Source organism: Sessilibacter sp. MAH3, assembly GCF_054658275.1.
Genome location: NZ_BAAGIE010000031.1, coordinates 1 through 44,982, shown reverse-complemented (window position 1 = coordinate 44,982; position 44,982 = coordinate 1). Strand labels below are relative to the sequence as shown.

Sequence of the window (44,982 nt, the reverse complement as noted above, 5' to 3'; positions counted from 1 at the left end):
TCTCTTGGTCGGGAGAGGTGCTGACTCTACCAGCTGGCCTCTCAACTACCAATTGCACTTATTATCTGAAACCGCGTTATTCTTTTTTTCGGTATTTTTGGAAAACCTTTTATTAAATAAGGAAATTTAAATGCATAAATACGTATTGGTATTATTCGGCATTTTGTTCTCTCACATATCATTTGCGGACAACGACAGCAACGTTTGGCAAGCACTTAAATCACCAGGCGCGGTTGTTGTTTTAAGACACAGTCAATCACCTAAAGTTATCGATCCGTCGCTGGCTAAAATCGACGATTGTGCAGAAGAACGTAATTTAGACGAACAAGGGCGCTCTCAAGCAAAAGCGGTGGGTGAGGCGTTTAAGGCGCATGCAATATCGGTAGGTACTGTTTTCTCAAGCCCTGCCTGTCGAACCCGTGATACCGGTATTCTTGCCTTTGATGAAGTCGAGAATTGGGAAGCCTTAAAAGGCTCAAAAGCGGATGAAAGTCTGCTTGCAGCACGCATGGCAGAAATTAAAGATAAATTACAAACCATTCACGAAGACAAACCCATTGTTCTTGTTACCCACGGCAGTGTTGTTTATGAATTGGTTGGTAAAAATCTTGCGATGGGAGAATTCGCCGTTTTATTACCCGATGCAAACAATACCTATACTGTAGTGGATTCTGTTTTAGTTCCCGCACAATAATTATTGTTTAACTCACAAATATCGCCCTAATGGCGGTATTTTGTGTTTATTTTTAGCCAAAACTTAAAATCTAATTATTTAAACGTTCAATTTTATATTTACGTGATTATGTAAAACCATAGACGTTATTGGCAGTACTCATACGCGTAATTAAAGTTACAATTCAGATAAGAATTACCTAAAAAAATGGATTTAGATAAGTTACAGCAGGGAGTTAGCGTATATCCACTTCTCTACAGTGCAAGTTAGTCTGGTATAGGCAAACAGTCTTCACAAGCCATGATAATTGATCTATCTTCACACATAATGCTGCTTGTACCGCCAGCTCTAATTTCCCATTCACACTTTTTAGTGCCCATGTATCCCACGCCTTTTACAAAACAAGGCAAAAATGAATAGTTATCATGTATATCTTTTGGGGAAACTTGCATAGCATTGTTGAAAAAGTATTGAGCTTCATTTTTTGTTAAAGAAAAATTGACACAAAACTCGCCAGATACACCATCGTTACCCTTAGCAACAATATCAGTCACATTAATAACAGAGTTCTTGGTATCTAACCCTTTACATGCAACCAAGAATGTCAAAAAGAAAGAGATTATAAATATCCTTACCATGTCGCAGTACCTGCTTTTGTTGGCATTTTGTACGATACTTCTGGGTGACGGTAAACATCTGCTTTAGCAATAGAAAATAGCGTAATTCGTTGCGGGATTGAACTTGCACAGGTTTATAGCAGACCGTACTTGTACTTCATTTGTGATAATCCATAGAACCGAACATCCACATCAAATGGAAAAATATCTGTGGCTATAGACAATCGTTCTTTTTCTTTAGGCAAATCATACATATCTAGATCATCAAAAACTACGACAAGCATAACGCCAAATTTTTTCCAACCAAGACGAGAGACGCTGGCTTCTATTTTATGAAGTTCATTTGCCAACTGATTTCGAGAGAGTGGTTTTACCGCATATTTAACTTGTATGGCATAGCCTTTATTGTTTTTTACAAAAAAGCCATCCAATCCTACATCACGCCCTAGGCTGATTTGACGATTTATAGAAACCCCAAATTCCGATTCTATCTCGCGAATTGCAAGATCTTCGGCATGGTAGACCGATTCTCTTATTAAGGATCTTGACGATGTATTTTGATTTTCAGAAGACTCTTCTACTTCTTTAGCTGATTCAGCCAAAACCTCTTCTACATGGTTATCCAACCTTTGCTTCTGCTGCTCAGGAGAAAGTAGACCCAAAAAGCCTTCGTCATTACGATAGTCAGATGGAGCGTATAGCTTTGTGTGATGTTTAGCTACCAGCCACATAAAGCTGACTAAAACCAAGCATGGGAACATTACTAAAAACAGAACAAATATGGTTCTTTGGTACTCGGTTAAGTTATCGCTTGATAATCCAAGAACAATTCCTGCGATGCCATAAACCAGTACAATAAATAGCGCAATTATCCCTAGAGGATTTCTAGCCAGCTTGTCAGTATTTTTGTTTAAAATAAAAAGCTCCTCCAAGGTGAAGAAATGCTAATGCCGTTGTAAAAATTTGAAGGGCCGATGTGAACTTGTAACCTTGTTATATATCTTGTTCGATAATTGACATAAAAAACGATACATATTCGTCTGTTCCGGGCGCTGCGTAGCTAGGTTCAGTTAAACTACATTCTCCTGAACTGTGTGAAGAAATAATTGTGATTACTAATTCGCCAATTTTATAGAGGTTTTTCCACTGTCCTTCTGTTTGGAGCATATAGCATGAACCCTTTGATGCGGTACCTTTTAACTCAGACTTTGTTTCACTTTCTATACGATAAAAATGGTATGGCCCAGGCGTGCTTTCGAGCGTGATACCAGTCACCTTGTACAAAATTACACCGTCGGCATTTTTAATTATCTCGGCAACATCTCGCTGGTACCAGCTCGGAATTTCTGCGAAAGCAGTATTGGCAAGAAGTCCGATTATAAAGATGATTATATTTTTCATTGCTCTTTACGTATTAATTAAAGAAGAGGGTGGTAGGTTGATGTCAGATTCTTTTATCTTTTTAATTCGATGTGCGATTTCTCTTTTACCTTCTTCTGTATTTGGGTCAGGAATCATAAAACTCTCCTTTGTTCAAAACCTTTACCGTGATATGTTGTCATTGAGCTGAATTCAGATTTTTCATAATGCAGTTCAGGACAGCGTTAGAAAGTTCTGTGGAGATCACGCGTTCTGAAGACGATTTTACTTTTGTTTGATGAGCTTAGATTTTAAATACTTCTTTGAAAACGTAAAAAATATTTTGGGAAAACACTAATGCCATTATTAAAATCCCTAGAATATATAAAATGCTGACAACGTATTTCCAGGTTTTTCTATAATCTTCTGCAGATTCATATATCTCCCAGAATTTATCTTTCGTGCATTCATCCAGCTTTTCTGGAGAGTCACCATCTGTAAATTTTACCATTGTTATATTAACTTCTTCGGCACCAACTTCACGAGCATATATGTTTAGCTGAGCTAGAGATTTTCCATCGTTTATGTAATTAGTAAACGTACTGTTTTCTAATATTATTTTTGGACAAAAGAAGTTGAAAAGTAGTAATGCTACCGAGAAAAAAACAGAAGAAAAGAAGAAAGCAGACCAGCTAAAAGGCAGGCTTAGCTTTATTTTAATCACATCTGCAAATAATAGTAATTCAAGTGGACTCTCTACCAATGAAAGTGCCTTCGCCGCTATAGGCACAAATACTGCCCAGAAATACATGTTCTTAATGTATTTATTGTTACTTAGTCGCCTCAATGCGCTCCATGTAATTCTCAATATTAATTCTCCAATTATATCCGAGTACGGGGCTACCCCGCGCATACTACTACGCTCGTTTTGTGTAAAATGGCGCACAAGATCACACAAAAAACCGGTTGTATCAGCATGTATCAGCGTCTGGTGGTTCGTTATGTCATTTAATTCAAATATCAAAACCGGCTTCGGTTAACACATCTGTGACTATGTAAACAATCATTTCTGCATCTGCATTTATGTCTTCGTCTACACCTTCAATATCAGGATGATTTTTAACAACAAGCTGACAAATAGTAGATGCAAAGTTATTTAACAGCATCGCCTCTTCTTTAGTTGATACAGTTAATTCAGTGGGGCCATCCCTTGAAATAATTTCGTAAACTTTAACATCATACGCCTCAGCTAAAGACAAGAATGCGCTTTTCTGCTCTTTCGTGAGATTACTCATAGCGAACAAACCTTCCCATTATTCTCCAGTTTTTAATAATACCTTGAACTTTTCGTTCATACTCTTCTTTAGCTATTTGACGCGTTACAACGATTGACCAGTGATGTGCATTGTCTTGTTGTAATCTAAAGCCCTCTGGCATTACGCTGTTACGATCTACAGCCAATAGCCACTTTTTAATTCCTGGGCGAACTATTCTATCTAATTGCTTAAAACTTGCAGCAAGCGAAATTCCCGTTCTGGAATTTGGTAGTACATACCTACCAGTTGAATCGTAAGTAATCTCTTTCCCAGATCGAAGGGGATTCTGTGGATGCTGCTTTGAATTGGCAGTGCGAATTACATTTTCTTTTAACTCCCTTTCTATGAGTTCGAGCTCTTGCTCAAATATGAGCAAAGACTCATTGTTGTGTTTCATGTTTACTCCTATCTTTGATGATGGTTCGCATATAACACAACACCCGCATTTGGGGTCGGTTTGGAGCGAAGCGGAAAAACAGTCAGGCAACAAGGCATTGTTATGTATTTTCTTTCGCTTTAATTGCACATTTTTTATGTAGAGCTCTATATTATAGAGATAACCAAAAACAGATGCTGACTTGTATTGCTATTGACAACAAAAACTCATTCTCACACTACATGCCAAAACCTTCACTCCAATTTGTTTCATTAATTTCATATTCATCGATACTGAAGCCGTCTGGGTAGTCTTTAAAACCCGGCAATTTAATAAGTCGATTAATAGCTTCCTGAGCAATATTTTTGGAGCTATATACACCAATTAGTTTTACATCTTCGTGCGTATGATCTTCGTAGGAGTGTTGTAATACAATTATTTTTCGCATACTGTCTTTACAATCTATAGATAACGCCCGTGCATCGGCTGAGTGGAGTGAAGGTTAAGCAAATACAGGCCGAAGCCCGATAGTGGTGTCACTTGTTAAATATTTTTACCAATTCCACTGCTCTATAAACTTCCATTGTTTGTAGTTTATGAACTTTAGGAACTTCTATGCATTGCGAATCAATAGTGGCACTCAGTTCATGCTCAATACCCTTTGCTTCAAGCTACTTTGATATAAGCTCAACATTCTTACCATTTTTCTTGCCGTTGACAAATAACACACAGGACTCATCTGATTCTGAGGCGATTACCTCAAAGCCGTTTTCGAGCTCCCAAAACTCGATTCCTGAAAGTATCTGACCTTTAGTTGTTCTAATTAGCTTTGGCATATTTGTACATTTAACGCTCCAAGCTGCGGCGCGAAGCGTCCGACAGCCTTGGCTTGTTATGCATTTTCAATAATTTGCCCTTATTTTTCCGCACCTAATTTCCTTAATACGTCGATCAGGCCCGACTTGCTTGCTTCAGAAGATACTAGTTCCGAAACTGAAATGAGAATACTTATTGCGCCGAGCATACTATAAATTTGGTCCCATACTTTCTGTGCAGGGGTCGTATGGCCGTCAATGTGAACCCCTACATAGTCAATAAACTCATCAATCATTTTATCTGTCTTCTCGTTTGGCAGGTTGTGAGCAAGATGATTCCTTAAACTGTTCAACTTTTTAATTCCGCCAAACGTACTTTCATGAGGTGGTATTTTTGATATGGCTTTAACCAAATTTAAGAGTTGGGCAAATGATAGCTTCGCATCTTCAAGGTATTTATGGTTGTGCATATTTGTTTGTAGTATTTCAAACAGACACCTTTCGACAACCAGGTGTCCCTTTATAACAACCAGAGTTACGTCATCAATTCTTGGTATCTGTTTCGATAATTCGTGAACTTTAATGTCGTTATTCTTAATGAATTGTTCAATATCTAGATCTTCAGACATAAAACTTCCTCGTGAAAATTACTGCTTTCAGCGCATAACAGTTTAATAAACGCCTTAATGACACCTTTCCCGATATATACCGTCATTACGACGTGTATTTCGGGTGGTTTTTCTGGAAGCTATCTCGAATATTTTGTTAGGTCAATATTTTCAATTGTTTGGCACAAATTTCATTTTTGTGTCTTCTTTATTTACATATTTATCTTAAAAAGTAGGTGTGTATACAGACTTTTTAGTTGGTTATATTTTGTGTGATTTGAGTTTGTTAAGTGAACAAATGTAATTCGATGAACGCTTTTGATTATGCTTTGATTGTGTTTTTAATTGGTCTTTTAGAGTTAGGTTTTTAAAGTTAGATTAGAGTTTAGAGGTTGATTGTGATTTTTAAAAATTTTGCGGAAGATTTTAATAAAAAGCACTTTAGGAGCCTCTGATTAACTCATTCCTGATTTAATCAGAGAATAGAAATTGAAAATTCAATTCCCAATTTCTTCACAATTTCAATCATTTAAAGTTCTTGAAATTGGCAACACATCCATGTGTCGATGGAAGCTCTAAGTTAATTAGAGTTTCCTTTAAATTACTTAAATGATGTTTTTATTTTAATGTTTTTAACAATATGCAGCGGAATAGGTAAAAAAGATTTTTTGAGATTTGAATTAATAGGTGGAAGGATTATTTGAATAGAGCTATTTAAGTATAATCATTTATTATTTAGGTCTTCTTTAAAGTCGATGTCTAAGATTACGCCTAGGTCGTCAACTTCAATTAATGATAGGTGTTGGGTGTGTTTTTTTATAACTGCTGCGGCACCTGAATCTCCGTTTAAACCGGCTAATTCTTGCCAAAATTGTTTGCCAAATACTACCGGGTGGCCAAAGTTTCCGTATCGGTTTTTGAATTTAAGGTTGGTGTTTGTGAGTTGTTGTTCTGTAAGGGTAGGGCGACGTATTTTATGCAAGTCACAATTGTTGGTGACAAGTTGAATGGTTTCGTTTTTGATGTGCGGCATATCGGCTAAAAAGATTGCGGCGCTGGTAAGGTAGTTGGGTAATGTCTTTTGGGATAATTCGGTAAAAACATTGCCGATGCTACTGCCTAAACCAGTATGTGCATGTTGCGCATAAAATACATAATTTGACGGGTTTGATTCTAAGCTTTGTATGGTTGATAGGTCTGTGTAGTCTTGCTGAATATTAAGGTCTACCAAGTTATCGTTACTCGATAACACTAAAACATGATATTGAAATAATACTGTTATTTTATTAATAAGCGCATTTAAAAGCGTGGTGTTTTGAAATTCCGCTAAGCGTTTGTCTTCAATACCAAAGCGTGATGAAGAACCCGCAGCCATTATTACGGCAAGGCATTGTTGGTTTTTTACAGTCACAAATTAATTCTGCCGTTTTAATGCTTATAGCGCATCGCGGGGTCGGCCACGATAAACCCGCAAAATATCGGCAACTACGGCGAGTGCAATTTCGGCAGGGGTTTTACTGCCTAACGCTAGGCCAATTGGCATTTGAATTCTGGCGAGTTGTTGGTCATTAAGCTTGGCAATTTTTTGTAATCGCTCGGCGCGAGCATTGCTGGTTTTTTTAGAACCCATAACGCCAATATAAAAGGCGTTCGTGTTGATTGCGTCCATCATCGTCAGGTCGTCAATACGTGGGTCGTGGGTGAGTGCAACAATTGCCGTTGATTTAAAATCTATGGTCGCGCTAAAAAGCGAGGAGGGCATTATATTTTTAAAATCAACGCCGTTTACGTTAAAGTCTTTAGTGATGTTTTCACGCGGATCACAAATGGTTACCGAGTAACCCAAGGTTTGCGCAAATTGAGCACAGTAAATAGAGACCATCGATAACCCAGCAATAATAATTCTAACGGGGTTATTTAAGCGAATACTAAAAATACCGTCGTTGTTATGTTCAACAACGTCACCATGGCTGTATAACCACTCAAAAGATTTCTGGTTGGTTTTTATATTAATGCTTCTGCGTAAGCAAGATGGGTGATCGGTTGTATTTATCTGGTTTGCACTGTTTAGTTTGCTATTAAAAGCGGTTACTTCAGGCTGTAACTCCGTGTAGGTAACGCCATTGAGTGAGAATAAAAATATCTTTAAATAATGCTGGTTAACCGGCGTAGGTTCTAGCTTTTCAACCAATATTTCTAAAATACCGCCGCAAGGTAATTGAATTTGTGGTGCGTTAATATCATTAGTATCACCGTAAAGAATAACCGTATCTTGTTCGGTAAATGCACCGTCGCGAATTCTGGCGAGAAAGTCTTCTTCTACGCAACCGCCAGAAAGTGACCCTACCGAGTCACCGTCTGGGTTTGCGACTAATAAAGAACCCGGCTCGCGAGGTGACGAGCCAAAGGTAGAAAGCACCGTGCACAAATAAATCGTGCACGATTGCTCAGACCAAGCTAGCGCTTGTTGTATAACTTCTAGATCGAGCCGCTGCATATTAACTCGAAATTAACTCGAAAGTTGTTTAGCAATGGGCAGGGTACGAATTCGTTTACCTGTGGCCGCGAAAATAGCGTTACACAATGCTGGCGCAACAGGCGGTAAACCCGGTTCACCAACGCCACCCGGTGCGATGTCTAAATTGTTATTAACCAGGTGAACGCGCACTTTGCGTGGTGAATTTACCATACGCGGCAGCAAGTATTGATGGAAATTATCTTGCTGAATTTTTCCGTCTTTAACAGAGATCTCGTTTTGCAACGCGATGCCAATGCCCATAACAATGGCACCTTCAAGCTGTGATCGAATACGTTCTGGGTTAATTTGTGGGCCGCAATCGTAAGCAATATCGGCGGAGTGAATAATAATATTGCCGGATTTTTCGACTTCTACATCCATCACCACCGCTGCGTAACTCACAAAGCTGTGGTGCATGGCCAAGCCCATTCCACGACCTTCAGGAAGCTTTTTGCCCCAGCCAGCTTCATCGGTAACTTTTTCGATAACGCCGCGCATTCTGCCAATATCGATGGGGTAATCTTTAGGATTTTCACCGTAGTTCCAATTTGCGCCAACACTTGGCGGATCAATTTTACGGGCGGGGCCGAGTAGATCGAGAATGTATTTCTTATGATCAATTCCCGCTTTATGGGCACATTCGGCAATAAAGCTTTGAATACCAAAGGCGTGCGGCAGGTTATACACCGAACGGAACCAGCCAATGCGAACGTGGGCGGGTGCTTCTGGGTTTTCGATGCGCATTGCGGGAATGTCGTACGGGAAGTTCGCCAAACCCATGCCCAACTCGAAAACGGCTTTATGCATTGGGTCTTGCGTAAATAATGACGAAATCGTGGGTGCTAGAGAGCGGTGCAACCAAGCCGTGGGCTTGCCGTTTTTATCAAGGCCGGCTTCGAAGTGTTCCAAAGAAACCGTATGAAAGTACGAATGGTGCAGATCGTCTTCCCGCGTCCACTGTACTCGCACCGGTTTACCCACTTGTTTGGCAAGAATTGCGGCTTCGGCGGCGTAGTCTGGTTTAGATTTACGACCAAAACCGCCACCCAATAAGGTGACGTGTACAGTCACTTGTTCTGGTTTTAATCCTACGGCAGCGGCAACTGTGCCTTTGGTTGCTTGCGGATTTTGCACCGGCGCCCAAACTTCTGCGCTGTCGGCAGTTACTTTAGCAATGGCAACCGGCGGTTCCATTGGCGCCTGTGCCATGTGCGGCATGTAATATTGCGCGCTAATGGTATCACTGGCTTTTTCGAATCCTGCGGCCAGATCACCGTTTTCACGAATCACTTTTCCGGGTTTTTGCGCAGTTGCTTCAAGAAGTTTGCGATATTCCACCGAGTCGTATTGAGCATTTTCGCCCGCGGGTGTTTCGTCCCAGCCAATTTTTAACGCATTACGGCCTTTAATGGCGGCCCAGGTATTTGATGCAATAACCGCCACGCCGCCTAATGGACTGAATCCCGCCGGTTGGCTGGCGGTATCGAGAGTAAGGGTTTTAATAACACCCGGGACTTTTTGGGTTGCAGAATCATCAACCGACTTTAACGTAGAGCCGTACACAAGCGGGCGCTGAATAACGGCGTAAACCATGCCTTCTAAATGAATATCGGCACCGTACAGCGCTTTACCTTGAACAATGTCTTCGCCATCAACAGCCAACGGGCGAACAGGATTGTTGCGGGTTTGATAGGTGTCGCCAGTTTCGCGGCCCATGTAACGCCATTCATCACGAGATTTAAGAACAAGGCTATCACGTGCAGGAACCGGCATTTTACCGGCAGTTTCTGCAACTTCGGCAAAACCCAGTTTTTTACCCGATGGCGTATGAATAATTTCGTGTACACCGGCCTTACATTCGGCAACGGGAACCTGCCATTTTTGCGCCGCTGCTTGCTCAAGCATGGTTCGCGCACTGGCCGCAGCGCGACGCATAGGATTAAACCAGTGCCGCATACTGCGTGAGCCGTCGGTATTTTGGTTGCCGTATTTTTCTTCGTTGGCATCGGCTTGTAAGACGGTGACTTTGCTCCAATCGGCTCCAAGTTCATCGGCAACGACCATCACCAAACTGGTACGAATACCTTGGCCCATTTCTGAGCGGTGGTTAACAATGGTTACCGAACCATCGTTGTGAATACTGATAAAAACGTTGGGATCATCCACCCAACCGTTAGGCATTGCATCGGCACCGTATTTTTTTTCTTCATCCGCAACTGCAAAATCCCACTTGGCAGCCAACACCAAAGCGGCACCGGCCAGCGTGCCTTTTAAAAATCCACGTCGGCTGATATTTTTAATCAGTAAGGTATTTTCTGAATGGCTCATAATTATACCTCCGTCTTTTCAGCAGCTTTATGAATGGCTTTTTTAATACGGTTATAGGTACCGCAACGACAAATATTACCGCTCATAAATGTGTCTATATCTTCATCGCTGGGCTTAGGATTCTTTTTGAGTAGCGCCGTGGCACTCATAATTTGTCCCGCCTGACAAAAACCACACTGAGGTACACCAACATCTAACCACGCTTCCTGAACTTGTTTACCAACCGGATCAGCCTGAATAGCTTCAATTGTTGTAATTGATTTACCGTTGGCTAATGCCAGTGTTGTGACGCAAGAACGAATTGGCTGACCATCCATATGAACAGTACAAGCGCCGCAAAGCGCCATACCGCAACCAAATTTGGTGCCGGTCATACCCAAAATATCGCGCAAGGCCCAAAGTAGTGGGGTGTCATCGGGAAGGTCTAGCTCGTGTTTTGTACCATTCACGGTAAGAGTGGTCATTTATTTTCCTCAAGGTTTGGTCACGAGTTAAAAATAGGTATAGGAAACTTCACTTAACTCAGAGTTTCCGGTGACACTCGGATGTGCCATCAATTTAAAGAACGGTAAGTGAATCAAATTGTAAAGAAATTGAAAATTACAGTGTCAATTTCTGTCTTCTAACTAAGTTAGAGACAAATTAATCAGCGGTTCCTAGGGTTTTATTGTTTGGGTAATTTTAAAAAATCGATTTATTACTGGTTTTTATTAATTAAGTAATAACAAATTTATTCATCACAAAAAAATTACTTTTAATTTAATATGCCTTGACGAAAGGCGTTAACATCTTTGGTTGGCGAATTGCCAAAATATCGGCTGTATTCGCGACTAAATTGCGAAAGACTTGCATAGCCAACCCGTAAACACGCTTCACTAACATCAACGGTTTGATAAAACATAAGTTGTCTTGCTTGCTGCAACCGTAAGTTTTTTTGGTATTGAACCGGCGTCATAGACGTGATGTTTTTAAAATGCTGATGGAACGAAGACGGGCTCATATTGGATAAGTTCGCCAACTCATCAACCTTAACGGGCTGTTCGAAATGATCGTTAAGCCAATTGATTGCTTTGGTAATTTTCAGCATGTTCGAGTCGGCAACACCCAATTGCGCAACGTGAGCACCAACCGGGCTTTTCAATAAGCGGATTAGAATTTCCTCTACAATTAACGGATAGAGCAGGTGCATTTCATCTTGATTGGTGTACAGCTCTAACAATCGCGTAGCAGCATCAATAATTTTGGGATCAGCATCACCAACATATAATGGTTGAAACGATTTAGTCATTGGTGCTTGAGAAACAAAAATCTTACTGACTAACTCCGTTAATTTATTAACGTCGATATCAACAACCACACACAAATAGGGTTTTTCTGGGCTGGCGCCGACAATACTAGAATTAACCGGCAGCTCTGCCGGGTAGATTGCAATGCTTGACTCACCGTATTCGTATTGGTCTTGACCAATTTTTACGCACTTTTGGCCTTGAGCAACAATACATAAACCCGGTTTGCTCAATACTGGCACTACATCGTACAGCTTTTCAGTTGATTTAAAGACTCGAACTCCTTCCATCGGTAGAACTATACATCCAGAGTGAGGGGTACATCTGTCAATCAAAGAGGCCAGCTTTGACAAAGCTGAATCTTTTCTTTGGGCGCTAATGGAGGACTCCTTGGTAGATACTATACCGAAAGGCTGGGCCGGTACCGGCGTTACAGTAATAGTCATGAGGTCTCCCAAGCAAGAATTTGAAAATCTAAAACGGGTGTTACTAAGGTATGACATTCAAAGACGAATTACTTGCCTAATCCTACAAACATATTGCCTGATTTTGTAGACACGGCGCCTTACAAACAGGAACCTATTTGGAATAAATAGCGTTGATATAACTGATATAAACGATTGATAGATGAGGGATAGTGATAAGAACCGAAAACACTGTGATACATTTTTGAATGAAAGAGTTCTAATCTATTGGCCAAAATAATCAAAAAAGTACAAGCTTTATCCTATTTTAAAAATCATCTTAAATGCATTATTTATTAATTTTAATTATTCTAAAGGTAGAAAAAATTGAACACTGCATTTCTAATTTTTACCCAAAAGACTGAATGAATGATTTAGTCATCATTTAACCCCCATTTTTTTATCCGCGATATCAATGTTGTGGCTTTTATACCCAATAACTGGGCCGCGCCATCACTACCAAATACTTTACCGTTGCAATGGGTTAGGGCATTTTGAGTATTGACTCGCTCAAATTCACGAATTGCCTCTTCGCTAAGAATATCAACTTTTGCTGGTGAAGATTTTCCTTGAATGCTCGGTGTTTGCTGAAAATCCGGGAAACGAAGTTTGTTACCTGTCGCTAAAATAACTTGTCGCTCAATAATATTTTCCAGTTCGCGAATATTTCCGGGCCAGTTGTAACTTTTGAGTTTTTCAACTTCACCTATCGGTAACTCTAGTAACTCCTTGTTAATTTTTGTGCATACTTTTTTCAAAAAATGATGCGTCAGCAATGGAATATCATCAATTCGATCGCGCAATGATGGTGAGGCAAGGGGAAAGACGTTGAGTCGAAAATACAAATCTTCTCGAAATAATCCTGCGGCCACCAGCTGTTGCAGATTTTTATTGGTAGCCGCAATGATACGCACATCGGTGATACGAGTTTTTGCATCACCAATGCGTTCGAATTGCTGTTCTTGCAGCACTCTTAATAATTTACTTTGCAAATGCAGCGGAATTTCTCCAACCTCATCTAAAAAAATGGTACCGCCATCGGCGAGCTCAAAGCGTCCGGCGCGATCTGCGGTTGCACCGGTGAAGGCACCTTTTATGTGACCAAAAAATTCGCTTTCAAATAAATCACTGGGTATTGCTGCGCAATTAACACGAATAAGCGGTCTATCACGCCGTGTACTCGACTCGTGGATCGCCCGAGCAATCAGTTCTTTACCGGTGCCAGATTCACCGGTAATCAACACCGTTGCATCGGTTGGTGCAACCAGTTCAATTTGTTGAATAACTTTTTGAATGGCTAAAGACGTACCAATAATTTGTTGATGATTAAATTCAGAATTAATTTCTTCTAACAGATAGGCATTTTCTTGCTCCAGTCGATTTTTGAGTCGCTCGACTTCTTCTAACGCTGCAATTAGGTTTTTTTGATCGTTGATTTTTTGCGAAACATCGCGAAAAACAATAACAGCACCAATAATTTCACCATTATCTCGAATCGGTGTACTGGTGTAATCGACATACACCGGCTGGCCAGATTTACTCCAAAAAACATCTTGCTCAACGCTGTGAACTACGCCGTCTCGAAAGGCTTCATAAATAGGGCAGTCCCTTGCATCGAAATGGTCACCATTTTTAAAACTGTGGTGAATCATTACATGCATATTTTTACCGGCAAGCTCTGCGGCGGTGTACCCTAAAATGCGCTCAACAGCCGGATTAATAAAGGTCGTTAAGCCGTTAACGTCAACACCGTAAATTCCCTCTCCGGCGGCATCCAACAGCAATTGATTTTCGCGTTCAAATTCTTGAAAAACCTGCGTTGTTTGATTCCAATGACCCAACCCCGATAAAAAATATCGCTGCGCCTCCTGTTGATCACGTAGGGTTTTTAATTCGCTGGCATCTTGAATTAGCGCCAAAATTACGGTTTCGCTCGGCTCATTTATACATCTTGCTAAGATTTCTAATTGAACAGTTTTTGATGCAAATTCGTACGTTAAAGAATCCGTCCAAGCGGTATCTTTTTCGAGCACTTCTTGGGTAAACAGCAGCAGTTGATTGAAATTGTTTTTGAATAAACTTGAGACTTTTTGACGAACAAGCTCGGTTTTGTTTTTACTCAACAAGTCCGCCAAGACATTATTAACGGCGATAATTTCATCATTAACCGGATTAAAAACCATGAAACCACAGGGTAAATGTTCACCATACTTGGTCCATAAGTCCGGCGAGAGTGGTTGTATTGAGTTATCCGTAGAGGTCATTTTGCGATCGGCCTAGAAATAATGATGAAATAAATCGGGTTTAACCATACTACGAAATTTCATCAGCCCACGCTACGAAATATCATAAATTACGATATTTCGTAGATTATAAATCACTTAAATATTTTATATTTTCCACAAATATCAATGCATTATGAAATGTTTCTAGAATGGTTCTTATATTGCTTAGGAGTATGCATCACGTACTAATGATTTTTCATTGGCCGAACAAACGATCATACAATTTAAAAAAACAGGAGCAGTATTGTGGACAAATTAACCATGACCGAAAAATTAATGGCCGCCAAAGCTGAAAAGGGCGTTACTTGGGAAGAGATTGGTCAGAGCCTTGGTATGTCACCGGTTTGGCTTGCATCGGCCTGCTTGGGAATGAACAGTGCTCCTGCCGAAAAAGCCAAGGCGATTGCCGAGTATTTTGGCTTTGGTGAAAAAGTGGCGGCGGCATTAGAAGCCTACCCAACCAAAATTTGGGATCAAGCGGTACCTACCGATCCATTAATTTATCGCCTGTACGAAGTTGTTGGCGTGTACGGCGAAACACTCAAACAGGTTATTCAAGAAAAATTTGGTGATGGCATTATGAGCGCCATCGATTTTTCAATGGAAGTTGACAAAATCGAAGATCCAAAAGGCGATCGCGTTTTACTAACGCTAAATGGCAAATTCTTACCGTATAAATCTTGGTAAAAATTTTATATCTAATCGCCGCTGATTAAAGAAACAAGCTTTGGCGGCGTTTATTGCCCAAGCCAAATTTTTTTAATTTAAGAAACCTCTGACTAAGTCATCCATGATTTAATCAGAGGACAGAAATCGCAAATACGATTTCCAATTTCTTCACAATTCTAATCACTTATAATTCTTGAAATTCTTGAAATTGACGACATATTCCTGTGTCGCAAGAAACTCTAGATTAATCAGAGTTTCCTTAAAATAAGAAACAAACAACTTTGAGAGAATAACATGACCGAATCAGCTCGCCCGCCGTTGCCTCCGTTTACCGCACAAACCGCTGCCATTAAAGCTCGTAAAGCCGAAGATGCTTGGAATGGTAAAAATCCCGAAGCCGTATCCTTGGCATACACGCCGAATAGTAAATGGCGTAATCGATCGGAATTTATTAATGGTCGTGCGGAAATCGTTGAATTTCTGGCCAACAAATGGCAAAAAGAAACCGGCTACAAATTAATTAAAGAAGTGTGGGCCTACAGCGACAATCGCATTGCCGTTCGTTTTGCCTACGAATGGTACGACGATGATGGCCAATGGTACCGATCTTACGGTAATGAAAACTGGAGTTTTGACGAAAATGGCTTAATGCAAGAACGTCACGCCAGCATCAACGACGTTAAAATTGAAGAAGCGGATCGGAAATTTACGTGGGAAGGTGCTATTCGTCCAGAAGGTTATCCGTCACTTTCTCAGCTTGGTTTATAAATGTTCTTAACTGGTTAGACCACGCTGTTATTTGAGTCGTAAACACTAGCCAATATTTTTATAAGAATCGGTGATCACTTTATTTTTAATACGATCACGGGTTCTTATGAGTTAGAACTCTATTAAATTTTGTATCGGAGTTCGATTTTTTCCAGAATTCAGCTTTTCCGAAACCAAATTCATTCGTGGGTATATATCTACTTTCTCTTAGTGGCTAACACTCTGTACTTGTGATGACGAAAATAATTGCGTCAAACCACGCTTTTGTATTTTGGTCTTTTTTTCAAGATTTTCGGAGGATTTTGTTATCGATATTATTAGCAAGTTCTACAGCGTTGCTGTGAATAAATGATGGGTTAGTTACGGTTACCCATATACTCTACCGAACGACAAGGTTTTATTAGTGATTATGCGAATAATAAATCCAAACGGGTGAAATTGATCAATAAACGACCTGAATTGGCGTAAAATTCAAACCTTCGGCTTATTGTGCGTGCTTAGGAGTAAGGTTTACCATCGGTTATCTAATAATAACTTCTTGAGAAAACCTATGTTTATTCGGATTTTAGCTACCGTTTTTATTGTTGCATTAACGGCATGTGCAAATGTACATAGTTCTGAAACAACGCCTCAACAACATTTCACAACACTTCGTTCAGACGCTTCTATCAAGCATACTCTAGACAGTAAGCAAGATGAAATGATTGCGATTTACCATGAAGTTCGTAAAAACGACCCTCAGTTTGCTGTTAAAATGTTCATTCACGTTATTATCACGCCCGATGGCGAAGTAGACAGCGTATACCCCACACGTAAAGAAATTACCGGCGGCAGTCTTGATTCTGTTGATGAATTTGAAGAAAAACTTATGGCTTATTTAGCTGAGCTTAAATTCGAAAAGCTCTCTGCACCGCAACGTGGTTACAATTATTCTATTCAATTTGCCGGTTATTAATTAATAACTGATTTTGTATTAAGCCCACAAGCAACTCCAACGTGGGCTTTTTCCAAGAAAAAAACACTTCCTTGTGCGGCTAAACGCTCTTAAATTGTGAAGAAAATAGAAATCGCATTTTCAACTTCTGTCTTCTGATAAATCATGGATGAATTAATCAGAGGCTCCTTTAAATAATTTCTGGTTAACGCACCTATGATTTTATTCGAGAGAATAGGGCAGTAGCTCAACTTTATATCACTCGACGCTCTAACCTAATCTTCGTTTCCCTCAGTAAATTTAAACGGCTCCGCGAAGCGTTTTGGCTGCGGCAACCATATTGGTTAATGCCGGAATAACGTCATCCCACTGACGAGTTTTTAATCCGCAATCTGGATTCACCCAAAGCTTTTTAGCATCAATTTTTTCACTGGCCTTTTTCATCAGCGCAACAATAGAGTCGCTACTTGGAATGTTCGGCGAATGTATGTCGTAAACACCAGGACCAATTTCGTTGGGATAATTAAAGTCTTCAAAGGCGTCGAGTAATTCCATATCCGATCGTGAGGTTTCTATGGTTATGACATCGGCGTCCATATCTGCGATAGCTTCAATAATGTCGTTAAATTCTGAGTAGCACATGTGCGTGTGAATTTGGGTTTGATCTTTAACGCCATTAGCCGTAATACGAAAACATTCAATCGCCCAATCCAGATATTGATTCCACTGGTTTTGCCTTAAGGGCAAACCCTCTCGTAATGCAGCTTCATCAATTTGAATAATGTTTACGCCCGCACTTTCTAGATCAAGCACTTCTTCACGAATAGCCAACGCCAATTGGTAACAGCTTACCGAGCGAGGTTGATCGTCGCGCACAAACGACCAATTTAAAATCGTCACCGGGCCGGTTAACATGCCTTTCATGGGTTTTGACGTTAATGACTGCGCGTATTGTATCCATTCAACGGTCATGGCTTTAGGGCGACTGATATCGCCAAATAAAATTGGCGGTTTAACACAGCGCGACCCATAAGACTGCACCCAACCGTATTGGCTAAATGCGTAGCCGTCTAACTGTTCACCAAAATATTCAACCATATCATTACGTTCGGCTTCGCCATGCACCAATACGTCTAAATCAAGCTCTTCTTGCACACGCACACAATGCAAAATTTCTTGCTGCATTATGTGTTGGTATTGCTCAAAATCGATAACGCCGTTTTTAAATTGCGTACGCGTTGCGCGAATTGCTTTTGTTTGCGGAAAAGAACCAATCGTTGTGGTTGGAAATTCTGGCAATTTAAATAAATTGCGCTGTATTTCTGCACGCACTGGATATTGACTGGTTCTTTTACCTAATTGCGATGTAATTTTTGCTAAATTTTCTTTAATTTTGGGGTTATGAACACGCGTGGAATTTTTACGTGATTGTATTGCTTGGGCATTTTTGGCAAGCTCGGTAACAACGCTCTCGCGGCCTTCATTTAAAGCCGTTTTTACAATCTCTAACTCTTCTAATTTTTGTAACGCAAATGCCAACCAGCTTTTAATGTCAGAATCCAGTTGTATTTCACTTTCTAGATCAACTGGCACGTGCAATAAAGAGCACGAAGGTGCTAACCACAAGCGTTTTTTCAGTAATCGCGCAATAGGTTCCAACCAATCGAGCAGTACATTTAAATCTGTTTTCCAAATATTTCTACCATTAATAATACCCAGCGATAGAATTTTATGAGTAGGTAGCCAATCAATAACTTTTATAACTTCGTCTTTTGCATTAATTGCATCAATATGAACACCTGCCACTGGAAGGTTGCACAAAAGCTGTAGATTTTCTTGCAAGGTACCAAAATAGGTTGCCAATAAAATATTAATATTGACGTGTTTTAGGGTGTGATAACTTTTTTCTAAAGCCGTTTGCCACTGCGCGTCTAATTCTGTCACCAAAATAGGTTCATCAATTTGAATCCACTCAACACCGGTTTGCTTTATGTCGAGTAACAATTGGCTGTAGACCGGCAGTAAACGCTCTAGCAAATTTAATCGATGAGATTGATCTTTTGATTTACCTAGCCATAAATAGGTAACTGGGCCAATAATGACGGGCTTAGTGTTTACACCTAATGCCCGAGCTTCTTCAATTTGCTCTAAAATACGCGTGGCATTTAGCTTAAATTCGGTATTTTCATCAAACTCCGGCACAATGTAATGGTAATTAGTATCAAACCATTTGGTCATTTCGCCGGCATGAATCTGTTCACAAGAAGAGCAGGATTTCGAGGTTTGCCCGCGTGCTACGCGAAAATAATTATCAAGCTCTTCACCGGTAAAGTTTCGGCTGCGCTTCGGTAAATTACCCAAGATAAAACTCATATCCAGCACTTGATCGTAGAAAGAGAAATCTCCAACCGGCGTAAAATCAAGTTTATTTTGTTCAAGAAGATGGATTTTACGCAGCGCCGCCGCTTGTTGTTTTAAAGATTCAAGCGACGATTCGCCTCGCCAATAGCTTTCTAGCGCAAATTTAAGTTCACGCTTTTTTCCAATACGTGGAAATCCAAGATTATGAGTTAAGACCATGGTTATATTGCCCACCAATCAATGTATTTAAGTTGCCGGCAAGAATAGGTAAGTTTATTTATGAAATAAAATGGTATAAATTCACACATCCATTACTTTCATTCATAGAATTATGCTAGAACGAATACATTTACGCCTTGTAAAAACCGTTGAAGAGCAGGGCTCGCTTACCTCAGCGGCCAAAGAACTGTGCTTAACCCAATCCGCTCTAAGCCACACCATCCGTAAGCTAGAAGATAAACTGGGCACCAGTATTTGGATTCGTGATGGAAGAAAGCTTCGTCTTACGCAGTCGGGTCAATATCTATTAAATGTTGCCAATCGTATATTGCCCCAATTGGAGTATGCCGAATCAAAACTGCAACAATTTGGCTTGGGCGAACAGGGATTACTTAGAATTGGAATGGAATGCCATCCTTGTTATCAATGGTTATTGAAAATTGTCTCACCATTTTTGAAACAGTGGCCCGGCGTTGATGTGGATGTAAAGCAGCGTTTTCGCTTTGGTGGTGTTGGTGCTCTTTTTGATTATGAAATTGATCTATTGGTAACGCCCGATCCTTTTTTTAAAGAAGGTTTACATTTTGAACCCGTGTTTGACTACGAACAGGTCTTAGTAGTTAATAACGGTCATCAATTAAGCCACAAACAATACATTCAGCCAGAAGATTTACGCGGCGAGACATTAATTACTTATCCGGTTGACGTGGATCGTTTGGATATTTTTACCGAATTTTTGAAGCCCAGTGGCGTAATTCCTAAAAGACATAAAACCATCGAGGCTACAGACATTTTATTGCAAATGGTCGCCAGTAATCGTGGTGTAACGGCATTGCCAAAATGGTTGGCCTGTGAATATCAAAATCAGCTTGGCTTATCAATTGCCAGTTTGGGCGAGCAGGGTGTGTTTAAAAAAATATATTTAGGTACCCGCGAAAGTGATAACGATGTACGTTATTTATCGAACTTTGTCGAACTGGCTCGCAGCTTTTGGACGGATAACGTGTAGAAAATTGAATGTGTTTTCGGTGGACAACGCTCGGCAAATTATTATTCAAACATACTACGTAAATTTGTTTAAATATGACTAAACACTCATATGCGTAAAAATAAATTTCGCAGTTTTTGTATAACGTATTTTTAATGTAAACAAACGAACTGTTTTGATTTAGATAAACGAGCCCATTGAATTTAAAAAAACGAATTTCTTTAATTTAAACAAAGAATAACAAACATATACTGCATGCAACCCTAAAATAATTTTGTTAAAAACAGCCATCAACCGCATTTGTAGTAACATGCTATTACCTCTTCTACCTACCACCGTGCTGTAATGACCTTATGAGTCAAAACCTTCAAATAATAAGTCTAGAGGTCACACAATGAAAAAAATTCTTATGATTACCGGTGATTTTGTTGAAGATTACGAAAACATGGTACCTTACCAAGCGTTAATGGCGTTTGGTTATCAAGTTGATGCGGTTTGTCCGAACAAAAAAGCCGGAGAAAATATCGCCACAGCCATTCATGACTTTGAAGGTCATCAAACCTATACCGAAAAACCCGGACACAACTTCACATTAAACGCATCATTCGATGAAATTGACGTAAGCAGCTACGACGGACTTTATATTCCTGGTGGACGGGCGCCTGAATATTTACGGTTAAATCCCGAGGTATTAAAAGCGGTTCGCCACTTTTTTGAGTTCAATAAACCGGTGGCATCGGTATGTCACGGCTTGCAGGTATTAAGCGCGGCTGGCGTTTTGAAAGAGCGCTCAGTGTCTGCCTATCCTGCGTGCAGACCCGAGATCGAAGCGTGTGGTGCAAGCTATGTTGATTTACAAATGGATCAAGCCACTACCGACGGGAATCTGGTCAGCGGACCTGCTTGGCCTGCACACCCAGAACTGATCAAACAGTTTGTAGCTTTGTTAGAAGTGTAATTAGAATACAAAAAACGCTGATTAAACTGGAGTTTTCTGCTATACATTTCTGCTATACAAAGGTGTATTGCCAATTTCAATTTTCATCCTCTGATTAATTTATGAAAGAGTTAATCAGAGGTTTTTTGGGTATTCAATACTACTCGTACTATTTATGAGAATACTATGTGCCAACTCTTTATAGCTGCCGACAGCGAACTTTGGAAATCTTCAACTCGATCTATTCGCATTGACGGCGTTGTTACCTCAATTCGGTTGGAACAATTTTTCTGGAACATGTTAGAAGAGATTGCCGACCGCGATGATTTATCGGTAGCTCAATTGATTACTAAATTGTATTTAGAAGCCATCGATGCCGACCATGATTTGGGTAATTTCACATCATTCTTGCGCGTGTGCTGCTCTCGTTATTTATCGTTAATTGCCGATAGAAAACTCGAAAGAGACTCAAGAAAACCCCTAGGCACATTAGACGGCAAGGCTCTTATCGATTTTGAAAAAGCAAATACCGACAAGCGCCAAAGTGATATCGAGAAACGCCGTAAGCCCAATATCACGCTTAACTGAGCTCATAATCGTATTAGTTAGGTCACGCATATCCGGTGAGGTAATCGTCGCCACTAAGTGGTGATACCTACAACGGGGTTGTTGAAGATTAAACGCGCAATGTTGATATCGATATTATGGGAAGGTAAATATAATCTTAATAGTCCATATATTTCAATTAGTTAACGATATTATCTCATGTAATTTCTTATTCTGAATCTCCGTAGTTATTCCTGTTTTTGATCAGATTTTAGCCATCAACTTCTTTATACGTCTCTGGTATACATTTCGCTAAACTCATCTCTGTTGTGGTTTCTTTAATCAATTTAACTTGACTCAATCCGTTATATATTAAATTATATAACGCAGTGGTGTTGTACCAGAGCTTTGATTGTGTGAAATCAATCCGTGGAGAAACCGATGAGTATTGTCAGGCGTTTAATGGCGCTGGCCGTTGGCCTTATTATGATAAAAAGTGTATGCGCCGACGAAGTACACGTAGCTGTAGCCGCTAATTTTACGGCGGCAATGAAAGAGGCTGTTGTCGACTTTGAGCAAAAATCCAATCACAAAGTGATAGTTTCGTTTGGCTCCTCTGGAAAAATATACTCGCAAATTAAAAACGGCGCGCCTTATCAGGTGTTTTTATCAGCCGATCAAACCAAACCAGAATTACTCGAGAATGAAGGATTAACCGTTGCAGGTAGCCGTTTCACCTACGCCATTGGTGCGCTAGCCTTGTGGTCTGCAAAAGAGAATTTTATTGATGACCAATTTACGGTGCTTAAATCGGGGACATTTAATAAATTGGCGTTAGCAAACCCAAAACTAGCACCTTATGGTGCCGCAGCCCTTGAAGTACTTGAAGCATTAAATCTCACTCAGCAAACTAATCCGAAATTAGTAAAAGGCGACAACATCGCTCAAACCTACCAATTTGTTGCTACAGGCAACGCAGATTTAGGCTTTGTTGCGTTATCACAAATAATGAATAAAGGGCAATTGATCTCAGGTTCCAGCTGGATTGTGCCCACAGATTTATACAGCCCCATTCGCCAAGATGCTGTTTTATTAGAAAATGCTCAGAATAATCAAGCCGCATTAGATCTTTTAACCTATTTAAAATCCGATGCTGCTCGCGAAATTATTCACAGTTATGGCTACAAAACGCAGTAGTGATGACATTTAATTATGAATGCTGTTTAAGAACCTCTGATTTTAGGAATCTTTGATTTCAGGAACCTCTGATTTTAGGCGCCTCTGATCAACTCAACCGCGAATTAATCAGAAGACAGAAATTTCGAATAGAGTTTCCAATTTTTTATTGGTTTCAAACGGCCTTCAAAGAATTCTATAATAATTAAAAAACACGCTTTGGATAAAGTTTAACGCCAAATACAAAAGGGCGCTTCATGAATAAATTTATGAACAATATCAACCACAATCTTAATTTAGCTCGTAATTCACCAACAAGGTTTAGTGTGGTTAATCAATTACGTGGCCGCGTTGCCGTTATTAGTCTTGGCGAAGTCAATGTTGAAATTGTGGTATTGTTGTCGGGTCAAGAAACCCTAGTAGCCACGGTAGGTTTAAGCGCGTTTGAATCGATGAATCTACAGCTCAATTCTAGAGTCATTGTTTTGGTTAAAGAAAACTCCATCTTGATTTCAAACCCAGAGAGCTGCTCGCTACTATCAACTCGCAACACTCTTGCCGGAACTGTAATAGACATTAAATACGGCTTAATTAACAACGAAATTGCGCTACAGACCGATTCCGGTATTAAACTACTTGCGTCCATCAGTCACGAAGAATTAAGCGAGTTTGACTGTAAAATGGGTGATCAGGTTTGCGCTAACTTTAAAGCTAATGATGTAATTTTGGTCATAAGCAACACCAATATTTGATTCTAGAATATTTTAATAATGACAGCACTCAACAACCCAGTATTTCCAACAACTTAAACCAGTAACTCAAACCAGTAACTCAAACCAGTGACACAAGCCAGCAACACAAAAATGTGTCGTAGATTTTAAGAATGGTAAGTAATTAATATTGGTTGGTTTAGGTGAGATAACTTATGCTTAACATTAGTGCGCGGAATCAATTAACCGGAACGGTTACCAATGTAGTGAAAGGTGCAGTGAATGGCGATGTGTGGATCGACATTGGTAATAACAATACATTATTTGCCAATATTACTAACGACGCCATAACAGACCTAGCCATAAAAGTAGGGGACAAATTAACCGCCATTGTTAAGTCCAGTTCTATTATTTTAACGGCCACACCAGATCTAAAAATTAGCGCTCGCAATCGTTTAAAAGGTAAAATCAATACAATAAAAATAGGCGCGGTTAACAGCGAAATCTCCATTCAATTATCGTCCAATCAAATTTTGACCGCCATTGTCACCTGCGAAACAGTTGACGATTTAACATTATCGGAAGGCAGTCACTGCACAGCGTTAATTAAAGCCTCACAAATTATTGTTGCGAAAAACATTTAGGAACCTCTGATTAACTCATCCCTGATTTAATCAGAGGACAGAAATTGAAAATGCGATTTCCAATTTCTTGACAATTTCAATCACTTACCGTTCTTGAAATTGGCGACACATCCTTGTGTCGCTGGAAACTCTAGGTTAATCAGAGTTTCCTTTAATATTTTGAGCTTAAGACCGACAGAAGAAAATCGTAAAACCAGTCATTACTGGTAAATTTTAGATGATTTAACATTCAATGACAGGAGCTTTTGATCGACCCTGTATTTATTAACGACCCTTAAGCAGTACAACATTGGTGGATGTGAAAATAGCAGATGCTTGAATATTCTGCTCTAACTTTAACTCCCGTGCACTTACATCAGTGATAATTGCACAAATAGCTTTGCCTTCGCCAAGATCAAGAATTATTTCACTGTTCACAGTACCTTCGTTAACACGCGACACCACACCGGTTAAACAATTTCTTGCGCTGGTCTTAAGGGCTACATCCGTTGAAATCATCACGGTTGGCGCCTTAACCAGTACAATAACTTCGTCACCAACATGAATTGGTAAGGTGTTAACGCTATCCATAGTAACAACTGAATATACCGATTGATTAACACCAATATCAACTTCAACTTCTGCGTTAACTTTACCCAAAGCAATATTTTTAACGATACCTACAAATTGGTTTCTTGCACTCGCTTTTACCGACTCACCACGAATAAAATTTGCAACATCATTAAGTGATTGCAGTTTATCACCTATACGTTCTAAAAAAAGTTGATGCTCTTTTTGCAAAGCTTCAAAACCTTCAACCACCTGCACCCCAAGCTCGGTTAATGTTGTGCCACCACCTTTAGCACCACCGGTAGAACGGTTAACCAAGGGTTTAGCCGACATATTATTCATGGCATCGATTCGGTCCCACGCAGTTTTGTAGCTAATACCTGCCATTTTTGCCGCCTTAGAAATAGAACCACAGGCTTGAACAGCGCGTAACAACTCTATTTGCGCAGATGCAAACGATTGCTGATTATCGGTCAGCAAAACAATATTACCGTGTAATTGGGCTTTGTCTAACGTTTTAGATGCCATAACAAACTTCAATTAAATTATGAGTGACTCAACTCATCAGTTTACGGTGTTTTTTCCGTAAAATCTTTGCTTTGTATTTTATTTTCATGGAAAACTCTAATTAACCCAGAGCTTCCGGCGATACAAAGATGTATTGCCAATTTCAGGAACCGTAAATAACTGAGATTGTGAAAAAATTAAAAATCGTGTTGCCTATTTATCAATTCAGATAAAATCACCTGCGAATTAATCAGAGATTTTTAAACGATGGTTATTCTGCCAAATTATTTTTACAATAACTGACTCCGTTGTAATTCCTTCAACACACTATCGCAGCGTTCTGTTATGTGTTCGCGAAGACACCGAATTGCCGGTGTGATCAGTTGTTTGGTAGGGCATATAAGCCAAAGTTCTGTGGGTTTTGGGGTGTAGTCGGGCAGTAATTTTACCAGTTTTCCGCTGAGCAGATCGGTTGATATGTCTAATGCGGATTTTACGGCGACGCCTTTACCCGATACGCACCAACGTCTCACCAAATCGGCGTCGTTGGTTGCTCGGTTGCCTTGCATTTTAATTTTAAATTTTTTGCCGTTTTTTTCAAATTCCCACACATCGTAAATAATGTCGTGCAATTGATAAAATAATCCGTTGTGTAAAGCTAAATCTTGCGGATTATTTATTGGTTCAAACTGGTTTAAATAACTGGGGGATGCACATACTATTCTTGGAATATCGCAAATTTTAAAGCCATACATTCGAGAATCTTTGGGTGGCGCGTAGCGCAGTGCAATATCAACGGGTTCGCGATAGAAATCGACATTGCTATCGCTGATATGCAGTTTTAACGAGACTTTTGGGTATTGCTCCATAAAGTCGTCAAGCCATTCTAAAACGACATTACGACCAAAATCAGACGGGGCAGCGAGCCGAATTTCGCCATCAATTACACCCAAATCATTTTTAGAATTCTGCTGAATTTGCGTTAGTAACAACACGGCTTGTTCAATTTGCGGAATAAAACGTTCACCGGCCGGTGACAGTTTTAATTGTCGAGTAGTGCGTTGAAACAGCTCAACACCTAAAGACTTTTCAACGCGCATCAAAGCCGCACTGGCTGTAGCGGTTAGCAAATCTAGACTCTCTGCCGCTTTTTTAATGCTTTTAAATTCAGCTACTTTTAGAACGATATTAAGATCACTTACCAGCATTTTAATCAAATATTTTTTGATAATAAAACAAATACTATGGTGTTTTTAGTGAACAAATCAAGCGTTAAGATTCGCACATTGGTTTTATTAGCAACTACTGGAGCAAACAATGAAAGCCATCGGTTACCAAGTGTCTGGCCCATTAAACCGTGCAAATGCGTTGGTTGATGTAACGTTAGAACAACCTATCGCTACCAGCAGAGACCTGTTGATCAAGGTTCATGCAATTGCCGTGAATCCCGTCGATTACAAAATTCGCCAGAATGTTTCTGCCACCGGAGACTCATACAAAATATTAGGATGGGACGCCGTGGGTGAGGTGATTGCTATGGGTGACGATGTATCTTTGTTTAAGGTAGGTGATATGGTTTATTACGCTGGCGATTTAACTCGGCAGGGTTGTAATGCTGAGTATCAACTGGTTGATGAGCGCCTAGCGGCCCACAAACCGAAAAGTTTGAGCGATGCCGAGGCCGCCGCTATGCCGCTTACCACCATAACTGCCTGGGAATTGTTGTTCGAACGATTAGGGGTACACAAACAATCCCACGCTAACCGATTAAAATCGGAAGAAGTCTTATTGGTTGTTGGTGCATCAGGTGGTGTCGGCTCTATTTTGGTACAACTCGCCAAAACACTCTCCGGCGCTACGGTAATTGGTACCGCGTCGCGCGCATCCAGTCGGGAATGGGTCACAAATCTGGGCGCCGACTATGTTATTGATCACAGCAAATCACTGCCAGAGCAAATTAAAGCACTTAACATCGGCCCGGTAACTCACGTAGCGAGTTTAACCCATACCGACAGTTACCTAGAGGCGTACGTAGAAGTACTAAAACCAATGGGTAAACTGGCTTTAATTGATGATCCCAATGCACTGGACATAAAAAAACTTAAACAAAAAAGTTTGTCTCTTCACTGGGAGTTTATGTTTACTCGATCGATGTTTAAAACGGAGGACATGATTAGACAGCACGAACTCTTAACCGAGGTTGCAAGCTTAATTGATCAAGGTCTAATTAAAACAACCGTGGGCCAGCATTTAGGAAGGATTAACGCAGCCAATCTTTTAGAGGCACACCGCATAATGGAATCGGCAAGTTCAATTGGGAAGGTCGTTTTAGAAGGTTTTTAAATCTAATCCCAAGAACTGCAAATAGATTTTAGTCGCAAACAACACTAACAATACAATCAACGCATGGATGCGTTACCGGACTGGGTACAAATCTAGATCTAAAACTGTCGGGAAATTAACAATCACATTTTTAGCAGATGACTCTAAAAGATCAAAATGAATTAGCCAGCCGGTTTATGCAGTATGAAACAGGCAAAGCCGAAAAGCTCAACCACAACGATAGAGTTTTGATCGCACGTTAACCGTGCCGTATTCTAATAACCCGCAACTTTGTAAAAAATCCTTTCATAGAAAAATTTATTTGCAGAAAAATAGAAAACTAGATAGTAAACAATGCTCCATTTCGCGTATTCTATTTAACATCTTTCACGTTTCGCACGTTTACTGCTCAGCGCACTCCCTCTATGCAACGCGTTTCCAGTAGCTATCGACCTTTTCGCACCGCTCTAAAAAGTCGTCTGTATTTAATCGGTGTAGAGAATCTGAGTTTTCTTTGCTCAACTTTAAACCGAGCGTATTCTTACACGAAAAAATACCACGCATTTTGTTGTGCCATGGTTATGTTAGATGTTCATGATATAGGTTTTAACAACAGCCAGCGGTTTCCAAATACTCCACGGAGGATTGTGTCGCATCATGCGTTGATGATTTAAAGCTTTAAAAAACGCGTTTAGTTTCGATTTTATGGTTATTCCTAGTGAATAACCAAAGCAGCTAACAACTGCCGGCAAACACATTTATTGATAGGTTGAAAAAATTTTTATGTTTAAGACGATGTCTTCATTGTCGCTTTTAACGCTTTGCAGCTTGATATACCCAACCGCAAACTCAAATCCCAAAATCTACGTAGAACAAAAAGTCGACGAAAAAACGGCCAGCGCCATATGCGGCGAGCAACCCGTGATTCGTGTGAGAGGGGCTTATGCCTGCGCAATCTGCCCAACATTCGCAGACGCCGACATCCCAGAACCCATGCTTTTGCAAAAAATGGTATTAGGTAAATTCAGCAACTCTGAGGCCGACGAAATAGTTGTAGATACCGAAGGCTGCGAACCGCACAGTAATAATTTTGGCGGCATGATTCTGCTTGAACAATTAGATGAAGAACTGTCGATACGCTATTACCAACCCGGTTATCGACTTAACGAATGCTTGAAGTTTGAATCTTCAAAAGGGCGCGACGTGCTCGTTTGCAACGAGATTTACCAATCGCAAGGCAACGTTTTTGGTCAGTACGCGGCCTTTCGATTCGGTCTTGAAGAAGCCTCATGGCGAGACCTGCAAAACTGGATATACACCCAAGACGGTGAATTCATCATTGAACCCACAAAAGCCCAGCAAGCTGATTTAAATGACGATGGCATTCTAGACTTAGTACTTAATTTTAATGCGAGCGGCACAAAAATATCGACTAAGAAATACACCATCAACTATTTGTTTGATGGCCATATTTTTACACTTGCTGATGACTCGGAAAATACCAAAGAACAACTGGATGCTTTATTTAGTGAGTGGAACTAACCGTCATGGCATTATTGTCAAATCCTGAAATATATTTTGCGTTTTTAACACTAACAATTTTAGAAATTGTTCTTGGTATTGATAACATCATTTTCATCTCAATTCTGGTTGGTAAAGCACCCAAACATTTAAGAAGAAAAATTCGTCTACTCGGCCTATCAATGGCTATGATAATGCGCATCATATTGCTGTGCGCTTTGGCTCCGTTGATGACCTTAACAAATCCTGTCTTTGAAATATTGGATCAAAGCTTCTCGTTTCGAGACTTAATCCTGATTGGCGGCGGTTTATTTTTACTGGCCAAAAGCACAAGTGAAATTCACGGCAGTTTAGAAACCGAAAGTACGGTAAAAACTTACGGAAACACCATGTTAATTTGGGTTATTCAGATTTTAATCATCGATCTGGTATTTTCAATTGATTCAATCATCACCGCGGTAGGCATGGCTCAGCACGTAGAAGTAATGATCGCAGCCGTAATTTGTGCAGTTGCCATAATGATGTTGATGTCTGGGTACATTGCACAGGTAATTGATAACCATCCTTCGTTAAAAATGTTGGCTTTAAGCTTTTTAATGTTAATTGGTATGGCTTTAATTGCCGATGGATTTGGGATTCATATCCCCAAAAACTACTTATATTTTGCAATGGGTTTCTCATTATTCGTAGAAGTATTAAACATTCGGTTACGAAAAGCCCAAAATCCGATCAAATTAAGAAAGCCTTTGAGTGACGACGAGAAGTTCGTTCGCAGTGAAAATTAGTGATTAAAAACAACCTCGAAAGAAGCTCTTGTAGTTAAGAGCTTCTTTTAAACTGTTGAAATTATTAAGAAAGTAGATTCTTCTACAGAAACCTCATCAATCCAGCTTGTCGTTAAAGATCTTTACTGGCTTATTTTTTTGATTTAATCCGAGTTTCATAGTCAAAAGATAGCCACTAGACTGAATAACTACGCCATCGCATAATTATTGACAAAATAATACCGAGCAAATACCTCATGAGTAAAAACAATAAACAACCGTTCGGAGTCGTTTTGGGCCACGCTCCCGGAAATGTTCCCGCCCATTCGTCTGATTATGATTCTGCATTAAAAAGTGATTACCCATCGCGTAAATCCTTTCGTAGTTATCACGACGGCATCTACATGGGCTACAAATGGCAGTGTGTAGAATTCGCACGCCGATGGTTGTACGTGAATTTTGGCTACATCTTTGATGACGTTGCCATGGCATACGATATTTTTGATTTACGTAACGTACGCGACGTAAAAAACAACGTGCTTTTACCATTACAAGCCTTCGAAAATGGTAATAAAAAACATCCCGAATACGGCTGTTTATTAATCTGGCAAGAAGGCGGCGAGTTTGAAGACACTGGACACGTAGCCATTGTTACCGAGGTTTCTGATACCTGGATAAGAGTCGCCGAACAAAACGTAGATCATCAAACCTGGCCACAAAACCGAAATTACTCCCGCCAGTTGTCGGCAAAAATCAGCGAAGATGGTGAATACTGGATTACTTGCTCGTTTGGCAATGCTCAAATCCTGGGTTGGATGATTCAAACCGACGATACAACCTATGCAAACCCAACGCACACCAAAGATTTAGCGTTGTTTAATATACAAAATCGTCACGCCGAAGGTTACCAAACCGAGAAAAAAACCTGGTTAAACATCGCCAATAAAGATGAAGAAGCCTTTGTACAAATGATGGGTGGCCATTATTTAGCAACGCTCCCTGAAGACCGATCACGTTACTTTACAATTTCGCGCACAGCATTCGAACGCTTAGAAAAAGCCACCAACGAACTGCACGGCATGTTTATGCACGCAACCGACTACGTGCTAGAAAACGACTGGCTATTGCAATACTTTAATTTTCCAGAAGCCATTATTCCGAAAATAAGACAATCATGGAACAACCGCCTAAACCAACTCATCACCAGCCGATTTGATTTTGCCTTGCGACCGGAAGGCCTAAAAGTGTACGAATACAACTGCGATTCGGCATCGTGCTTTATGGAGGCAGGTAAAGTACAAGGTAAATGGTCAAAACATTTTGGCGTAGACGAGGGCACCGACGGCGGTAATGAATTATTTACCGACCTCGTTCGTGCTTGGAAAAAAAGCCATGCAAAAAATACAGTGCATATTTTACGTGACGACGAACCCGAAGAAAAATACCACGCGTACTTTATGCAAGCTGCTATAGAAGCCGCTGGCTTAAAATGCAAAATTATCGAAAAAATTGAACGCCTAAAATGGTCGGATGACGGCGCCATTATCGATGAAGAAGGCGAACAAGTGCACTGGGTTTGGAAAACCTGGGCGTGGGAAACCGCACTCGATCAAATTCGTGAAGAATGCGAAACAGCCACCCAAACCGATGGCACCTATGAACCACTTTGCAAACCGGGCTATTCACCGCAGCTTTCCGATGTACTACTGCACAAAGACATCATGGTATTCGAACCAATGTGGTCTTTAATACCAAGCAACAAAGCAATATTGCCTGTACTGTGGTCGCTATTTCCTAACCATCCGTTTTTATTAAACTCATCGTTTGAACTTAACGACGAGTTAAGTGCAACCGGTTATGTAGAAAAACCCATTGTTGGTCGCTGTGGTTCAAACATCATCATGTACGACAGCGAAAATACCAAAATGGAAAGCTCAAAAGGCGCCTTTAAACACCAACCAACCATTTACCAACAATTATTCTCACTGCCAAACATCGACGACTACTACACCCAAGTGTGCACCTTTACCGCCGCAGGCATGTACGCAGGCACCTGCATAAGAGCCGATAAAAGCATGATCATAAAAAGCGAAAGCGACTGCTTTCCGTTAAGAATACTCGACGACAAACTTTTTTTAAAATCATAAAACTCACCTAAAATTTTTAAAACCTCTGATTAACTCCGTCATGAATTAATCAGAGGAAAATTATCATTGCACCTTTTCATAAAAATGAAAATTAATAAAATAATTTTCAAAAAACTCTGAATTAAAACCACAAATAAAAAATCTTGGTTTCAAGCAACAACTACCATCAATTATACTTAACTGCATAACCCGCCTAAATCACAGAAAAACAAATCAACTAAGAGCAGCTATTCACCAAAATACACAGCATAAAATAAGAAAAATGAATTTCCCGCCAACTTAACAAACAAATTGACGAAGAAAGCCATTCAAGATAGTTTTCAGAAAATTACCTGAGATAGATGTGATTATGACGATAAATTCTGATAAAAGCTTCGTTAGAACATCTATTAAACTGTTAGAACCATTCTTGGATTTTATCAGTGGTAAATTTTAGGTGTTGCGTAAACTGGAAGTTTTCGTTCTTGGGGCTTTAAAATAGAGTGCAAAATATTAGCAACTACAAAATCGTGGCAGCTAATTTTTAGTAAAAGGTTTATTTACGTTGGGCAGTTTTGCTCTTCATTGTTTCAGTTAGTTGTGTGGCCACGCATAGGGTTTATTAGTTTCGTTCTTTGTGGCTTAATTTGGCAAACTTGGTAGTGGAAAGTAAGGTAACTTAAATGTTTAGTGGTACACGTTTAGCATTGCAAAATAGCCATTTTCGCAATTGTTCTAACAAGTTGCTCTTATTCGTTCCGGCCACAAAATGTGGACTCCACCGGACGCGCTAACGCGCGCCGCAAAGCAAAGCGTTATGTTTATCCATAAGTCAAAGATCGAGGTAATAATATGGGAGGTGTTAAGGCAGAATGGATGGAATACATGGAGAATGAAGCCATGTATGAATGGATCGAAGAAAATTATGGGGATGATGCTGGTGAAGAAGGGTCTGATGAGTGGAATGCTGCAGTTCAAGATTTTCATAACTATTGCAATGAGCAAGAAAGGCTAGCTAGAGAATTAAGAGAGCAAGATGAGTACGACTATTACTTATACTTGACCTTAAGTGATGTGGACAAAATATTCGCTAAAGAAATAGCTAATTTGAAAGCGCTCCTAAAATTAGAGCCCGGCATTTCGAATGGCACTACATTTTGTAAAATGATTTATGCTCACGCGGTTACAGTCATGGAAGTTTATTTGGAAGATATGATTAAGGCGTTGATCGTATCTAATGTGCATTTTTTAAAGAATACGATTAAGAATGTTAAGCCATTTTGCGACGGTAAATTTAAACTTTCAGAAATATCGCTTGAACCAGACGGTATTAAGAAGTTTGTTCTGTTAAAGCTGACTGAAAATCTATTTCACGATATTCCCAAAGTGATCAACATCTACAGTGGGGTCTTAGAAAAGAAGATAGCGGTTGATATCAAAAAGATATGTCAAGTTACTGCGACCAGGCACGATATAGTTCATCGTAATGGTAAAAACAAGGACGGCGTAGAACTAGATATCAATGAATCTGTAGCAGAAAATACCATTGATATAGTGGAGTCATTTGCTATGCAATTGAGACGAGCCTTGTAGAAACATAACAATCGGCTCTACGCAGACGCCCAAACCTACGCTGCTTTTGTAGGTTCCGCTGCGCTACACTTTACCACAAAAGCCTCTCCGGTTTGGGCGCTGGTGAGCCGGGCGTTATGTGTATGATCTATATTAAAGGAAATGAAAGTTGTTCAATCAAAGCGATAGTCACATAAGATCAGAAGTTGATATTTTCTCTCAGCTTGAAACTATTTGCTCATATGCTGGGTTTTATGAGGTTATCGCATTCTTTTGTTGGAAAGATTGTTTCATACATGCGACAAACGGCGAACTAAATTCGGAAGCTTTGGCACAACAACACGACCGAAGTAAACTATCACGAACTGAACTGTCAACATTGATTGGACTTGCGTGTAAAAATGGCTTCAGTGAGAAGTCATTGTCTAAAGACGAATTGATGAGTATTTCCACTCAAACTTGGAATTTACTTGAAGAGTTGCATTCGTCCTTCTATCTACCTGTCGATATTGAAAAAAGATTAAAGGATAAAATGTCACCAAATGAAATATTCGGTGCTGGTGCCTTTATGCGCGAAGCCATTTTTTATAGTGGTGAAGGAGTGTTTAAACATCAGTACCGTGATTTATCTGAAGTTCGTTATAAAGATGACAATCTCTGGATTCAGAAGAATAAAGGATTTCTAATAGAGCAGGCATCAAGAGTAATAAGCGCTATAGAAAGTATTCAAATAGAAAAAAGCAATGAGCTAATTAAAGATAGTGAAAGCCTCTATTTACCAAGCTATCTTTCAATTTTTAAGTTTACAATACAAGAAGTGGCACAATACTCTCAGCTCTCAGAGAATGTTGTAATTAATGTCATCAACGCTTTTTCGGCAGCCCCAGATGAGGGGGTGCAAACATTTAATACGGTTGATAGCTTTAATCACCGAAACGCATATCCAATTATTAAAATAGATGAAAGTGAGTATCTTAGCTTTCAGGCGTACAGCTTATGGGAAGCACTATACGAGAGCCCTTTCTTTTGGTTTAACGAGGATAAGCCTTATTCCTCAACGGCTAGCAAGAATAGAGGTGCGTATACAGAAAACTTCACGGCTCAATGTCTGGAAAAAGTCTTTGGTAAAGAAAGTGTCTATACCAATGTTGATATCTATGATGGTAAGAATAGGGCTGGTGAGATAGACGTTATTGTTACGTTCGGCGGAATTGCTATTCTCATACAGGCGAAGTCAAAAAAACTAACCATCGAAGCCCGAAAAGGGAATAGTCAAAAATTAAAAGACGACTTTAAAAAAGCGGTTCAGGATGCCTACGATCAAGCGCTCTTATGTGCAGAACTTCTCCAAAGAGAAGGGCTTTCATTCAAAAATGAGAGCGGGGATGATATTTTCTTCAAAAATAATTTCAAGGCGATATTTCCCGTTTGTATAGTTTCTGACTACTATCCAGCCCTTGCCGCTCAAGCTCGACAATTTTTGAAGTACAAAATTACCGAAACAATCAAAACTCCGTATGTAATGGATGTTTTTCTAATCGATTTAATTACGGAAATGCTCGAATCACCATTATTTTTTCTTGATTATCTTTTTAAGAGAACTGATTTTGGGGATTCAATTATGTCGAATCATGAGTTGGTCATCCTTGCAACTTACCTAAAGCAGAATTTGTTTTTTGAAGAAAAGCCCAGTTTAGTGATGCTTGCAGAGGATATATCCGTTGATCTTGAGCTTGCTATGCTGGCCAGGAGAGAGGGAGTTGAAACCCCCAGAACACCTAGTGGAATTCTAACTATTCATGAAGGTACGCTTTCTGGAACGATACTCGATGATATTGAGCATTCATCAGACTATGGCCTGCTAAAATTAGGATTCCACCTTTTATCATTAAGCGGGACTGCAATTGAACTATTTAATGATGCATTAACACAGATGATAGATTTGTACCATGAAGATGGTAAGCATCATGATTGCACCCTTCCCATTCTGGAAGAGAAAACCGGGCTGACAGTTCATTGTAATGAGGATAATTGGGAGTCAGCTACTAAGAAGTTACTTATTCATTGTGAAAAGAGAAAATATACCTGCAAAGCTAATACTTGGGTCGGTCTGTGTTTTAGTCCGTTAAAGCGGAGATTCAGGTTTAGTATTTTCCTAGATAGTCCTTGGGAGAATTCTGCTGAGATGGATAAATTAGTAGGCGACTTACCTGAAATTAGTAAAGAGCATGAAGTTAAAGATGGTAAAGTAAACTTTAAACGCATCAGGAAAGTGGCTAAAAAGCGTAAAAAAAATTGGGCGTAACGAGCTTTGTCCGTGCGGAAGTGGAATTAAATATAAGCGCTGTTGTTTATGATTGTATCTTTCATTTCGTGCCAGCGGTGTAGTTCACATAACAAGTCGCTGCTTCGGAAAAATTACTCGCTGCGCTCCCAATTTTCCGCTGTTGCGAGCGTTAAGCGATACACAAATACGAGAGCGAAATGCAAAATACCTTATATATTGCGGAACCAATTTTTTCTGAAAAGCTTCAAAAATACGATAACGAAATGTCTTTTCCTCCTATCAAAAAAATTGGAATAACTTCCGGCTTGCCGGAAAGACGAGAAAAAGAGCTGTTGGGTACTATAAGTCCCGTTAAGATTTCTATCGTAAAAGCATGGACAGAAATAGATGCGCGCAGGATCGAATCATGCTTCATACAATTCTAGATAACTCGCGCCTACTAGATGGTGAATATTTATGGGATGGCAATGAAACACTTGTTGAAGCAGTAACGGACTTTATAGAAGCCTATCACCCTGACGCTAGAGAAATAGGTGTTTCCGATGAAGCAGACGTGGCAGCCGCGGCAGAAGCGGTTCAACAGAAAAATTCTCAGAGAATATATACAGAAGTTATTCCAAAGCTTGACGAGCTGTCTATTAAATATAAAACGACCAAAAAACGGAAAGGGAGTCAAGTTTTCGTTAGGTGAATATAACTTGGCTCTTGGAGGCCGTACCGCGGGAAGGTATACACTTACAATTTGGTCAAAGACTAAAACTACTGAAGATGCGCTATCTGAATTTGAGCACACCCAAGAGCTTTCCGCTAATGGATCTGAGGACAGTAACCGAATAGCAAGAATTCCAATGAGCAAATTACCCGTTATTTTCGAATCGCTCACTAACTTTATCCGTGACCATGGCGCTTAATAAGGATGTCAATTGGCCCTACATTTCTCTAGCGTTTTTGTGGTGGATATCACAAAAATTCGCCAGCTTAACTTCGGCCCATTACAACAGCGTTAGCTGTATCAAAAAAAAACTATGCACAAATATAGCCTAGACAAGTATCCGTCTTCCTTATTTTTGGAAGATTTCAATTCTACAGAGTTGAAAATCGTTCCGTATCAAAAGGCCGGTTTATATCGCATTCAAAAGGGTAAGAAAACAGAGATTACCGAGCGGGACCGAGGTTATACGATGGTTCAGCTTGAGCAAATGCGCCACAGAGGTATTGTGGAAATATACCTTCACGAGCAAGCGGAGCATGGATTTTGTGAAATTGGGCCAGAGGATAGGTCATTTGAAGTGATACTAGAGGCACAAGGTGGACGCATCGACGAAAAAATTATGGAAAATGCCAAAACTATCATTTCTCAGATTGTTGAAATGGATATAGAAGCACGAAATAGATCTTGTAGCCCTAAAGAGAACTATGAGGAAGAGCTTGCTTATATTGATATAAAACTCGATGAAGTAAAGCTGCATTATTTTGCGACTACTGTAAATACCGAATGGGGCGCCTATTTCAAGAAAAATGAGGATGGGAGTTGGTACTATGAGGGTTTAGGGTGACTATTCTAGCAGTTGATGTTCAATACGATGATAATTCGGCGTTTATGGCTGGAGTATTATTCGATGAATGGAATTCTGAAGAACCAAAAGCTGAGTACATCTCTTTTTTGCGTGAAATTGAAGAATACATTCCAGGAGATTTTTACAAACGCGAATTGCCCTGCATCTTGAGACTATTGGATGAGCATAGGTTAGCGCCTTCTTGTATCGTTGTTGATGGGTATGTCTATCTCGATGGAAAGCAAATACCAGGATTAGGTAAAAGGCTTTTTGATGCTCTGGATAAAAGAATAGAAGTCGTTGGAGTAGCAAAGAAAGGGTTTAAAGGCATAGCCTCAGAGTGCGAAATACTTAGAGGGAAAAGTGAAAAGCCACTATATGTCACTTCAACGAGTGATATCGAAGTAGCTAAGCATAGAATAATGAATATGTTCGGCGGCAATCGTATTCCATTTTTACTAAAGCGTGCCGATCAGCTTTGCAGAGAAGCAGCTAAAAAGTCAAAGCATTCTGACACAGTATAGCCGTGCTAGTGTTAGCACTCTTTGTGAAACCGTTGATGAATCGAGGAGAAAATTTTTTGGGGCAGTAGTACTCCCTAAATTAATTGAAAATCACGAGTTTCGAATGAAAATAAATGAAGCGAAAATGAAGGTTACAAAAAGTGCGCTTGCGATAGCAAAGTTTGCTGAAAAAAATGAAGCTCATTTTTTTCTTGATGATGAAATGTTTAAAACTAAAAACGCCAGCCTCCAGTTAGAGTGTGATAATTTAGTTTCAAAATTGGATGATTTTCTTGAATTACAATATCAATTAGGCATGGAACAAAAGAATAGGTACGAGTAAATTATTACAAATATTCTAACAAGAAGCCTTTCCTAACGTGATGGGAAATCGTGTTATTTACACCATGCGAGCAGCTAAATCGACCTCCACAGAGCTGCTCGTTTTGCGCACAAAACCGCCACTTAAAAACTGCTGCTTAGCTCAGCGTTAAAGGGAAACCATGAATAAGCTCTGTACCACATTGTTATTTTGTTTGCCGACAAATATTGCATCTGCTAATGACTTTTTAGGAATGTGGCAAGTAACGAAGGTTGACATGCCGGAAACTTACTTTGGAGAGATTAAATATCCAAAGTATTTCGAGATCACAGAGACTGAAAGTGGGGTTTCAGGCTACTACAGAGATCAATACGATCTTGAGTGCAATGTTTCACTCTCAGAGTTAGTAAACGATGGGAATGAACTCCTTCTAATGAATTGCGGTACAACCAAGTCAGAGCAGGTATGGGCACCATTGCACAAAGTAAAATTAATCAACGGAAAGCTTGTGCGATCGGTGGTCACTTATGGACAGGTCTTTGTTTGGTATGCTTCTCCTGTCAAAAACCTGCCTTTAACAAGGCCGTCAAATTGACCACTTTACGCTGCGCCTTAAGCAGTAATTTACGACGGTGTTATACGCATTCTTCTTGATAAATTTAATACCTATTTTGTCGCTGATGTTTATCATTCTTAGTGACCGAAACCTCAGCAAACTAAAGTGTTAAATAACTAGTGCGGTAACCAATATTTTGTGTTTTGCTATTTTAAAATTAATCCAGTTAGTTCTTCTTAGTACACGTTACACTGTGGTAAATTTTTAGTTTATTGACCAGCATTTAAAGCAGTAAAATCAACGATAGTGGTGAAGATAGGTTATGTTAAAAACATATCATAAACTGTTAGGAATCAAATTGAATCGAGTACTTAGCATCGTTACTCTCGCTATCAGTCTTTCTGCTTGTGTATCGCCGTTTAGCGATGATGAGAGTGTAGCGAGAGATGAATTATTGTCCATTGCTCCGATTGGTTCCGATGCAAGAGAAGCTAAGCCAAAGTTAGAGGCCAAGGGATTTAAGTGTCACTGGGCTGAAAATCGACCTTTCTTAGGCTTAGAGGGGATACATAATTATCTCTATTGTGACAAATCAATTTTTGCAGGACCTTTGGTTACTCAACGCTGGCAGCTTGCATTGGTGCATGAGTCTTTTGTGGTTACAAATGCAAAATTTGGTATTGGCCTCACTGGACCGTAAAATGCTTAACAAATACACTCCAGCACAAAAGCGTGGCCTCCGCGGACAACCTAAGCTATAGGAACCTCTGATTAACTTATCCCTGATTTAATCAGAGAATAGAAATTGAAAATGCCATTTCCAATTTCTTCGCAATTTCAATCACTGATAGTTCTTGAAATTGGCAACACATCCATGTGTCGCTGGAAGCTCTAAGTTAATCAGAGCTTCCTATATTCGATTGCCAATTAGCGAGGCTTTATGAGCCCAGAGTGTACAATGTATGACATTCAATTATTCGGCCTACAAACAGGACTCTTAATGGGCTCGTGGGTTTCGTTGTTCGGCCTGGCAGTTAATAGTTGTTTTATGTCCCCTGAAAAACGCGTTTGCGACATGGTAGACAAGGTAGACAAGGTAATAAATTCAATTCCAAAAAATATTAACCCAGAAAGAAACGAGTGGTAAAACTCATAACAAGCGGCACCTGTATCGGCCTTTGGTCTAGACCTCCATACGCTACATTCCAATCGGCTGGTGTGCCGGGCGTTAGTACCCTATGAGCTAGATTAGGTGAAGAATTCGAAAATTTATATAGGATATTATCTAACGACAGAAATCCTGCCCATATCCAAACTGATTTTGATACGAGGGCTTCCTTTCATTTTTGTTCTGTTGGTAGTTTTATATGGCTCTTCTTTGTACAACTCAGGCAGCAACGAATATGCGTGGGAGAGAGTCTTAGAAGGATATATACCTACTATAAAGTGGACTTTAATATTGTTTATCTTTGTATATTTACAGCGTGTTTACTCAAAGTGGCTCTTTCTTAAAGAGTATCTAAAAAGCCATAGTTGTATTCCCAATAATCCAATTAGGTTGCATAGTCTTTGGTCAAATTGGAATGAGAGTTAAAAGCACTAACAAGACCATCAAGAGATGGCAGCATTACGCTCAACTAGCGAAAATGTATGATTATTTATATGGACATGGATGACGTTCTTTGTAGTTTTAAAGAAGCGTGTGCAAATTCGGTAGCGCAGAATTGTGATCTTGCATTTCCTCAATTTTAAGAAGGCTTCTTTCCTAGCCTTGACCCAAAAAAACGGAGCCCTAAAAGCTGTTGAATTGTTGGAGAAATCATCGAATTTTGACGTGTACATCTTCACCGGGCCGCCTACTTGTACACGGAAAAGCGATTATGGGTTGAAAATCGGTAAAACCTTTCGTTATATCGCATTTCCAAAAATTCTGAATTGAAAATAAAAACTCTGGTAAAACCAATAACTACCATTAATTATGCTTAACTACATAACCCGCCTAAATCACAGAAAAACAAATTACTCAAAAAAAACAATCACTCACCAAAACACACTGCACAAATAATTAAAATGAATTATCTGCCAACTTTACAAAAAAATTGACGGAGAGGAGCTTTCAAGATAGCGTGCAGAAAATCACCTGAGATAGATGTCAACATGACAGTAAATTCGGAAAAAGCATCGTTAAAACATCTATTAAACTGTTATAACGAGGGATAGCCTTGAGCATTAAAGAAGATGCAATACATATCTTAAATGAGTTCATCGCCGACATATGTATTGGAGTTGAAGTTCTAAAGGACTATGAGAACGGTATATACCCAAACCGTGACGAGCTATTTAAGCAAGGTATATATCGGCTATGCCTACAGTCAATTTTTCTAAATTGTGCAAAATATACAGAATTTTGTAGGGAGTATGGCCAGGTTTTAAACGAATATTGCCAAGATCTCGCAAAGTTAAATAATCAGGTTAAGGCGGAATTTGAGCAACGAGGTATAAACTCATTTCGCAGTAAGTATATTGCCCATAATCGTTGCGATAAAACCAAGAAACCGTTCACCGTCGAAGAAATTAATAGCCAGGTCGTAAAAATTCTTGGCAGTACAAACGCCAAACCATTCCTAGATTTCTTGCTCCCAGATAATCCGGATGGCGTGCCAGAAATAGATTACTTCACGGGCTTCCTGAAAGTAATAAGAGATAGAATCAGTGCAACGTTATAACAAGCCGCTCAAATTCGTTCCGGCCACAAAAAGCGTGGCCTCCACCGGACTCGCTACCGCTAACCGTTTAGCGGGGCGTTATACATTCATAAAGGTTACCTCGTGAGAAAATTTCTTCTTATTTTACTTTTTTCACTTTCTTCGCTTTCATTTGCTGAATACGAATTTGAAAAAGAGAAATTCAAAGAAAATTCCATTTGCCCAGAACTGATAGGTGTTTGGTTTACTGATGTGACTGTTAAGAATAAATTTGACGGATTAAAAAGAGACATTACTCGACTTGAAAGAAAAGCCAATGGAACAGCATATTTAAAAGGCATTTCTATCTATTTCCAATCAAATGAGGTATCCGACTGGGAGTTTCCAGTAAAATGGAGTTGCCATGAAGGTTGGTACGTCGAGTCCAATGAATGGGGTTATACAGCTTTCAAACTGGTATCTACTGGGCCTGGTGAAAATGTAATGCACGATGATAGGAATAATCTAAACGCTACAACACCCATAACTTTCAGTGAACGGAATACTCTGGATATGAGTGACAAATTTCTTCAAAAAGCGCCTGTTAAAAATTTCCTTGGCTTGTAGCATATGATGCATAACAAGCAGGTCAAGTTCGTTACGCCAGCTAAAGCTGGCTCCACGGGACATCAAAAGCTTCGCTTTTTCTGTCCCTTACCTAGGCGTTATGGCTCTAAATCATGAAGTTACTATCCATCGTAATTTTAATATCGCTAATTTCCGCTTGTGGATCCATTGATAAGAAAATGGCGTATTGGGAACAGGAATTAAGCAAGAATACTCCAGTTGGCACATCAAAATCTGATGTAGCAGCCTATCTAGACTCAAAGAAATTATCACACGGTTGTCATAGGGTAGAACTTCAATGCTATGCCTTAGATAAAGATATTGAGAGTTATATATTCGTTACATTTAGCGCAGTTCTAGTATTTAAGTTCAATGAAGAACTAAGTTTATTATCATATGAAGTCAACCAAACTGGCGATGGGCCTTAGCCATAACAAGGTGGTCAAGTACACTCCGTCCACAAAAAGCGCGGTCTGCGCGGGACAACCTACACTGCGTTTCGGTTGCCCCTTACCAAGGAGTTATGGCTCATAAATAGTATGATGAATATCAAACCGATAATCTCGATATTCGCTCTGTTGCTCATCATCGGGGTTGCACCATATTTAGTGCTAATCTGCGATGATAAATACTCTTGGAGTGAAATGGATATAAACCAAAATGGGATCGTATCCTACGGTGAGGTCTATGAGTTCCTAGATTCAGGAAAGCGAGAAGTCACCTCGAATGGAAGGAAATGCGTTGAATACTATGCGTATAAAGATGGCCTTCCATTTCATACGGTTTGCTCTGAATAATCAACTATACAAGTTTGTTAATAATCGCCCTTCGAGCTGGACCGCAAACAGCGCTACTTCGCAGCAATGCGGCCTATTAAAAAAGCGTTAGGCAATAAAGATGTTTCTCAAGCACCTCACCAACTGGCTCACCAAAGCATTTAATGATGAAGAAGCACTTCCTCAGAGAAGAGGCAGCTTCTTTACTGTAAGTAACGGCTACGGAATAAAGATTCTCAACGATGACGAAACGCCAATGAATTTCGTTGCAGCCGCATTCAGGAAGTATTTGGAGCTCGATCAGTCACAGGCGTTTAACCTAATGGCAGAAGTTCACGAAAATGGCGAAGCTGTTCGGTATGGCACCGATGCCGACATAGCAGAGGAAATATGCTCACTAATCACTACGACAGCCCAAGAGCGGGGTTTTCCACACAAATGTTATGTGGGTTCCACCGCTGAGCATCTTGTCTGCCTAACAAGCAGCCCAAATTGACCTCCACTGCGTTGCTCGTTCTGTGGTTTTTCGCTACGCTCGCACAGAACAATCAACTCCGTTCCGGCGGATTAGCTGGGCATTAACCCTTATCGGAAAGACTATGGATTTATTCGACATATTCCAACAATACAGAATTGAAAAGACGAGAACTGAAGCTTTATCAAAAGCAGGGGAGGCTAAACAAAGGACTATCTCCAACGAAATAAATATCAGCGAATTAGAAGCTAAATTAGACCACCTATCTTTAGTCTGTATGGCAATGAGTGAGCTTTTTGAAGAAATCGGTTTCTCAAAAGCGATGCTACTAAAGAAGATAGAAGAAATTGATCTCAGAGACGGCAAGCTAGACGGTAAAATAGCACCTACAAATACGTGCTCTAGTTGCAACAGAGTCGTTGCTCCTAGACACGTAAGCTGCCTATATTGCGGTACTAAAATAAACAAGACAAATCTATTCTAGGTTAACAAGCCAGCCATGTTCGCCCTATCGCTTTGCGGTAGGGCTGGCAGCGTCATAATGAGATCTAATGCTCAAGTCTATCGTTGCTGTTCTGCCACTATTTTTTTCAGTCAATGCATTCGCGGACTATTGTGGCGCTGAGGTGCTAGCTGAGTTGAGTCGGATTCTTACATCAGACGCTAAAGTGGATGTAGAAAAGGACTATACCTCAGGGGAGTTCAAATTTCTGGCCACATACGGTTTGACGCTCAACTTCCCTGGGCTCACTACGGCCCAAGCGAAGCAAATTCGGGCGAGCGGGCGGTTCAAGGCAGTAGATGGTTCGGGAGATAACCTATGTTTTGTATCGTGGTATTCTGGTAGTGAAATGGAAGACATCAATCAATATGTTTCAACGTACAACACAGTCCTCGCCGCAAAGCTCGCCTTATAGCAAGCGACGGCACAATAACGCGTCAAGCCGAGCTGGACTCGCATTGCCTGCTCGCCCGTGCACCGGGCGTTAAGAATCACATGAAGGTACGTATAAATCCTTATGATCTGCTTTGCTGTTATGTACTTCACGCATAACATCAGTGCATATCTACTCGTTGGCACTTGGATTACGGGGTTTACTGATTATTATTGGCAGTCTCGCTTTCGGTTCTATTTATTATAGGAACCTCTGATTAACCTCTGAGATCTGCCATAATATCTCGTCTGCAAATAAAACGGTTTGATCATGAAACAACAAACACTGAACACCAACGGTTTT

At 40.0% G+C, this 44,982-nt stretch carries 48 protein-coding genes; 31 read left to right on the top strand and 17 right to left on the bottom strand.

What is annotated here, in order from left to right:
• Positions 1-130: 130 nt before the first annotated feature.
• On the top strand, positions 131-694 hold the full coding sequence (locus ACYQ2C_RS15935) for a histidine phosphatase family protein (RefSeq protein WP_460104047.1): 564 nt from the start codon (positions 131-133) through the stop codon (positions 692-694).
• Positions 695-939: 245 nt separating this feature from the next.
• Here the strand turns inward: ACYQ2C_RS15935 and ACYQ2C_RS15930 are convergent, their stop codons facing one another.
• From ACYQ2C_RS15930 to ACYQ2C_RS15865, 14 genes are all read right to left on the bottom strand, one after another.
• Positions 940-1,227, bottom strand: coding sequence for a hypothetical protein (locus ACYQ2C_RS15930; RefSeq protein WP_460104048.1), 288 nt, complete (start codon positions 1,225-1,227; stop codon positions 940-942).
• A gap of 197 nt (positions 1,228-1,424) precedes the next feature.
• Positions 1,425-2,222 (bottom strand): hypothetical protein, encoded by a 798-nt coding sequence (locus tag ACYQ2C_RS15925; protein ID WP_460104049.1) that lies wholly within the window; start codon positions 2,220-2,222, stop codon positions 1,425-1,427.
• 61 nt (positions 2,223-2,283) lie between these two features.
• Positions 2,284-2,691: a hypothetical protein gene (locus ACYQ2C_RS15920; protein ID WP_460104050.1), complete on the bottom strand. Its 408-nt coding sequence runs from the start codon at positions 2,689-2,691 to the stop codon at positions 2,284-2,286.
• A 262-nt stretch (positions 2,692-2,953) separates the two neighbouring features.
• Positions 2,954-3,562, bottom strand: coding sequence for a hypothetical protein (locus ACYQ2C_RS15915; RefSeq protein WP_460104051.1), 609 nt, complete (start codon positions 3,560-3,562; stop codon positions 2,954-2,956).
• Positions 3,563-3,662: 100 nt separating this feature from the next.
• On the bottom strand, positions 3,663-3,944 hold the full coding sequence (locus tag ACYQ2C_RS15910; protein WP_460104052.1) for a hypothetical protein: 282 nt from the start codon (positions 3,942-3,944) through the stop codon (positions 3,663-3,665).
• A complete protein-coding gene (locus ACYQ2C_RS15905) occupies positions 3,937-4,362 on the bottom strand; it encodes a hypothetical protein (protein ID WP_460104053.1) in 426 nt (141 codons plus the stop codon). Before ACYQ2C_RS15905 ends, ACYQ2C_RS15910 begins: the two co-directional genes overlap by 8 nt.
• A 217-nt stretch (positions 4,363-4,579) precedes the next feature.
• Positions 4,580-4,789: a DUF7336 domain-containing protein gene (locus tag ACYQ2C_RS15900; protein WP_460104054.1), complete on the bottom strand. Its 210-nt coding sequence runs from the start codon at positions 4,787-4,789 to the stop codon at positions 4,580-4,582.
• Between the two features lie 468 nt (positions 4,790-5,257).
• Positions 5,258-5,785, bottom strand: coding sequence for a hypothetical protein (locus ACYQ2C_RS15895; protein ID WP_460104055.1), 528 nt, complete (start codon positions 5,783-5,785; stop codon positions 5,258-5,260).
• Between the two features lie 703 nt (positions 5,786-6,488).
• The gene (locus ACYQ2C_RS15890) at positions 6,489-7,175 is read right to left on the bottom strand and encodes a nucleotidyltransferase family protein (protein WP_460104056.1); all 687 of its coding nucleotides are present in this window, start codon (positions 7,173-7,175) and stop codon (positions 6,489-6,491) included.
• A 24-nt stretch (positions 7,176-7,199) separates the two neighbouring features.
• Positions 7,200-8,261 (bottom strand): XdhC family protein, encoded by a 1,062-nt coding sequence (locus ACYQ2C_RS15885; RefSeq protein ID WP_460104058.1) that lies wholly within the window; start codon positions 8,259-8,261, stop codon positions 7,200-7,202.
• Positions 8,262-8,273: 12 nt separating this feature from the next.
• A complete protein-coding gene (locus ACYQ2C_RS15880; RefSeq protein WP_460104059.1) occupies positions 8,274-10,610 on the bottom strand; it encodes a xanthine dehydrogenase family protein molybdopterin-binding subunit in 2,337 nt (778 codons plus the stop codon).
• A gap of 2 nt (positions 10,611-10,612) precedes the next feature.
• Positions 10,613-11,074 carry a (2Fe-2S)-binding protein gene (locus tag ACYQ2C_RS15875; RefSeq protein WP_460049322.1) on the bottom strand — a complete coding sequence of 154 codons (462 nt, stop codon included), beginning with the start codon at positions 11,072-11,074 and terminating at the stop codon, positions 10,613-10,615.
• A 290-nt stretch (positions 11,075-11,364) separates the two neighbouring features.
• Positions 11,365-12,342, bottom strand: a complete 978-nt coding sequence (locus ACYQ2C_RS15870) for an AraC family transcriptional regulator (RefSeq protein WP_460049320.1) — start codon at positions 12,340-12,342, stop codon at positions 11,365-11,367.
• A 392-nt stretch (positions 12,343-12,734) separates the two neighbouring features.
• On the bottom strand, positions 12,735-14,624 hold the full coding sequence (locus ACYQ2C_RS15865) for a sigma-54 interaction domain-containing protein (RefSeq protein WP_460104060.1): 1,890 nt from the start codon (positions 14,622-14,624) through the stop codon (positions 12,735-12,737).
• 267 nt (positions 14,625-14,891) lie between these two features.
• Here ACYQ2C_RS15865 and cynS point away from each other — a divergent pair, with 267 nt between their 5' ends.
• The 3 genes from cynS to ACYQ2C_RS15850 all read left to right on the top strand — a co-directional run bounded on the left by cynS (position 14,892) and on the right by ACYQ2C_RS15850 (position 17,037).
• A complete protein-coding gene (cynS, locus tag ACYQ2C_RS15860) occupies positions 14,892-15,332 on the top strand; it encodes a cyanase (protein WP_460049318.1) in 441 nt (146 codons plus the stop codon).
• A 276-nt stretch (positions 15,333-15,608) separates the two neighbouring features.
• Entirely contained in the window at positions 15,609-16,082 is a 474-nt protein-coding gene (locus tag ACYQ2C_RS15855; RefSeq protein ID WP_460104061.1) for a nuclear transport factor 2 family protein, read from the top strand.
• Positions 16,083-16,632: 550 nt separating this feature from the next.
• The gene (locus ACYQ2C_RS15850; protein ID WP_460104062.1) at positions 16,633-17,037 is read left to right on the top strand and encodes a hypothetical protein; all 405 of its coding nucleotides are present in this window, start codon (positions 16,633-16,635) and stop codon (positions 17,035-17,037) included.
• A gap of 279 nt (positions 17,038-17,316) precedes the next feature.
• Here ACYQ2C_RS15850 and metE read toward each other — a convergent pair whose 3' ends face one another.
• Entirely contained in the window at positions 17,317-19,596 is a 2,280-nt protein-coding gene (metE, locus tag ACYQ2C_RS15845) for a 5-methyltetrahydropteroyltriglutamate--homocysteine S-methyltransferase (RefSeq protein WP_460104064.1), read from the bottom strand.
• Between the two features lie 112 nt (positions 19,597-19,708).
• On the opposite strand from metE, the gene ACYQ2C_RS15840 reads away from it, so the two are divergent.
• From ACYQ2C_RS15840 to ACYQ2C_RS15815, 6 genes are all read left to right on the top strand, one after another.
• The gene (locus ACYQ2C_RS15840) at positions 19,709-20,605 is read left to right on the top strand and encodes a LysR family transcriptional regulator (RefSeq protein ID WP_460104065.1); all 897 of its coding nucleotides are present in this window, start codon (positions 19,709-19,711) and stop codon (positions 20,603-20,605) included.
• A gap of 373 nt (positions 20,606-20,978) precedes the next feature.
• Positions 20,979-21,542, top strand: a complete 564-nt coding sequence (locus ACYQ2C_RS15835; RefSeq protein ID WP_460104066.1) for a DJ-1/PfpI family protein — start codon at positions 20,979-20,981, stop codon at positions 21,540-21,542.
• A 165-nt stretch (positions 21,543-21,707) separates the two neighbouring features.
• Positions 21,708-22,109 (top strand): ribbon-helix-helix domain-containing protein, encoded by a 402-nt coding sequence (locus ACYQ2C_RS15830; protein ID WP_460104067.1) that lies wholly within the window; start codon positions 21,708-21,710, stop codon positions 22,107-22,109.
• A 399-nt stretch (positions 22,110-22,508) separates the two neighbouring features.
• Entirely contained in the window at positions 22,509-23,264 is a 756-nt protein-coding gene (gene modA, locus ACYQ2C_RS15825) for a molybdate ABC transporter substrate-binding protein (protein ID WP_460104068.1), read from the top strand.
• Between the two features lie 236 nt (positions 23,265-23,500).
• Positions 23,501-23,995, top strand: a complete 495-nt coding sequence (locus ACYQ2C_RS15820) for a TOBE domain-containing protein (RefSeq protein ID WP_460104069.1) — start codon at positions 23,501-23,503, stop codon at positions 23,993-23,995.
• Between the two features lie 173 nt (positions 23,996-24,168).
• A complete protein-coding gene (locus ACYQ2C_RS15815) occupies positions 24,169-24,597 on the top strand; it encodes a TOBE domain-containing protein (protein ID WP_460104070.1) in 429 nt (142 codons plus the stop codon).
• A gap of 264 nt (positions 24,598-24,861) precedes the next feature.
• Here the strand turns inward: ACYQ2C_RS15815 and ACYQ2C_RS15810 are convergent, their stop codons facing one another.
• Both ACYQ2C_RS15810 and ACYQ2C_RS15805 read right to left on the bottom strand, forming a co-directional pair.
• Positions 24,862-25,674 carry a TOBE domain-containing protein gene (locus ACYQ2C_RS15810; RefSeq protein WP_460104071.1) on the bottom strand — a complete coding sequence of 271 codons (813 nt, stop codon included), beginning with the start codon at positions 25,672-25,674 and terminating at the stop codon, positions 24,862-24,864.
• 269 nt (positions 25,675-25,943) lie between these two features.
• The gene (locus tag ACYQ2C_RS15805) at positions 25,944-26,861 is read right to left on the bottom strand and encodes a LysR family transcriptional regulator (protein ID WP_460104072.1); all 918 of its coding nucleotides are present in this window, start codon (positions 26,859-26,861) and stop codon (positions 25,944-25,946) included.
• 109 nt (positions 26,862-26,970) lie between these two features.
• Here ACYQ2C_RS15805 and ACYQ2C_RS15800 point away from each other — a divergent pair, with 109 nt between their 5' ends.
• From ACYQ2C_RS15800 to ACYQ2C_RS15700, 21 genes are all read left to right on the top strand, one after another.
• Positions 26,971-27,996: a zinc-binding alcohol dehydrogenase family protein gene (locus ACYQ2C_RS15800; RefSeq protein WP_460104073.1), complete on the top strand. Its 1,026-nt coding sequence runs from the start codon at positions 26,971-26,973 to the stop codon at positions 27,994-27,996.
• Positions 27,997-28,758: 762 nt separating this feature from the next.
• Positions 28,759-29,517, top strand: a complete 759-nt coding sequence (locus tag ACYQ2C_RS15795) for a hypothetical protein (protein WP_460104074.1) — start codon at positions 28,759-28,761, stop codon at positions 29,515-29,517.
• Positions 29,518-29,522: 5 nt separating this feature from the next.
• Entirely contained in the window at positions 29,523-30,281 is a 759-nt protein-coding gene (locus ACYQ2C_RS15790) for a TerC family protein (RefSeq protein ID WP_460049300.1), read from the top strand.
• Between the two features lie 236 nt (positions 30,282-30,517).
• Complete coding sequence (gene gss, locus ACYQ2C_RS15785; protein WP_460104075.1) at positions 30,518-32,407, top strand: bifunctional glutathionylspermidine amidase/synthase; 1,890 nt, start codon at positions 30,518-30,520, stop codon at positions 32,405-32,407.
• Positions 32,408-33,238: 831 nt separating this feature from the next.
• Positions 33,239-33,979 carry a hypothetical protein gene (locus ACYQ2C_RS15780; RefSeq protein ID WP_460104076.1) on the top strand — a complete coding sequence of 247 codons (741 nt, stop codon included), beginning with the start codon at positions 33,239-33,241 and terminating at the stop codon, positions 33,977-33,979.
• Positions 33,980-34,127: 148 nt separating this feature from the next.
• Positions 34,128-36,263, top strand: coding sequence for a nuclease-related domain-containing protein (locus ACYQ2C_RS15775; RefSeq protein ID WP_460104077.1), 2,136 nt, complete (start codon positions 34,128-34,130; stop codon positions 36,261-36,263).
• The gene (locus ACYQ2C_RS15770) at positions 36,253-36,315 is read left to right on the top strand and encodes an SEC-C metal-binding domain-containing protein (protein ID WP_460104094.1); all 63 of its coding nucleotides are present in this window, start codon (positions 36,253-36,255) and stop codon (positions 36,313-36,315) included. Before ACYQ2C_RS15775 ends, ACYQ2C_RS15770 begins: the two co-directional genes overlap by 11 nt.
• 127 nt (positions 36,316-36,442) lie before the next feature.
• On the top strand, positions 36,443-36,670 hold the full coding sequence (locus ACYQ2C_RS15765; RefSeq protein ID WP_460104078.1) for a hypothetical protein: 228 nt from the start codon (positions 36,443-36,445) through the stop codon (positions 36,668-36,670).
• Positions 36,652-36,936, top strand: a complete 285-nt coding sequence (locus ACYQ2C_RS15760) for a hypothetical protein (RefSeq protein WP_460104079.1) — start codon at positions 36,652-36,654, stop codon at positions 36,934-36,936. Before ACYQ2C_RS15765 ends, ACYQ2C_RS15760 begins: the two co-directional genes overlap by 19 nt.
• Before the next feature lie 334 nt (positions 36,937-37,270).
• Positions 37,271-37,801, top strand: a complete 531-nt coding sequence (locus ACYQ2C_RS15755) for a hypothetical protein (RefSeq protein WP_460104080.1) — start codon at positions 37,271-37,273, stop codon at positions 37,799-37,801.
• Positions 37,798-38,325 (top strand): endonuclease V, encoded by a 528-nt coding sequence (locus ACYQ2C_RS15750; protein WP_460104081.1) that lies wholly within the window; start codon positions 37,798-37,800, stop codon positions 38,323-38,325. Before ACYQ2C_RS15755 ends, ACYQ2C_RS15750 begins: the two co-directional genes overlap by 4 nt.
• 103 nt (positions 38,326-38,428) lie before the next feature.
• Positions 38,429-38,647, top strand: coding sequence for a hypothetical protein (locus ACYQ2C_RS15745; protein WP_460104082.1), 219 nt, complete (start codon positions 38,429-38,431; stop codon positions 38,645-38,647).
• 160 nt (positions 38,648-38,807) lie between these two features.
• Positions 38,808-39,221 carry a hypothetical protein gene (locus ACYQ2C_RS15740; RefSeq protein WP_460104084.1) on the top strand — a complete coding sequence of 138 codons (414 nt, stop codon included), beginning with the start codon at positions 38,808-38,810 and terminating at the stop codon, positions 39,219-39,221.
• Positions 39,222-39,504: 283 nt separating this feature from the next.
• Positions 39,505-39,882: a hypothetical protein gene (locus tag ACYQ2C_RS15735; RefSeq protein WP_460104085.1), complete on the top strand. Its 378-nt coding sequence runs from the start codon at positions 39,505-39,507 to the stop codon at positions 39,880-39,882.
• A 258-nt stretch (positions 39,883-40,140) separates the two neighbouring features.
• On the top strand, positions 40,141-40,329 hold the full coding sequence (locus ACYQ2C_RS15730; protein ID WP_460115715.1) for a hypothetical protein: 189 nt from the start codon (positions 40,141-40,143) through the stop codon (positions 40,327-40,329).
• A 1,075-nt stretch (positions 40,330-41,404) separates the two neighbouring features.
• Positions 41,405-41,908, top strand: coding sequence for a hypothetical protein (locus ACYQ2C_RS15725; protein ID WP_460104086.1), 504 nt, complete (start codon positions 41,405-41,407; stop codon positions 41,906-41,908).
• Positions 41,909-42,010: 102 nt separating this feature from the next.
• Complete coding sequence (locus tag ACYQ2C_RS15720) at positions 42,011-42,493, top strand: hypothetical protein (protein WP_460104087.1); 483 nt, start codon at positions 42,011-42,013, stop codon at positions 42,491-42,493.
• Between the two features lie 113 nt (positions 42,494-42,606).
• The gene (locus ACYQ2C_RS15715; protein ID WP_460049279.1) at positions 42,607-42,921 is read left to right on the top strand and encodes a hypothetical protein; all 315 of its coding nucleotides are present in this window, start codon (positions 42,607-42,609) and stop codon (positions 42,919-42,921) included.
• Between the two features lie 469 nt (positions 42,922-43,390).
• Entirely contained in the window at positions 43,391-43,765 is a 375-nt protein-coding gene (locus ACYQ2C_RS15710; protein WP_460104089.1) for an ATP-dependent Clp protease adaptor ClpS, read from the top strand.
• Between the two features lie 103 nt (positions 43,766-43,868).
• Positions 43,869-44,228 (top strand): hypothetical protein, encoded by a 360-nt coding sequence (locus ACYQ2C_RS15705; protein ID WP_460104091.1) that lies wholly within the window; start codon positions 43,869-43,871, stop codon positions 44,226-44,228.
• Between the two features lie 67 nt (positions 44,229-44,295).
• On the top strand, positions 44,296-44,661 hold the full coding sequence (locus tag ACYQ2C_RS15700; RefSeq protein WP_460104092.1) for a hypothetical protein: 366 nt from the start codon (positions 44,296-44,298) through the stop codon (positions 44,659-44,661).
• Positions 44,662-44,982: the final 321 nt, after the last annotated feature.

Excerpts from the sequence above, each read along its gene's own strand:
- ACYQ2C_RS15850 (WP_460104062.1), top strand. The coding sequence starts at position 16,633 with ATGTTTATTCGGATTTTAGCTACCGTTTTTATTGTTGCATTAACGGCA.
- ACYQ2C_RS15835 (WP_460104066.1), top strand. The coding sequence starts at position 20,979 with ATGAAAAAAATTCTTATGATTACCGGTGATTTTGTTGAAGATTACGAA.
- ACYQ2C_RS15730 (WP_460115715.1), top strand. The coding sequence starts at position 40,141 with ATGTATGACATTCAATTATTCGGCCTACAAACAGGACTCTTAATGGGC.
- ACYQ2C_RS15895 (WP_460104055.1), bottom strand. The coding sequence starts at position 5,785 with ATGTCTGAAGATCTAGATATTGAACAATTCATTAAGAATAACGACATT.
- ACYQ2C_RS15920 (WP_460104050.1), bottom strand. The coding sequence starts at position 2,691 with ATGAAAAATATAATCATCTTTATAATCGGACTTCTTGCCAATACTGCT.
- ACYQ2C_RS15905 (WP_460104053.1), bottom strand. The coding sequence starts at position 4,362 with ATGAAACACAACAATGAGTCTTTGCTCATATTTGAGCAAGAGCTCGAA.
- ACYQ2C_RS15780 (WP_460104076.1), top strand. The coding sequence starts at position 33,239 with ATGGGAGGTGTTAAGGCAGAATGGATGGAATACATGGAGAATGAAGCC.
- ACYQ2C_RS15790 (WP_460049300.1), top strand. The coding sequence starts at position 29,523 with ATGGCATTATTGTCAAATCCTGAAATATATTTTGCGTTTTTAACACTA.
- gss (WP_460104075.1), top strand. The coding sequence starts at position 30,518 with ATGAGTAAAAACAATAAACAACCGTTCGGAGTCGTTTTGGGCCACGCT.
- ACYQ2C_RS15800 (WP_460104073.1), top strand. The coding sequence starts at position 26,971 with ATGAAAGCCATCGGTTACCAAGTGTCTGGCCCATTAAACCGTGCAAAT.
- ACYQ2C_RS15935 (WP_460104047.1), top strand. The coding sequence starts at position 131 with ATGCATAAATACGTATTGGTATTATTCGGCATTTTGTTCTCTCACATA.
- ACYQ2C_RS15735 (WP_460104085.1), top strand. The coding sequence starts at position 39,505 with ATGTTAAAAACATATCATAAACTGTTAGGAATCAAATTGAATCGAGTA.
- ACYQ2C_RS15805 (WP_460104072.1), bottom strand. The coding sequence starts at position 26,861 with ATGCTGGTAAGTGATCTTAATATCGTTCTAAAAGTAGCTGAATTTAAA.
- ACYQ2C_RS15705 (WP_460104091.1), top strand. The coding sequence starts at position 43,869 with ATGGATTTATTCGACATATTCCAACAATACAGAATTGAAAAGACGAGA.
- ACYQ2C_RS15915 (WP_460104051.1), bottom strand. The coding sequence starts at position 3,562 with ATGCGCGGGGTAGCCCCGTACTCGGATATAATTGGAGAATTAATATTG.
- ACYQ2C_RS15740 (WP_460104084.1), top strand. The coding sequence starts at position 38,808 with ATGAATAAGCTCTGTACCACATTGTTATTTTGTTTGCCGACAAATATT.
- metE (WP_460104064.1), bottom strand. The coding sequence starts at position 19,596 with ATGGTCTTAACTCATAATCTTGGATTTCCACGTATTGGAAAAAAGCGT.
- ACYQ2C_RS15815 (WP_460104070.1), top strand. The coding sequence starts at position 24,169 with ATGCTTAACATTAGTGCGCGGAATCAATTAACCGGAACGGTTACCAAT.
- ACYQ2C_RS15900 (WP_460104054.1), bottom strand. The coding sequence starts at position 4,789 with ATGCGAAAAATAATTGTATTACAACACTCCTACGAAGATCATACGCAC.
- ACYQ2C_RS15840 (WP_460104065.1), top strand. The coding sequence starts at position 19,709 with ATGCTAGAACGAATACATTTACGCCTTGTAAAAACCGTTGAAGAGCAG.
- ACYQ2C_RS15745 (WP_460104082.1), top strand. The coding sequence starts at position 38,429 with ATGAAAATAAATGAAGCGAAAATGAAGGTTACAAAAAGTGCGCTTGCG.
- ACYQ2C_RS15765 (WP_460104078.1), top strand. The coding sequence starts at position 36,443 with ATGCAAAATACCTTATATATTGCGGAACCAATTTTTTCTGAAAAGCTT.
- ACYQ2C_RS15755 (WP_460104080.1), top strand. The coding sequence starts at position 37,271 with ATGCACAAATATAGCCTAGACAAGTATCCGTCTTCCTTATTTTTGGAA.
- ACYQ2C_RS15885 (WP_460104058.1), bottom strand. The coding sequence starts at position 8,261 with ATGCAGCGGCTCGATCTAGAAGTTATACAACAAGCGCTAGCTTGGTCT.
- ACYQ2C_RS15865 (WP_460104060.1), bottom strand. The coding sequence starts at position 14,624 with ATGACCTCTACGGATAACTCAATACAACCACTCTCGCCGGACTTATGG.
- ACYQ2C_RS15795 (WP_460104074.1), top strand. The coding sequence starts at position 28,759 with ATGTTTAAGACGATGTCTTCATTGTCGCTTTTAACGCTTTGCAGCTTG.
- ACYQ2C_RS15870 (WP_460049320.1), bottom strand. The coding sequence starts at position 12,342 with ATGACTATTACTGTAACGCCGGTACCGGCCCAGCCTTTCGGTATAGTA.
- ACYQ2C_RS15910 (WP_460104052.1), bottom strand. The coding sequence starts at position 3,944 with ATGAGTAATCTCACGAAAGAGCAGAAAAGCGCATTCTTGTCTTTAGCT.
- ACYQ2C_RS15830 (WP_460104067.1), top strand. The coding sequence starts at position 21,708 with ATGTGCCAACTCTTTATAGCTGCCGACAGCGAACTTTGGAAATCTTCA.
- ACYQ2C_RS15715 (WP_460049279.1), top strand. The coding sequence starts at position 42,607 with ATGAAGTTACTATCCATCGTAATTTTAATATCGCTAATTTCCGCTTGT.
- ACYQ2C_RS15855 (WP_460104061.1), top strand. The coding sequence starts at position 15,609 with ATGACCGAATCAGCTCGCCCGCCGTTGCCTCCGTTTACCGCACAAACC.
- ACYQ2C_RS15710 (WP_460104089.1), top strand. The coding sequence starts at position 43,391 with ATGTTTCTCAAGCACCTCACCAACTGGCTCACCAAAGCATTTAATGAT.
- ACYQ2C_RS15700 (WP_460104092.1), top strand. The coding sequence starts at position 44,296 with ATGCTCAAGTCTATCGTTGCTGTTCTGCCACTATTTTTTTCAGTCAAT.
- ACYQ2C_RS15760 (WP_460104079.1), top strand. The coding sequence starts at position 36,652 with ATGCTTCATACAATTCTAGATAACTCGCGCCTACTAGATGGTGAATAT.
- modA (WP_460104068.1), top strand. The coding sequence starts at position 22,509 with ATGAGTATTGTCAGGCGTTTAATGGCGCTGGCCGTTGGCCTTATTATG.
- ACYQ2C_RS15810 (WP_460104071.1), bottom strand. The coding sequence starts at position 25,674 with ATGGCATCTAAAACGTTAGACAAAGCCCAATTACACGGTAATATTGTT.
- ACYQ2C_RS15820 (WP_460104069.1), top strand. The coding sequence starts at position 23,501 with ATGAATAAATTTATGAACAATATCAACCACAATCTTAATTTAGCTCGT.
- ACYQ2C_RS15875 (WP_460049322.1), bottom strand. The coding sequence starts at position 11,074 with ATGACCACTCTTACCGTGAATGGTACAAAACACGAGCTAGACCTTCCC.
- ACYQ2C_RS15880 (WP_460104059.1), bottom strand. The coding sequence starts at position 10,610 with ATGAGCCATTCAGAAAATACCTTACTGATTAAAAATATCAGCCGACGT.